This is a genomic window from Advenella sp. EE-W14, from assembly GCF_012923605.1.
Classification (GTDB): domain Bacteria; phylum Pseudomonadota; class Gammaproteobacteria; order Burkholderiales; family Burkholderiaceae_B; genus Advenella; species Advenella alkanexedens.
This window is the reverse complement of the sequence record NZ_JAAVNG010000009.1, coordinates 115,344-173,014: the sequence shown is the minus strand read 5'-3', so window position 1 is coordinate 173,014 and position 57,671 is coordinate 115,344. Positions and strand designations below refer to the sequence as shown.

Genomic DNA, 57,671 nt, shown 5'->3' with positions numbered 1-57,671 from the left:
GATAGCATGCGTGACCAAAAGAAAAATGGTATTTTCTGGTGGCTCCTCAAGCACTTTTAGCAAGGCATTGGAAGAAGCTGCATTCAGGCTTTCTGCCGGGTACAGAACAATGACACGGTAACCGCCCCGATGCGTGGAAACATTAAACAGTTTTTCAAGCTGACGTACCTGTTCTATCCTGATGTCCTGGGACAGGGTTTTCTTTGCACCACTTTCCTCATCGTTTTCCGGGGTGGTAACAAAACCTTCCTTAACGGCAATGGCATCGGGCAAGACTATCCGCAAATCGGGGTGATTTCCTGACTTGACCCAGCCACAGGATTCACAGTGTCCACATGCGATGCCGTTATGGGAGGATTCGCACAACAAGCCGGTTGCCGCCGCATGGGCAAATTTCAGTTTGCCTATGCCAGGAATGCCATGAATAATCCAGGCGTGTGAAAACCGTTCCTTATTGCCCAGCCATTGACGGGCAATATCCGTTTGCCATGGTAAAAACTCAGGTAGATGCATTGTTTTTCAGCCTGATAAACTGCAACAAGCGGGTTTCTATGAATGCCCTGACCTCTTCAAAAGGCCGGGTGGAGTCAATCAGCAAAAAGCGATGTGGCTCAGTGGCCGCTCGTTGCAAATAGGCACCACGCACCGCCTCGAAAAAAGCATCATTTTCCTGTTCAAACCGGTCAAGACTGACACCGCTTCGGCCCAATCGTTCGCGCGATACTGCAAGGGGTACATCAAAAAGCAGCGTCAAATCCGGGTTAAGACCTTCCTGTACCCAGTTTTCCAGCGCAGCTATCTTGTTGAGATCAAAATGACGTCCTCCCCCCTGATAGGCATAAGTACTGTCAGTAAATCGATCGCAAAGCAGCAACTTGCCTGCCGCCAAAGCTGGCTTGATGAGCTGGTTAATGTTTTCCTGGCGCGAAGCAAACATCAGCAAGGCCTCTGTTTCCTGGCTCATGGCATCATGCAGCAAAATTTCACGTAATTTTTCACCCACAGGCGTGCCACCCGGCTCGCGCGTCATGACTACGTCAAGCCCCTGATTTTTAAAAAAATCGGGCAACCACTTCATATGGGTACTTTTGCCGGCGCCATCCACGCCTTCCAGTGTAATAAAAAGCCCTGTCATTACTGACCCCTTTTCAAGATGAATTTTTGTACGTTTTGATTATGTTTTCTCAGGTTTTCAGCAAACTCACTGGTTCCGTCACCGCGCGCCACAAAATAATAATAACCATGTTTTTCAGGATGCAAAGCCGCCTGTATGGACAAAGCGCCGGGGATCGCGATAGGTGTAGGAGGCAAGCCCTGGCGGGTATAGGTATTCCATGGCGTATCGGTTTGCAGGTCTTTTTTGCTAATGTTGCCTTTGTAATTGTCACCCATTCCATAAATGACAGTAGGGTCTGTCTGCAAAAGCATATTGGCCTTGAGACGGTTAATGAAAACGCCCGCCACCCGATCACGATCCTGACTGTGACCGGTTTCTTTTTCAACAATCGAGGCCAAAATCAGGGCTTCATAAGGCGTTTTAAGCGGCGTATCAGGATCACGGCTCTCCCAGGCTTGCATCAATCGCGTCTGTCCTTCGTCATAAGCGCGCTTTAAAATCTGAAAATCGGTATCTCCCGGTACAAATACATAGGTTTCAGGAAAAAACAAGCCTTCCGGATGCGTATGGTCGGAACCCAGTTTCTTCAAGAGCTCTTCATCGCTGATATCCGCCAATGTTTGCTTTATATCCTTATTGGCCTGCAAAGCCTGACGAATTTGTTTGTAAGTCCAGCCTTCGATCAGGGCAATCTGGCGCTTGATCATGTCACCTTTGGCCAGTTTGTCCAGCACATCAACCGGTGTCATACCTTGGGTAACTTCATAGGCACCCGCCTTGAGCTGGACATCCTGTCCGGTATAACGGGCGTATAAAATAAAAAGCTGTGGTTCAATATCCAATCCAGCCTTGGCAAGCGTTTCGGCAACCGTACGTATGGTACTGCCTTTGGGAACCGTGAATTCCACCGCCTGGGCTGACATTGGAATGGGGCTGGTGGACCAGTGCCAGACTTTGCCGCCCAAGCCAATGACCAGCAGCAGGCTGCCGATAACAAAAGCCAGGGCAAGGGACTTGAATAATTTCATGCGTAAAAGCGTATTGAGGTAATTGAACAAGGCTCAATTGTATCAGGCAACAAGACAATAACCATCCATTAAAAGGCATGAGTCAAAAGGCTTTGTACAATAGGGCCGGATACATCACGATGGCACGAATTAACCTTTATCATGCCCGGGGAAATACCCCTGTCCAGTGCAATATGGCGTACTATTCCAACATTCAAGTTTGTATCAGTAATGCAGGATAATAGTCATGATCTCAGAACCTCAAGAACCTATTGACGACACTTTATTTCAAAGCGATCTCACTCATTTTACGGCTTTCTCTGTCAGTGGCGCCGATGCGACCAACTTCCTGCAGGGACAGCTCACCCAGGATATGACTCTGGCCACTGAAAATCATGCCGTGCTGTCGGCTTACTGCTCTCCCAAAGGGCGCGTACTGGCCAGTTTTCTGATCTGGAAAGAAGTCCAGGCAGATAATGAAGAAATCTTCCGGTTTCTGGTTCGCAACGACATTGCCGAACCCATGATCAAGCGTCTGCGCATGTTTGTTATGCGCTCAAAAGTGGTATTCACCCCGGAAACACTAAGCATCAAAGGGATTTGGTCCACTTCAATCGAAGCATTGGGTAAACGTCTCGCATTGGACTTGCAGCAAATGCCGGCATGGCAGGTCACCTCAAAAGACGGATGCACCTGGATTGCCTTGCCAGATGTCGCAGGCAATAAACGTTTCATTTGCGTTTATGATGCGCAAACACGTAACCAGGAGTGCTTCTGCTCACTATTAAGCCATAAAGACACGGCACAATGGGATGCCATGGAAATCCTGAGCGGCACTCCATGGATTGAAAAAGGCAACCAGGAACTGTTCATTGCGCAAAGCATTAATTTTGATGTGATTAATGGGATTAGCTTTACCAAGGGATGTTACCCTGGCCAGGAAGTGGTTGCGCGTAGTCACTACCGCGGTACGTTGAAACGCCGCATGGCAATTGGGATCGTTGCCAATGCCACAGATCCTGAAATCTGGCAGCCTGGCAAAGATGTGTTTGATGCACAGGATACCAATGAGCCATGCGGACAAATCGTCAACAGCACCGCTTATGATGGAAAAGTTTATCTGCTGTTTGAAACCAAACTGTCCGCCCTTGAGCATAATCAGATAAACATTGGCAGCCTTGAAGGCCCCAAAGTGGAACTGGTTGAAATACCATACTCACTTGAAAAGCCTGAAATCCGGAAGTAGTTCAAGGCACATACTTCCGGATGGGCTTTAAACCAAATCAGACAGAGGATGTCTGTCTGATTTGGGCCAGGGACTGTCAAAATAAGATTCAAGCAACTCATCAGTCACATCGTTAATGTCAGCTGGCATCCATTTTGGAGATTTGTCCTTATCCACCAAAAGGGCACGAATGCCTTCCTGCAACTGGCCATCGGCACAACAATGCAGTGCCACAATATATTCCATGCGAAATACATCGGCCAAAGACAAGTGCAAGGTTTTTTGTTGCAAGACAACGCCCAGCGCCATGGATAGTGGTGCACCCTTTAGCATGGTGGTAGCGGCACGGGATAACCACGGATCATCATTATCTTTCAGCTCGGCAATATTCTGATAAATGGTCTGAATATTAACCGGTGCGCAAATTTCATTGATCAGGGCATAATGTTGTTGCAACGGTCCTGCTTCAACCGGTTTGCCTTTATGTGCAGCCAGAACAGCGTGAACCAGGTCATCATTAAAGCGTCGATGCGCGGGTTTTTGCCAGGCAGCATCCAGCAAACCATTAACCACTGCCTCCCAGTTGGCATAATCGACCTGATAGTTGGCAAGACCTGAAAAAAGCGCATCAGACGTATTCAGAATGGCACCGGTACTGGCAAGGAAAACTCCGGTTTTACCTGGCAAATGATTTAAAACCCAGCTCCCGCCAACATCAGGAAACAAACCAATACTGACTTCCGGCATGGCCAGCCGGGAAGTTTCACTAACCACCCGATGGCTGGCACCAATCATCAACCCTATGCCCCCACCCATGACAATACCGTGTCCCCAGCAAATAATGGGTTTACTATAGGTATGGATTTGATAATCCAGTTTATACTCAATGTCGAAGAATTCACGTGAATACGTATTTGCCCATGCTCCCTGCCCTTGCCAGGTTTGCATGCTTTGGTACAACCCATGCAAATCACCACCCGCACAAAAAGCCTTATCTCCAGCCCCCTGCATGATCACCAGCACGACATCAGGGTCTGCCTCCCATTGGGCAAGCTGCTTGCCCAGCAAGCGGCACATCTCAAGCGAAAGTCCATTCAGGATCTTGGGCTGGTTAAGGGTGGCAACACCCACTTTGTATCCATTATGGGTATTGAGTTCAGTGAATAAAACAGGTGACGACATTGCTCCTCCTTGAGTCGTATGATTTTAAGTATTATCCCGATGTTCGGTGTAGTTGTTAATGCGTGATTTTTTCTGTCTGAGATGTTTTTTGGTCAGGATACCTGCCTTGCGGTGTTCAGCCCTGCGTCGTCGGGACTCTTTGGGATCAAACACCAGCTTGCGGTAAAGCTCAATCCGGTCTCCTTCTTGCACAAATTGTTGTGACGAGCATTTGATGCCAAAAATACCCTTTCCAAGACTGCCCAGATCCAGATCCGGGAATGCGTTGGCAATGCCGCTTAAAGCAATGGCATCAGCAATCGTGCTTCCGGCTGGCACATAAAAATCTTTTCTCCAGATCTGGCTTGTGGTAACCGGAAAGTTAAGTGAAACATGAAGATCAGCGGTCACCATAAATAACCTGTGCTCGTTTGGTAAAAGAGTCGATAAAGCTATTGGCGATACGATTGAATACAGGTCCCACCAGCATTTCAAGTGCTTTGCTATTGAAGGCATAATCAAGGGTAAAGACCACTTTACAGGCGTCTTCATCCAATTCAATGAATTCCCATGTGCCATTAAGCGCTGAAAACGGACCATCAACCAGTTTCAGTTCTATTTTTTCCGGATAGGTGTAGGTATTGCGAGTGGTAAAAGTCTGTTTTATTTTTGCAAGACTGATGGTAACCGATGCCACCACGCCATCTTCAAGTTGTTCTTTTATGGCAGAGCCGCCACACCACGGCATGAATTCAGGATATTTTTCAACATCGGAAACCAGATCAAACATCTGGCTTGCCTTGTAAGGGAGAAGTACGGATCTTTGGACAGTATGCATTAAGAAAATTTACAGATTAAATCAATTGGCCAATGGCGAATATAAATACTAAATACGCACATGGACGTTTAAGGGCAATATTGCCATAAATTTCATTTTCATGTGGTGTATTCATTTACAATAGGATCTTAAGCCGGAAATCATAAATACACATCCATAAAAAAATCCTATTTTAACGGCTGTAGCATTTTTATAATATAAATCATGAGCATTGTAGAAAATAGAAAAGCCCGCCACGACTATTTCATTGAAGAAAAATTTGAAGCCGGTATTGTCCTTGAAGGCTGGGAAGTCAAGGCTATCCGTGCAGGCAGAGTTCAATTGGCTGAAAGCTACGTTATTGTACGTGACGGTGAACTCTGGCTGCTTAACATGCATGTCAGTCCGTTAGCCACGGCGTCTACCCACATCCATCCCAATGCAACGCGCACACGCAAATTGTTAATGCATAAAAATGAAATCAACAAGTTAATTGGCAAGGTGGAAATTCGTGGTTATACCCTTGTGCCGCTTAATCTTCATTTCAAAAATGGGCGGATCAAGCTGGAATTTGGTCTGGGTAAAGGCAAAAAACTGCATGACAAGCGCGATAGCGCCCGAGATAAAGACTGGCAGCGGGAAAAAGAACGCATCATGAAGCACGATACCCGTCGCCAATAAACAAAATTACCCATCAATTAAAAGAGGGCTCCTTGGAACCCTCTTTTAATCAGTAAAAACCCGAACCATTAAATCAATGGCGGGATGGCCGGCAATATAGGTACTTCAATAACGGTCGGACCCTGCCGGCCAAAAGCTTCTTGACAGGCCGTTTTCACCTGTTCAGCAGTTTCTGCATGCACCGCACAACAGCCGTACCCTTTGGCCAAGGCCATAATATCCAGTCCTGGAATATCCAGTCCTGGTACGCCTGGAGTTTCTTCCAATAGGGCAAATGATTTCAGAATGGCATATTCGTTGTTTTTAGGTATGACATACACAATCGGCAATTGCTGCCGTGCGGCACTCCAAAGTCCCTGGATGGAATACTGCATTGATCCGTCACCAATAATGGCAAGCACAGGACGATTACGGCCACTGTCTTTTTCACCCAGTGCAATACCAACACTGGCGGGCAATCCCCACCCTAAAGAGCCGCTTGCAAATGTATAAAATGAATCCGGTGCTTCAATGGGCCATTCACGATGCAACTCAGCCAGATTGGAGGGAGACTCTTCGATCAGGATGGTGTCCCTGGGAGAAACCTCCCGTAAAGTGCGGAATAATTCGGCAGCACTTAAGGAATCTGAATTGGCTGCCGAAGTGGCCACGGGTGGATGGGCCGCCATATTGTGTGCCTGTTTGCCAATAACCGGTGGCTGCTTCTCTTTGGCTGATACCAGGTCAGCCAGGCCTTCAAGTGCCAGCACCGCATCGCTTAACAAACCGTCTCCAACCGGCGCACGCCCGATCTCCAACGGATCATCGGAGATGTGCAACAGGCGCAAGCCTTCGGGAATATAAGAGCCTGCCACATAAGGATAGTAGCGGAAAACCGGTGCCCCAATCACTACCGCCAGATCATGGCCTTCCAGCTTTTCAGATAGTGGTTTAATGGCAAAGGGCAAACCGCCCGCATATAAAGGATGCGTTTCGGGAAAGGGTGGACGTTCGGATGATGGGGCTGCCCAAACAGGAATGTTTAATTTCTCGGCCAAGGCGATACCTGTTTCCCAACCCTGCCCTCTGGCAATGGCGGAACCATAAATCAGAACCGGATTTTTCGCAGCCGTAATGGCATCGGCAAACGCTTTCAACCGTTGTGGATCGTAGCCAATGCGCTGTGGCACTGACCTGACCACCGCCTGCTCTTGAAGGGCTGGTTTATCCCAGTCATCAAGTGGAATGGATAAAAACACAGGCCCGGCAGGTGGTTGCAACGCCATGGCATACGCGCGCATGAAGGCAGCGGGTACGTCTTCAGCCCGAACCGGCTGGCAGCTCCATTTCACCCATGGCTTGGGCAGTGTTTCGGGCTCGATATTGCTAAGCCATGGATCCATCAGGAGCATTTCACGGGTTTGGTTACCGGCAGTAATGATCAGGGGAGTCCGATTCATATAGGCTGTCAGGATATTGCTCATGGCATTGCTTAATCCTGCTGACGTATGGACGTTGACCATTGCCACCTTGCGCATCGATTGCGCATAGGCATCTGCAGCAGCCACTGCGGATGCCTCATGCAAGGTTTGAATATACCGGAAATCTGCCGGAAACTCTTTGAGGAACGTTTCTTCCGTCGAACCCGGGTTACCAAAAATGGTGGTGATATCCAACTTACGCAGTAAATCGAAGGTTACCTGGCGTATGTTTTTTTGCATCGTAAAGCCCCCGCATACAAAAATAGTTAGTTTTAATTGGTCTTGCTTAATCTTTCGCATCTGAAGACGCGTTGGAACCTTTGTCACATGCCTGTTGAACAGGCCTTTGAGATAAAAATTGAGATACAAAAAAAGCCACGTTTGAAAGTGGCTTTAATAATTAAAAATATCAGGATGTTGTTTTATTGTTATTTTTAATAATGGTCATTGCCGAGGCGATCATACTTCCCATATCAGACAAATTACCTGGCAAAATCAGGGTGTTGCCTTCTTTGGCAAGCTTGCCAAAGGCTTCCACGTAATTTTCCGCCACCTGCAGGTTAACCGCTGCAAGACCACCTGGCTGTTCTATGGCATTGGCCACCTTGGTAATGGCTTCAGCAGTTGCGGTTGCAATCGTGGTAACCGCTTTGGCCTCACCCTCAGCGTTATTGATTTGTGCCTGCTTCTCACCTTCTGAACGGGCAATGGCTGCCTCTCGTTCACCGGTTGCGATATTGATCTGTTCCTGACGACGCCCTTCAGACGCGGCGATCAATGCCCTCTTCTCACGCTCGGCCGTAATTTGTGCCTGCATGGCACGCAGAATTTCGCTAGGAGGGGTAAGATCCTTGATTTCATAGCGCAATACTTTCACCCCCCAGTTGGTGGCTGCCTCGTCAAGGGAAGAAACAATCGTGCTGTTGATGGCATCCCGTTCTTCAAAAGTACGGTCAAGCTCCATGCGGCCAATGACCGAACGCAGCGTGGTTTGTGCCAGCTGTGTGATGGCGACAATATAATTGGATGAACCGTATGAAGCCCGCATTGGATCGGTTACCTGGAAGAAAATAACACCATCCACCTGCAGCTGCGTATTGTCCCGGGTAATACAAACCTGACTGGGAACATCAAGGGGAATTTCTTTTAATGAGTGTTTGTAGGCAATCTTTTCAATAAAGGGAATAACAAATTTGGCTCCCGGAGACAGGGTTCTGTCAAACTTACCAAGCCGTTCCACCACCCATGCATGTTGCTGGGGAACAATGGCAATGGTTTTAATAAAGATAATCAGGGCCAGTATAAAAACAATCAGCCAGAAAATAATCGATGTATCAAATTCCACAGTAACACTCCTATGGTTTGTCAGGGGCTCAGGATGACTTATGCAGCGGCTTTAAAATAAGGGTAACGCTTTGAATATCGACAATCACATATTGTCCGGGCAATGGTGTTTCAGTAATGGAAGGATCCAGTTTTACCTGCCATTGAGCTCCTCGGTAATAGACCGTGGACGTACGATTTTCTGTCCACGACTTCACTTCTACTTGCTGGCCGATATCAAGGATGACATTACTGTCACTGGTTGCCTTAAGGTGCCCTTTTTTTAATAATACACCCGTTTTTTTAAGTATAATCAGCCCGGCAATGCCAATGATGCTGCAAGTAGCCAACTGGGCAGCCGGACTGAAACCCAAATAGGCAACAATACCCGAAGCGACCAGTCCCAACGCAACAAGCAACATGTAGAATGTGCCTGAAAGCAGTTCGGCAATAAGTGCCACCACCGCAAGAGCAAACCAGAGCCAGATCATATTGTCACCTTTTGGAAAGACCGGAATTTACCAAACTTACGCCAAGTCCAGTAATTCAACCTCAAACACGAGAGTTGCATTAGGCGGAATAACACCGCCAGCTCCTCTGGCACCATAACCTAACGATGATGGAATGGTTAGTTTACGTTTGCCACCAATCCTCATGCCTGCCACACCCTGATCCCAACCTTTAATGACATGGCCTGCACCCAGAGGGAAAGAAAATGGTTGATTGCGATCTTTGCTTGAGTCAAATTTGGCACCATTATCCAATAACCAGCCAGTGTAGTGCACGGTGACATGTTGCCCGCTTTTGGCTTCTTCACCGGTACCCACTTCAATATCTTCAATAATCAATTGACTCATTTCATATCCTTAAAATCTATGGTTAATTCAGTAAGTGTAACTTAATTCATCCCTCATTTTATTAAAAAAGAAAATATTCCTTGTGATGAAAGATGAGGAATGTATTAATCATGTTTTTCATTTTTTGATGACAAAAAAACAGGCCCTCGAAAGAGCCTGTTTTTTCATTACTTAATCAATTACTGAGCGACAGCCAGTTTTTGCCAGGTATCAACCACCGTATCGGGGTTAAGAGACATTGACAAAATACCCTGTTCTTTCAGCCATACCGCCAAATCCGGGTGATCGCTGGGGCCCTGACCACAAATACCAACGTATTTGCCGGCTTTCAGACATGCCTGAATGGCTCGTGACAACATGAATTGTACCGCTTCATCACGCTCATCAAAATCAGCCGCCAACAACTCCATGCCCGAATCACGGTCAAGACCAAGCGTTAACTGGGTCATATCGTTTGAACCGATAGAGAACCCATCAAAGTACTGAAGGAATTTCTCGGCAAGAATCGCATTGGAAGGAACCTCACACATCATAACCACGCGCAGACCGTTTTCACCACGTTTCAGGCCATTTTCCGCCAACAGGTTAATCACGCGTTCAGCCTGGTTAAGGGTGCGCACAAAGGGGATCATGATTTCAACGTTAGTCAGACCCATTTCTTCACGAACAAAGCGCAAAGCTTCGCATTCCATACGGAAGCATTCAGCGAAATCGTCGGAAATATAACGAGCCGCACCACGGAAACCCAGCATCGGGTTTTCTTCCTCGGGCTCGTAGCGGGAACCGCCAACCAGCTTGCGATATTCGTTGGATTTGAAGTCGGACATGCGGACAATAACCGGTTTCGGATAGAACGCAGCCGCAATGGTGGCCACGCCCTCTGCCAGTTTTTCAACAAAGAAAGCACGGGGACTTGCGTAACCACGGGCAGCCGATTCAACTGCTTTTTTCAGGTCAGCATCAACATTGGGGTAATCAAGTACCGCTTTAGGGTGAATGTTGATGTTGTTGTTGATGATAAATTCAAGACGAGCCAGACCAACACCCGCATTGGGGATTTGAGAGAAATCAAATGCCAACTGGGGGTTACCCACGTTCATCATGATTTTCACATCAACTTCCGGCATTTCACCGCGACGGATTTCTTCGATTTCGGTTTCCAGAAGGCCTTCATAAATACGGCCTTCATCGCCTTCCGCACAAGACACGGTTACCTCGGAATCATTAACAAGCACTTCAGTTGCTTCACCACAACCAACAACAGCAGGAATACCCAGTTCACGTGCAATAATCGCAGCGTGGCAGGTACGGCCACCACGGTTGGTCACAATGGCGGAAGCGCGCTTCATGACGGGTTCCCAGTTAGGGTCGGTCATGTCGGTAACCAATACATCACCGGCTTCAACCTGATCCATTTGGGCAATATCATTAATGATGCGGACTTTACCGGAACCGATTTTTTGACCGATGGCACGACCGGTAATCAGTACCTGGCCAGTCGCCTTCAGTTTGTAGCGTTGCTGGACGTCATGGGCACCTTGCTGTGATTTGACGGTTTCAGGACGAGCCTGAAGAATATACAGTTTTCCATCAATACCATCACGACCCCATTCGATATCCATAGGACGCTGATAATGCTTTTCAATAATGACGGCATAACGGGCCAGTTCAATCACTTCATCATCGGTCAGGGAGTAACGGTTTCTTTCTGAAACAGGCACGTCAACGGTCAACACGGCATTTTCACCGGGACGGCGCTCGGTGTTGAATTCCATCTTGATCAGTTTGGAACCGATGCGACGGCTGACGATTGGATATTTACCTGATTCCAGTGTGGGTTTGAACACATAGAATTCGTCAGGATTAACGGCACCCTGTACAACGGTTTCACCCAGACCGTAAGAAGAAGTGATGAATACAACATCATCAAAACCGGACTCGGTATCCAGGGTAAACATCACACCGGCACTGCCCTTGTCTGAACGAACCATACGCTGGATACCGGCAGACAAGGCCACTTCAGCATGAGCATAGCCTTTATGGACACGGTAAGAAATAGCGCGATCGTTATAAAGTGAAGCAAAAACGTGACGGATTTTATCCAGGACATCGTCAATGCCGGCAACGTTCAGGAAAGTTTCCTGTTGGCCTGCAAATGAAGCATCAGGCAAATCTTCGGCTGTGGCAGATGAACGGACAGCAAAAGAACCTTTGCCATCGGCATCCAGCTTGGCATAGGCTTCGCGGATTTGACTTTCAAACTCTGCGGAAAAAGGTTCTTCGATAATCCATTGACGGATTTCGGAACCGGCCTCTGCCAATGCACGAACATCTTCCGGATTTAATGTGCTAAGACGATTGGCAATACGTGTGTCCAGCCCAGAAAGCTTGAGGAAATCCCTGAAAGCTTCTGCTGTAGTGGCAAAACCACCGGGAACCCGTACACCCGCTGAAGACAACTGGCTAATCATTTCACCCAGTGAGGCATTTTTACCACCCACCGAGTCCACGTCCGTCATGCGGAGATTTTCAAATGGAACAACATACGACATTAAAGTCACCCTTAGAATAAAAAAATGAAAGCATATTTGTTTGAAAAACAACTAAATTCTTCAAACAAATAAGCCTTTACATGACAAACCAATGATGTCGATTACAATCATGGACTGAATTGTACCGTTTTACGGTTTTTTTTGGGCGTTTTTTAGGCAATCACAATGCAACTTAATCAAAGAACTGTATTTATTGTATCGGACAGCACCGGTATTACCGCAGAAACCTTCAGTCACTCTGTACTTTCTCAGTTCAGTAAGTCTTTTGAGTTCCAGCAAATCCGGGAACCTTTCGTCACGACAGATGAAAAGGCCAAGGCTGTGGCAAAAAAAATCAATGAAATTGCCGAACGTGAAAAGAATCCACCCATCGTCTTCAGCACATTGGTCAAACAGGATATTCTTGCCTATGTCAAAGAGTCCAATTGCGTGTTCCTGGATATTTTTGGCACTTGCGTCAGCCAGCTTGAGTCAGCCTTAGGCGCCAAGTCCGAACCAACCATTGGTATGTCTCATTTAAGTGCCAGTTCAGAAGCCTACCGCAATCGCATCGAGGCAATCAACTTTAGCCTGGCCCACGATGACGGTCAATTCATTCATGGACTTAAGGAAGCAGATGTGATTCTGGTGGGTGTTTCCCGTTGTGGTAAAACACCAACGAGCCTTTACCTTGCCATGCAATACGCCATCAAGGCAGCCAATTTTCCGTTAATTCCCGAAGACTTTGAGCGCGGAAGCCTGCCTAAAACATTGCAGCCTTTCCGCAACAAGCTGTTCGGTTTGTCCATCCAGCCCGATCGCCTGAGTGAAGTCCGCAATGAACGTCGCCCAAACAGCCGTTATGCTACGCTGGAGCAATGTTTGTATGAAGTGGCTGAAGCAGAAAGATTAATGCGCCGCGAAGGCATTGAATGGCTGTCAACCACGACCAAGTCGATTGAAGAAATTTCCACGACTGTTTTGCAAATACTTGGGCTGAATAAATCCAGCTACTAAAAAAACCACCCTATCATCTATAAATACCTGTCCGTGTGTACATTTCACTGACAGGTATTTTTTTGACAGGCGGCCACTACACAGCTTCAAACGCAATAAAGACGCTGGCGCCGGTGTTCAAACAAGACAATACCGGCAGCAACACCGACATTCAGTGATTCAACCAGATCTGTTTGAGGAATAAATACCTGGTGTGTTGCCTTGCTTAACAAGGCAGGGTGCACGCCCTGCCCTTCATGCCCCAACAACCATACACATTGTTCGGGCAAGCGTGTTTCATACAGGTTCTGCGCCTTGTCCGACAACGCAGTTGCCATGACCGGAACACCAGTCCGGCCAATGAGTTCGGACAAGTCTTGCTGCTCGTAAATATTCAGAGAAAAATGGGCCCCTTGGGCACTTCGCAAGACCTTGGATGACCAGGCTGAAACACAGCCTTTTGACAGATATACATGGCGAACCCCCGCTGCCGCGGCTGAACGCAGGATGGTCCCCGCATTACCCGGATCTTGTAACCGGTCCAGAAAAACCGCGTTCTCCCGAATCTTTTCCGGCACCTGGAAGGATGGCGTGTTCACCAGAAAAAGCACCCCTTGCGGTGAGTCCACCTGCGTCAAGTTTTTGAAGAGTTTATCGGGTACAACAACGCATTGATCCTGATTCAACACATTGAACAACTGCCAAACCTCATTAGCGGACGATTGCATGACAGATGCACCTTCCTGCATCAATTGATGCGCAGCTGCATGTTGCACGAATGCACCTGACTCGACCTGCTCTAGCACAGCGGCATTGAACACAGCCAACAAAGGATTCGCATGATGCGCTAACCATGAATGGCAAAGATGGACGCCTTCAATGAGGACCTGACCCTTTATTTTGCCAAGATGAACCTTCAGCAATTGCTTGTACAAGGGATTTTCTTTGGAGGAGATGGATTTCATACAAAAAATTATCCCGCATAAGCGGGATAATATCAAAGCCTAATATTGATGGTTCCGGATAGATTACAAAACCTGGGCTGTTGGCTTACCGTTGAAATCAAGCCAGCGCTTGTTTTCATAGTCATACAGCTTGGTTGCCTTGGCCGTTTTGAAATACCATCTCCAGCTGAATTTCTGTACCACAATCCGTTCTGGCAGCATTTCTTCAAGACGGGCTTGTGCAGCTTTCAACTTGTACAACGGAATACTCATATCAACGTGATGGGCAGTATGCTCAAGAATGTGATGCATGAGTGCACCAAAATGAAAGTTGAAGGTCAGATGCACGGTTGTGGAAACAAACGGCTGTGCCTTGGCCCACTCAACCTTGTTATCATGCCAAACCACTTTGGTATGTGTATGCTGTACATACACCACCCAGCCGATCATGTAAAACCAGAACATCAGTGGTACAAACCAGGCAAAAAACAACAGTGAGAAAATTGATTGATCAGTTTGAATGGCCGCAATGATCACGACCAGTGCCCAGGAAATACCAAACACACTGGATAGCAGGCCGTCCCAGAAAAAGACTTTACGCTGCGTACCCATATACGCCTTGGTGGGAAACATCATGCGGTTCCACCAGATTTCAACAAGATAATAAATGCCTGCACCCCAGCCACTGCGATAGAATCGCTCCATAAGCTGACGTCCTTTGGACATGGCAGCGTACTCTTCCGGTGTATGAGGGCACCAGACAAAATCCATGCCTTTCAGATTGGTATAGCCATGATGCACGACATTATGACCAACATCCCATAGGCTGTACGGTGAGACGGATGGCAAAAAGGCAATACGGCCCAACCATTTATTCAGCTTCCGGTGTGGTGTCAGGCTTTGGTGGCAGGCATCATGACCGATAATAAACAGACGGCCAATGACAAAACCACAAACCAGGCCGCAAATCAACTTTGCCCACCATGGTTCAAAAACAATTGCCCCGGCAATCAATGCAAAAAACAAGGCGATATCAATAATCATCAGAACAATAGCGCGAAGCGTGTTTTTTTCTGATAAGGGTGTTAACCAGCTCCGAATAATTTTACGATGCGGCAGTTCATTATTCGGTGGAATTGGCGTTAAAGGTGTGGTCATAAATAATATCTATCTAATAACAAAAGGCTGTAATTCTTTACAATGAAAGCAAATAATTGTACTGCCTTTTTATGGCAAAACAATTTTAAAACTTAAAATTAGCTTAATTAATCGAAAAAATCAATAAAAACAAAGACTTTTAACCCTGTAATTTTCTTACGGGCGCAAAACTCCGTCGATGTTCAGGACAGGCGCCATGCAAACGCAAGCGCTCTAAATGAAGAGCTGTCCCGTATCCTTTATGTTGATCAAAACCATATTCGGGATATTGTTCATGCAGTTCTCTCAATGACGCATCGCGGGCCGTTTTCGCCAGGATGGAAGCAGCAGAAATACAAGCCTCAAGCGCGTCCCCTTTAACAATAGCCCTACAGGCAACGGGCATATCTGCAGGCACACGGTTACCATCAATAAGCGCCAGACCTGGTGCAACAGACAAATTCAAAACCGCCCTTTTCATGGCCAGCATGGTTGCTTGCAGTATGTTGATCTGATCAATTTCTTCCACAGTGGCACAGGCAATAGACCAGGATAGTGCGTTTTCCTTGATTTCAAGCGCCAATTGTTCACGCTTTTTTTCGGATAGTTTTTTGGAGTCCATCAAACCATGAATGGTTTTTGCCGGATCCAGAATAACCGCAGCAGCATACACAGAACCTGCCAATGGCCCTCTTCCAGCCTCATCTATCCCGGCAATCAGTAAACCGTCTTCGTTGTCGGAAAACAAATCAAGATTATGATTCATAATATTACGCTGGTGAATTTGCCGCGTTTAAAATGGCTTGCGCCGCAAGATGGGCCGTATCCTGACGCAAAGTTTCATGAAGCAAGGAGAATTTTTGTTTGACCTCCAGAATATAAGCGGTATTTTCAAGCGCATTAAGACAGGCAGCCGCCAGATTTTCGGGCGTTGCTTCGTCTTGAAGAATTTCAGGAACAGCAAATTCTTTTAACAAGATATTGGGCAGTCCAACCCAAGGCACATAAGGCTTGAGTTGCCCTGATTTCCATTCCATCAGTTTTTTCATCAAAGGAGAAATCACATAGGAAATAACCATGGGTTTTTTGAATAAGGCCGTTTCAAGAGAGGCTGTACCACTGGCCACCAATACCGCGTCAGAAGCCTCCATCACATCCCATGCAACAGGACGTCCGGTCTCAGTCGCAGAAAAGGTTTTCAGGTTTTTAACCGGGATACTGGCATAAATCTCATCAAAATCTTTCTGCCTTTTTTCATTAACGATCGGCACAATAAACTGCAAAGCCGGATCGTGCTTTAGTAATTGTTGGGCAGTTTGCAAAAACCGTGGCGCCAGCAGTTTAACTTCTGATGCCCGGCTTCCAGGTAAAATCGCCAGTATCCGGCTGTCTGGGCTTAACCCCAAACGAAGCCTGGCGGCCTGCATATCGGGTTTAAGCGGGATCTGGCTGGCCAAGGGGTGGCCGACAAAAGTAACGGGAATACCCTCCTTTCGATAGATGTCCACTTCGAAAGGAAACAGGACCAACATGTGAGACACTGCTTTTTTGATGGCATGAATGCGCTCATATCGCCATGCCCAAATGGATGGGCCCACAAAATGAACGGTAGGGACCCCTTTTTCTCGCAATTTTTGTTCCAGGCGCAAATTGAAATCGGGCGCATCCACACCCACAAACACATCAGGTTTATGGGCGATTAAATTATTTTTAAGACTACTGTAAGTTCGGATTAAGGAAGGAAGTTGCTTGAGCGCATCAGCATAACCAAAAACACTTAATTTATCCATGGGATGCTGGATGTGCATGCCACGTGAGCGCATATTAGGCCCGCCTATGCCCGTAAAATGAACCTCTGGCTGGGCCTGCTTGATACCATCTATAATACGCGAGGCCAAAAGGTCACCAGAAGGTTCACCGGCAACCATTGCAACTTTCAGCCCCATCAACGACCTATACCACGTGAGTGAGTATCAAAGAAATCCAGGAATGGCTGAAGTACCGTACGTGTATCCGGATGTTCTTCCTGATACTGTTTGATTTCATCAAGCGCTTCTTCTATCGATAACTTGCGCATATAAATGATTTTATAAGCTTTCTTGATGGCCGAGATTTCTTCAGCTGAAAAACCACGACGTTTGAGGCCCTCTGAATTGATACCAGCGGGACGATAAGGCTGACCGGCACCCAGCACATAAGGAGGAATATCCTGGCGAATGGCGCTCATGCCACCGGTCATGGAGTGTTCGCCAATACGGATAAACTGATGCGCGGCAGTGCCGCCTCCTACGATAGCCCAGTCACCAATATGAATATGCCCGGCCAGTTGCACCGAATTGGCAATAATGGTGTGACTGCCAATCTGGCAATCATGTGCAATATGCACATAAGCCATAATCCAGTTGTCATTACCTATGCGGGTAGTACCCACATCCTGAACGGTACCCGTATTGATGGTGACATATTCACGGACCGTGTTGTTGTCACCAATTTCAAGTTTAGTGGGCTCTCCCGCATATTTTTTGTCCTGGGGCATACCACCAATCGAACAAAAACGGTAGAAATTATTATTTTTACCAATCGTGGTACATCCATCGATAATACAATGAGCACCAACCGTTGTTCCTTCATCGATGCGAACATCTTTATGGATAATCGCATACGGGCCAACAATAACACTGGGATGGAGCTGTGCCCCATCGTAAACAATTGCTGTTGGATGGATGTTGTTTGACATTATTAGCCTAAATCCCTTATGGCACACATGATTTTTGCTTCAGCAACCACCTCACCATCAACGACGGCCTTGGTTCTGTATTTACAAATGACTTTGCTGATGCGCTCTGCTTCTGCATGCAACATTAACTGATCGCCCGGTACTACCGGTTTGCGAAAACGGGCTCCATCAACCCCTACCAGGTAATAAGCCGTTTTTGAGCTGTCCAACATTGTGCCATCTTCATTTGAAAATGAAAATATTGCCGCTGCCTGGGCCAGCGCTTCAATAATAAGCACGCCGGGCATTACTGGCAAGTGTGGGAAATGACCTTGAAAAAAGGGTTCATTGATAGTTACGTTTTTGACAGCAACAATACTTTTTCCTGGAACCATTTCAAGGACACGATCCACCAACAGCATAGGATAACGATGAGGGATGCGATCCATAATGCCTTGAATATCGATTACCATAAATTTTCCTGTTATTAATATTTAAAAACTGATCAATTAAGCCGAGCCTGTACAGAAGCCAGTCCACTTAATTTGGTTGAATTATTTTTTTTCCAATTGCTGAATGCGTCTTCTGAGTTGGGCCAGCTGCTGAAGAACAGCTGCATTTTTTTGCCAGACTCCATGTGCGGCAATAGGAAAAACCCCTGTATAACGACCCGGCTCAAGAATATCAGAAGTGACGGCAGAGCCGCCAGAGATATGCACATCATCACCAATGGTAATATGACCGGAAACCATGCCGGCACCCGCAACGGTACAGCGGGTACCTATTTGGGTAGAGCCTGCAATACCCACACAGGCAGCCATGGCGGTATGGTCTCCAATTTTAACATTGTGACCAATCATGATCTGGTTATCCAGTTTGACACCATTACCAATAACCGTATCTTCAATGGCACCTCTGTCTACCGTCGTACAGGCACCAATCTCAACATCATTGCCAAGAATAACGCGCCCCAGCTGGGAGATCTTGCACCAGGCACCTTTTTCATGGCTGTTATCGGGCGCGAAGCCAAAACCGTCAGCACCAATGACCGAACCACTGTGCAATATACAGCGCTGACCGACGATCACGTCATGATAAAGGGTGACATTGGCATACAGGATGCTGTTATCACCAATCTCAGAGTTCTTGCCAATAACACATGACGCACCAATAATACAGCCCGCCGCAATTCTAACACCAGACTCGATAACCGCGAGCGGCCCAATGGAAACCCCTTGTTCAATAATGGCATCGGGAGCCACAATGGCCGAAGGATGTATCTGTTTGGGTATATTATTTAGCCTGAAGCTGTCAAACCATTGCGCTATCCGTGCATACATCAGATAGGGATTCTCACAGATCACCATCGCAAATGGGACGGTATCAGGTAAATGGTCAACCGCTTTTTGGGGAAGAATGACAGCAGCCGCTTCAGTTTTCAGTAAATGTGGAAAAAACTTCGCATTTGAAAGAAAACTGATTTCAGTCTTTCCTGCATTATTCAGGGAGCCCAAACCATAAATTGATGGCAAGGGTTGGTTTGAACTGTTTTTGATTTTCCAATCCAAACCTCGCGTATCAACCTGTTCAAGCAGCTTATCCAGTGAAACTGCCTGATTCGGATTTAATACGATTGCCATACTTATTTTTTATCCAGTGCTTTAATAACGATATCGGTGATATCAATACGCGCACTGACAGTTACCGCATCTTGAACAATCAGATCGTAATTCTCTTTTTCAGCGATGTCACGAATGGCTGCATTGGCTTTATCTACAATACCGGAAAAAGCCTCATTACGACGACGATTGAAGTCTTCCTGAAATTCACGACGTTTACGCTGAAGATCGGTATCAAGGTCAGCCAATTCACGTTGAGCCTTTGTACGCTCCGCATCTGTCATGACCGGTGCATTTTTATCAAATTGCTCTGCTTTGCTACGCAGGTTATTAGCCAGCTTTTGCAGCTCTTCATCTCTTTTTTTAAATTCAGTTTCGATTTTGTCCTGTGCTTCTTTTGCTGGCGCAGAATCACGAAGGATCTTTTCAGTATTAACGAACCCGATTTTCAACGGGCTGGTGCTGGAGGTTTCTGCCGCAGCTTCAGTCTTTGTTTCTGTCCCTTCGGTTGTTTTTTTTGCTTGTGCGAATACAGTCGGTGCTGTCAATGAAAGACCGATAACTGATGTTGCAAGCAACATACCAACTTTACGTTTGCCGAAAGTATTTTTTGCCAAACTTGAACTCATGAAAATAACCTTATAATGTAAAAGGAATTATATAAAAATTCGTTCACCAGGATTATTTCAAAAAATCCTGATGATTAAATACCTGTTAAAGTTTGTGTATAACCATTAAAATGCAGTGCCAATCTGGAACTGGAAGGATTCTTTATTATCACCTGGTTTTGCACTGATTGGGCGAGCATATGAAATTTGCAATGGGCCCAGCGGAGACTGCCATGACAAACCCACACCGGCAGAATAGCGCCAGTCACACGGCTTTTCAACCAGACCACCATTATTTGCATTACCGTTAGTGCAGGCAGTTTTACCTGACACACTCACTTTACCGGCATCGGCAAACACAAACCATCGCAGGGTGCGGTCATTTTGTGTGCCTGGGAAAGGCAGATACAACTGTAAATTGGCAATCACACGGGTAGAGCCACCTAAATAGTCACCTGAAACCAGATCACGTGGGCCCAGAGAAGCTCCTTCATAACCGCGAACGGAACCAATACCACCGGCATACAGATTCTTGATGACAGGGAAGGGCTTTTTGCTGTCCAAGCTTCTACCGTAGTCGGCGCCAAGGTTGAAGGCAAGCGTATAATCTTTACCCAAAGGCAAATAGTATTGTTGCTGGGCACTTAGCATATAGTATTTCAAATCGCCTACGCCAGCCGTTGCCATAAGTGATGTGTAGTAGCCTTTACTTGGTGCAAGTGCGCTGTCGCGAGTATCTTTGGCCCAGCCAAGGTTAAACAGGAAAGTGTTGGTGGATTCACCATAAATATCCACAAAGTCACGATAAGCTTTCGGAATAATATATCCGGAATCGGCACTGGGTAATTCAATCTTGTTGTTTTCAAAGGTCAGACCCATGAAAATACGGTCATTTTCAGAAATGGGCACCCCGAAATTCATACCCAAACCAATCGAACGTGTCCGGTAGTTATCTTCGTCCTGATCTACATTTGAGTTGTAAGGGCGGTCAATGCGGTAATACAAAGAAGTGGTACGACTGATTCCGCTTGAAGTCCAGTATGGATCTGTGTGTGTGATAACGGCGGCACGGTTTCGTTTGCTGGTATTGACCTGTAAGCCCAAATCGGTACCACTACCAAAAATGTTTTCCTGGCTGATACCACCGTTAAACGAAAGTTTATCGGTAGAACCATAACCCACACCAAGGTTAATCATGCCGGTAGGTTTTTCCTTGACGTCAACAATGATGTCTACCTGATCGTCAGTACCTGCTACGGGAGCCTGGTTAACCTGCACCTCGTTGAAATAACCCAAACGATCTATGCGCTCCTGAGAGGTGGTCAATTGAGCAGCATCATACCAGGCCGCTTCTTGCTGGCGCATTTCACGACGAATAACCTTGTCACGTGTACGTACATTACCGCCAATATCAATACGGCGCACATAAACTCGCTTGCCCGGATCAACAAAAAAAGTAAGATCGGCCTCGGTAGTACCGGGGATCGTAACCGGATTTGGCGTTACCGTGGCAAAGGCATATCCCAGTTCGCCCAGGCGGTTTTTAATGGCGGCAACCGTCTCTCGTGCTTTTGAGGCATTGAATACCTCACCGGGTTTCTGTATTAACATTGACTCAAGCTCGGTATTCAGATCAAGCAGATCACCGGCAAGTTGAACCTTACGTAAAGTATAAGGTTCACCTTCACTGATCGTCATGTTGATGGAGATATCTTCCCGGTTGGGGGAAATGGTAACCTGGGGCGGTTCCATATTGAAATCCAGGTAACCGCGATCAAGATAGAAGCCTTTGATGGTTTCTGTATCCTGTTCGAGTTTTTCACGTGAATATTTATGAGTGCCTGTATACCACGTCATGAAACCAGGTGTGGTAAGGCTTAACTCATCAAGCAGTTCGCTTTCGGAAAAAGCCTTGTTGCCGACAATATTGATATCTTTGATACGGGAAGAAACACCTTCATCAACCGTAAAACTGATACCCACCCTGTTATTGGGCAAAGGTGTGAGCGTTGATGTGACGTCGACACCATAATGCCCCTTGACGACATATTGCTGGCGAATTTCCGTGGTGGCGCGATCCAGAAGTGCAGGATCAAGTGCCCGACCGGTACCAAAACCCACTTGTGAAAGTGCAGTGGTAATGGCCTTATTGTCAAAAGCGCGCATTCCTTCAAAGGTAATGGAAGTAATAAGCGGCCGCTCTACAACATTGACCTGGACAATATTGTTTGCCGTATTGATTTTAACATCATTGAAAAGGCCGGTTGCATACAGACGACGGATGAGGTCTGAGGCCTGCTCTTCGGTAAATGTGTTACCAACCTGTACGGGCATGTAACTGAATACCATTGAAGGCTCTGTACTTTCCAGGCCTGTAACCTGGATATCCTTGATGACAAAGGGTGAAAAGGCAAACGCTGCCTGCGGTATTAATAATGTGGCGATAAGAGAGGGAATCGCTTTTTTTCTTATATATGTCATCGGACGAAAAGACATTCGGACTATCCTTGATTAATATTCAGTTAGAACATAACATGCGATTGTAAGGCAGAAATTCCTTATTTGCCAGCAAAAACCCGCTCTTTGACGCATCAAAAACTCATAAGACACGGGCAATGTCATTTACAAATGCAAATATCATCAAAAACAGCAATAATGAATAACCAACCATCAGGCTTTTTTCCTGAACCTGCTCGGGCAAGGCTTTTTTCCTGACCATTTCAATCAAACAAAAAACCATTTGACCGCCATCAAGTCCAGGAATGGGAATCAGGTTCAGAACCCCGATACTGACCGTAATAAGCGCTATAAACTCGATGAATTTATCAAGACCCACCTGGGCGGACTGACCCGCATAATCGGCAATGGCGATGGGGCCGCTAATGTTTTTCCAAGACAACTGTCCCGTGACCATTTTCCCAAGCATTTTCAAAGAAAACCAGGCCGTATCAAAGGTTTGCACAGTTGCCAGATATATGCTTTCAAAAATACCATAGCGCACGGTAAGGGTCGGGTATTGACCAGAAAAAGCCACCCCGATCTTGCCTGTGGCCTGGCCATTTTCATTAAACTCGGCACGTGGCGTAACATTAAGCGACAACTCGGTATTATTCCTTGAAATCAGCAAGGGCAAGGTTTTATCTGGATTTGCCTGTATGAATGAGATCAAGTCAGTAATGCTTATATCCTCGTGAGTACCTGCATTCAATACCAGGTCTCCATGCCTGAGTCCAGCCTGCTGCCCTGCCCCATCATCAAGAACATTGGCAACACGGGGCTTGGGTGCCATTAATGCAAGACCCGCCTGCCCCATTAAATCAACGCCTTCCAGCGTGCCCGATACTTTTGGAAAGTGTATGGATACCTCACGTGTTGCGCCATTTGGATTCTGCAGCAACAGCGTGGAATCAGCACCCGTGGCAAGTGGTTCAAGCAGGGCTAAACGGGCCTCAGCCCATCCTTGCACATCCATGCCATTTACCGCCAATACCCTGTCTCCACCTTTGATGCCAGCCATATAGGCAGCCGTTTCGGGCGCAGGTTGGGCAAGGTATGGGACAGGCTCTGTGGTTCCAGTAATTTTCATCCCGGAATAAATAATGATCGCCAGTAAAAAACTGAAGAAAGGACCTGCACCAAAAATAACAAACCTTTGCCAGGGCGTTTTCTGGCTAATAGCTCTGGCGGCCTCCCGTGGCGAGGAGCCCGCCAGCGGTTCAGCAAGCGGTTTCACATAGCCACCCAGAGGCAGGGCCGAAACTGCCCATTCAGTACCATGTTTATCGGTTCTTTTAAAGAGGACCTTTCCAAAACCCAGCGAAAAGCGCTCTACTCTTACGTTGTAATAACGGGCAGCAAAATAGTGCCCCAGCTCATGGAAAACAACCACGACACTGATGGTAATGATAAAAAAAAGCAGATTAAAAAGCATCAAGATCCCCAGGCTGATCAATGTGTAGCGTTTAACAATTCACTGGTGTGACTTCTAGCCATGGCATCAAGCTCGAAGACATCATCTATATGACACAAAGCGCCTTTGACAGTTCCTGCAAAGCCATCAAGCATTTTTTCTATGGTCACCGCAATATCGGTGAATTTTATTTTGTTTTTAAGGAAATAATCCACGGCCACCTCATTGGAGGCATTAAGCACCACACAATCTGCCTGACTGGATTTCAAGGCATCAAAGGCAAGCCGAAGGCAGGGAAACCGCTGATAATCAGGCAACTCAAAATTAAGTTGCAACAAACGCGAAAAATCAAAGCTCTCGGTATTGCTTTCAATCCTATCCGGGTAACCCAATGCATAGGAAATGGGAATCCGCATATCAGGATTTCCCAATTGCGCCAGCAAAGAGCCATCGATATATTCAACCAGGGAATGAATCGTACTTTCAGGATGAACCAGGACATCAATCCGGGAGGCATCAACATCAAACATCCATTTCGCCTCTATCACCTCGAGACCCTTGTTTAGCATGGTTGCTGAATCAATGGATATTTTTCGTCCCATGGACCAATTGGGATGCTTGCATGCCTGCTCGGGGGTTACCGCTGAAAGCCCTGCAGGGTCAATGTTGCGAAATGGCCCACCCGAAGCCGTAAGAATAAGGCGTTTTACCTGAGCGTTATATTTTCCATTGGGAAGACATTGAAAAATGGCATTATGCTCGCTATCAAGCGGTAACAAAGTGGCATTGTTTTTTCTTACTGTTTCCATAAACAGAGAGCCTGCTGCAACCAGTGCCTCTTTGTTGGCCAATAAAATCCGCTTTCCTGCCTGTGCGGCGGCAAAAGCAGATGGCAAACCGGCCGTTCCCACGATAGCAGCCACAACCGTATCAGCCTCCGGATCACGAGCTGTTGCACACAATCCCTCTGAACCAATACGTATTTCAGGCATACTTACCTCTGAAGGCCAAAGTTGCCTGAATGTTTTTTCTGCTGCCACATCAGGAACGATTACAACCTTTGGATGATGAACCAGGGAGAGCTCAAGCAATTTTCGAATACGACTATGAGCACTTAACGCATATACGGAAAAACGATCCGCGTGTTTGTGAATAACATCCAGCGTACTATCGCCAATGGAACCGGTGGCACCAAATATCGCTATGTTTTGCATAATAAATCAATGAATAAGTAAATACCAGATCAACACTGCAATCGGACTGACTGACAATATTGAGTCCAGACGATCCCAGGCACCACCATGACCAGGCAATAAATTGCTGGAATCCTTGAAACCTGCCCGCCGCTTCAGCAGTGACTCATACAGGTCTCCTAGAATGGAATAAACCGCCAGCAGCAAGCCCACTGCAGGCACAAGAAGAATGGAAGACTGTTTTAAAATGAAATGGGAAAAGCTATTGTCGATAAAGGCACTGGCCAGCATCCAGATCATGGAGGCCAAGATACCACACAAGGCACCCGAACGGGTTTTTCCCGGACTGATTTTAGGCGCGAGCTTCTCACCTCCGAAATGCTTGCCACCAAAGTAAGCAAAAATATCGGCACACCAGATTAAAATCAGGTAAGAAAAAACAAACCAGGCTCCATGAATGAAATACATGGCAATGATGGCATACCAGGTTGCCACAATGGTGATAAAACCAAATATGGCATGTAAAAAATTTTTTCCAATAGAGTCAAGCCGGGCCCGGTAAAGGACTACCGGAATAATCAACAACCAGACAAGCGCACTAAGCACAACAAAAAACAGGCCTGTATTGTTGAATATGGATAAATATAATGCGTCACCAGCCATTATTTTGGGTAGAAAAACAGAACCACCTACAAATAACACAAAAAGGGCGACACCCCCGACAAGCTCAATCCCTTTTTTTTGGCATGTTTGAGGCAAAGCAAGCCTTAACCATTCCCAAAAAGCAGCGGCTGCGGCCAGGCTGACAAAACAGTTAAAATACGCCGGGTTTGGTATTGAAACAACCGCAACCAGAACCGCCAAAAGAATAATGGCTGTTATGACTCTTTGGCCGAGCATGAATGCCCCCTTGTTATTTTGTTTTAAGCTGTGCGCTGGTGCGCCCAAACCGGCGTTCACGTCCCCGGTACCACTCAAAAGCCAACTCCAGATCTTTCTCTTTGATGTCTGGCCAGTAAGTATTGGTAAAATAAAGCTCTGTGTAAGCCAACTGCCAAATCATGAAATTTGAAATGCGGCTCTCCCCCCCCGTTCTGATAAACAGGTCGGGTTCTGGTGCCCAGGACATGGCGAGATAACTGCCAAGCAGTTGCTCATTGATTAACGCTGGATCCTGAACGGCTTGCGGATTTTCAGCAACCAGACGCTTTATGGCCTGCAGAATATCCCAGCGGCCCCCGTAATTGGCAGCAATTGTCAGGGTCATTCTAGTATTACCGCTGGTTTTTTCCTGAGATTGCAGAATCAGTTGTTGGAGTTTTGGCTCAAACTGAGACAAATCACCCACGACCTTCAGACATATGTCATTTTCATTCAGGCGTTTGACCTCCCGCTCCAGAGTGCGAATAAAAAGACGCATGAGCAACGAGACTTCATCTTTAGGACGACGCCAGTTCTCTGAGCTGAATGCAAACAGGGTCAGATAGCTGACGCCGCTTCTGGCGCAATGCTCGACAACTTTACGTACCGCCTGCACGCCACGGACATGCCCTGCCGTACGAGGCATTTTTCGATCGGTTGCCCAGCGGCCATTGCCGTCCATAATAATGGCAATGTGCTTTGGCACATCATGGGTTTCCGGAATATCAAGTGTCGAACTCTGAATCATTGGCAAATTTCAATTAATGTAAAAATATAAGCCAACGCTTAAACTTTCATGATTTCGGCTTCTTTTTGAGAAACCAGGGTATCAATTTCAGACACGAATTTATCCGTCATTTTCTGGATATCATCCTGACCACGACGCTCATCGTCTTCCGAAATTTCTTTCTCTTTCACCATTTTCTTAAAAGTGTCATTGGCATCACGTCGCAGATTACGAATTGCAATTTTAGCATCTTCACCTTCGTTTTTAACCACTTTGGTCAGATCACGGCGACGCTCTTCCGTTAAGGCAGGCATTGGCACACGCAAAAGCTCACCCATCGCAACGGGATTCAAACCCAGATCTGATTCACGAATCGCCTTTTCCAACGGTCCGGCCATGTTTTTTTCCCATGGCTGAACACTGAGTGTGCGCGCATCAATCACATTCACTGCCGCAACCTGGCTGACAGGAACCATTGAACCGTAATACTCAACCTGCACGTGATCAAGCAGCGCAGCAGAGGCTCGACCCGTACGAATTTTTGACAAATTGTTTTTCAGCGTCTCAATGGATTTACTCATCCTGGTTTCAGCTGATTTCTTTACTTCTGAAATACTCATTGCATATCCTTTATACGTGAACTAACGTGCCTTCATCTTCACCGCAAACAGCTCTTTTCAGGGCACCCGGCTTGTTAATTGAAAAAACCATAATAGGAAGTTTCTGGTCACGACACAAAGCAAATGCCGTTGCATCCATCACTTCAAGACGACGGGTAATGGCCTCATCAAAACTGATGCGCGAATATTTTGTCGCGGTAGGATCTTTATTGGGGTCCGCAGAATAAATGCCATCGACTTTCGTGGCTTTCATGACAATTTCAACACCCATTTCCGCACCACGCAATGCGGCAGCGGTATCCGTGGTGAAGAATGGGTTTCCTGTGCCGGCAGCAAAAATAACCACTTTCTTCTCTTCCAGATAACGCAAGGCCTTGGGTCGAATATAAGGCTCTACCACCTGATCAATATTCAATGCAGATTGAACCCGTGCAACAACACCGTGGTTTTTAAGTGCATCTTGCAATGCCAGGGCATTCATGACTGTTGCCATCATACCCATGTAGTCTGCGGTTGCCCTGTCCATGCCTTGCGCTCCGGGCGCCACGCCACGGAAAATATTACCGCCGCCAATGACAATAGAAAGCTCTATTCCCAACTTCGCAACCTCAGCAATTTCTTCCGTCATGCGAATAATCGTTGCTCGATTAATGCCATAAGCATCGTCACCCATCAAGGCTTCGCCGGAAAGCTTTAAAAGAACGCGTTTAAATTTATTGCCACTCATGCCAAGGCATCCTTAAAAAAATTAACATGCTATTGTAACAAGTCCGGAACAAGACTTTTGCAGTTTTCAAAAATAATCCCCTTAAAAGGGGATTATTTTTATCAGGCGAAAATGCGTGATTTAGTTACCGGTAGCAGCAGCAACCTCAGCAGCAAAATCTGTAACCTGTTTTTCAATACCTTCACCGACCACAAACATGGCAAAGCTGGAAATAGAAGCTTTTTTCTCTTTCAGCATTTGCTCAACCGTTTGTTTGTCATTTTTCACGAATGGCTGGGTCAACAAGGTAACTTCCTTGAGGAATTTGGCAATAGAACCCTCAACCATTTTGGTAACGATATCGGCAGGTTTACCAGACTCTGACGCTTTTTGCTCTGCAACAGAACGTTCTTTCTCGATTTCCTCGGCAGGTACACCGCTGGCATCGATCGCTTTAGGCTTGGTGGCAGCAATGTGCATGGCCAGGTCTTTACCCACTTCAGGATCACCCGCGAACTCAACCAATACACCAATACGACCACCGTGAACATAGCTGGCCAACAGGTTTTCGGTTTCGATCCGCTTGAAGCGGCGAATAGACATATTCTCACCAATCTTGCCAATCAGGGCTGAGCGTGTTGACTCTACGGTACCCTCAGCAAATGGCAGGGCAGACAGTGCCTCAACGTCAGCAGGATTTTCTTTGGTAATCAATTCAGCCATTTGATTGACGAAGTTAATGAAGTCTTCATTTTTCGCAACAAAGTCAGTTTCGCAGTTGATTTCAACAACAGCACCTGTTTTGCCATCTTCAGCAATAAAAAGACCAACCAGACCTTCAGCAGTAACACGCGAAGCGGCCTTGCTGGCTTTGCTACCCAGCTTGACACGCAGGATTTCCTCGGCGCGAGCCAAGTCACCATCAGCTTCTGTCAGGGCTTTTTTGCATTCCATCATGGGCGCATCTGTTTTCTCGCGCAGTTCCTTAACCATCGCAGCAGTAATCGCAGCCATTTTTACTCCAGTATTTTTAAAGTCGCCCCGACTGGGCGGGGCGAATTGAATTTACAAATATAATTGATCAGCCTTACGGGATCAATTGACAACACACACGACTTTCATGACACATGAAAATTGTGCAGAATGCTGTCATATTAATTGTTGTCGTCTTCCTGAACTTCTTCAACGAACTCTTCTTCGACCTCAACAATGGTCTCAACCAGACCATTCAGGCTTTGCTCACGGCCCTCAAGGGCGGCATCAGCTACGCCTTTAGCGTAAAGGGCGATTGCTTTGGCAGAGTCATCGTTACCAGGAATAACGTAGTCGATGCCATCAGGAGAGTGATTGGTATCAACAACGGCAACAACTGGAATACCCAGCGTACGGGCTTCCTGGATGGCAATTTTGTGGTAGCCAACGTCAATAACGAACAACACATCGGGCAAGGTGTTCATGTCTTTGATACCACCGATGGATTTGTTCAGTTTTTCCAGTTCGCGTTCGAACATCAGGGCTTCTTTCTTACTCATGCGCTCGGTGCTGCCATCTGCAACTGCAGCTTCCATTTCTTTCAGGCGCTTGATAGAGCTTTTGACAGTTTTAAAGTTGGTCATCATGCCACCCAACCAGCGACTGTCAACATAAGGCATACCTGCGCGTGTTGCTTCTGCCGCAATCGTTTCACGAGCAGCACGTTTTGTACCAACAAACAGGACTTTACCACCGCGAGCGGTTGTCTGGCGAACAAATTTCATTGCTTCCAGGTAGTTGGCTACGGTTTTTTCCAGGTTGATAATGTGAATTTTGTTACGGCTGCCAAAAATGTACTGAGACATTTTGGGATTCCAGTAACGGGTTTGGTGACCAAAGTGTACACCTGCTTCCAGCATTTCACGCATTAATGACATAATATAAAACTCCAAAGGGTTAGTTCCTGTGTATTTTTAGCATTGATTTATTTTTTAAAATCAACACCCTAGGAAAAAATACACGCGATTTACTGCTTAATTGAAAATAAAAATAAGTGGTACAATCTATGCTTTCCACCACTTCTCCTTACCCCACAATTTCAGGTAAGCCCACCATTCTACTATCTTTTTTATAATTTACTCAAGCAGTTATGCCAATTTTAACAAATCAAACTGATATCGACCAAATGCGGGACGCCTGCCAAACAGCCGCCTCTGTTTTGGATTATATTGCGCCATTCGTCAAACCAGGTGTCACAACCGGTGAAATCGACCGCCTGTGCCTTGCCTACATGACCGACATCCTGAAAGTCAAATCGGCCACCATTGGTTACGCGCCACCCGGACACCCCCCCTATCCAGGCAGTGTATGCATTTCTGTGAATCACGTTATTTGCCATGGTATCCCGGGAGATAAAAAACTCAAGAACGGAGATATCCTTAATATTGACGTTACGGTTATTAAAAACGGCTGGTATGGTGACACAAGCCGTATGTTCTATGTCGGCGCCCCTTCAATTCTGGCAAAACGTCTTGTTGAAAACACCTACGAGTGTATGTGGCTTGGCATACAGCAAGTCAAACCTGGCGCAACCATTGGCGATATTGGCCATGCCATTCAGAAACATGCCGAATCCCATGGGTTTTCAGTGGTACGTGAATATTGTGGTCACGGTGTCGGACGCAATTTTCATGAAGAACCGCAAATATTGCACTTTGGCAAGCCCGGAGAAGGCCAGAAACTGGAAAAAGGCATGGTTTTTACCATAGAACCCATGATTAACGCCGGTCGTAGAGAATCACGTTTACTGGCCGACCAATGGACAGTCGTTACACGAGACCATAGTCTTTCCGCGCAATGGGAACATACGCTCATTGTTACCGAAACCGGTTATGAAATCCTTACCACCTCACCCGGCATGCCAGCCCCACCCGCTTTTATCAAACAATAAAAAATGAATATCACCAGCAAAGTACTCCTTATTAAACAACAAATTAACGAGCAGCAAAAGCATCTTTTTGACTCATACAGACAACAAAAAATAAGACCGGATACTTTGCTGGTATCATTACGCAAGGTCATAGACCAGGCATTTAAAAACCTGGTCGAATTCTATCCTCTTCCCCAACATGCCGCACTTTGTGCCGTAGGAGGTTATGGAAGAGGAGAACTTTACCCCTTTTCCGATATTGATATTCTTGTCCTGCTCAGACAAGACCCGGAACCCAAAGAAAAAATCGAACTTGAGTCTTTTGTCGCAATGCTATGGGATCTTGGTCTGGAAATTGGCCATAGTGTTAGAACCATTGAACAATGCCTTGAAATATCAAAAACAGACATAACGATAGAAACCTCGCTACTTGAGTTGCGTTTTTTACTGGGCAATCGAAAACTGGCTCTTGAACTGAATAAAAAATTCCGTGACCAACTAAATCCGCGCGAATTTTTCCTGGCCAAAAAGCTCGAATTGCAACAGCGTCATGCCCGCTTCAATGACACCCCCTATTCACTTGAGCCCAACTGCAAAGAGTCTCCAGGAGGCCATAGGGATCTGCAGCAAATACATTGGCTTGCCACGGCCGCGGGAATGGGACCAAGCTGGCGAAATCTGGTTAGCGCAGGATTAATGACCGATGATGAATCAAGCAAGTTGAAAAAAGCCGAACAGGAATTCAAGCGACTGCGGATTGAACTTCATTTACTGGCCAACAAACGTGATGATCGGCTGCTTTTTCATACTCAACCGGTATTGGCGGAAATTTATAAAATAAAACCCCAAGACAGCAAACGTCCCAGCGAAGTGCTCATGCAACGGTATTACAATTCAGCACGAATTGTTTATCAGCTCACCCAATTCATGATGCAAAATTTCCAAGACTATTTTTTTCCTGTCACCAATCCTATGCGGGTGGATATTGATGAGGACTTTTGCAGCATTCAGCAAAGACTCGACATCAAGGCGGATGATGCCTTTGAGCGCAAGCCCCAGTTACTGCTAAAGTCGTTTTTGGTCATGCAGCAGCACCCCGAGCTTACCGACATGACCGTTCGTACACAGCGAGCCATCTGGAGTTCTCGCTTCAGGATAGACGCCCAATTCAGACGCAACCCGGTCAACCGGCGTCTTTTTTTACAAATACTGCAATCTCCCGTAGGCATTGTGCATAACCTGCGCCGCATGACAATGTTGAATGTCCTGCCCATGTACATCCCTGCCTTCAAAAATGTGGTTGGCCAGATGCAGCATGATTTGTTTCATGTCTATACTGTCGATCAACATACCTTGATGGTGATTCGTAACCTGCGACGCTTCACCATGCCGGAACATGCCCGTGAATACCCGCTCGCCAGTCACCTGATTGCTTATTTTGAAAAGCACTGGCTTTTGTATGTGGCCGCCCTTTTTCATGATATTGCCAAAGGACGGGGTGGAGACCACTCCGAACTGGGTGCCATTGAAGTCCGAAAATTCGCCAAAGACCACAAACTTGAACCGCAAGACGCCCGCTTGGTTGAGTTTCTGGTCGAGAATCATCTTGTCATGTCCCAAGTGGCGCAAAAACAGGATCTGTCAGACCCTCAGGTTATACAGAATTTTGTTGATCTGGTAAAAACCGAGCGTTACCTGAGTGCGCTTTATTTGCTAACCGTGGCTGATATCCGTGGCACCAGCCCGAAAGTCTGGAGTGCCTGGAAAGGCAAACTTCTTGAAGATTTGTACAATCAGGCCCTGGCTGCCCTGGGAGGAGCACAATTGGATCGCAGCAGCATTCTGGCCCAACGCAAAAATGAAGCGATGGCATTAATCAGCCTGGCCGGACTGGACGATGAGGACCGGGATGCATTCTGGTCAAAAATGGATGTTGCCTACTTTCTGCGCCATGATCCCCAGGAAATTGCCTGGCATACCCGGCAACTCTATAAGTCGGTTTCCACCACACAAACCATTGTGAAAGCCAGACCTACCGATAAGAATGAAGGCATTCAGCTGCTGGTTTATACCAAGGATAAAGAAAACCTGTTTGAGTTGATCTGTTCCTATTTCTATGAAAACCAGATTAACATTCTTGATGCCCGCATTCATACCAGCAATGAAGGCTATGCACTGGACAGCTTTATTATTGAAAGCCTTGCTTTTGGAGAAGACACCCGTTCTTACGTTCCCATTATTGAACATGGCCTTGCCGATAAAATCACAAAAAAACAGCTCGAAGACTTTCAGTGCGTACTTAAGCGAAGATCCCGGTTCAGCATGTCGCCCGGCATTCGTCGTTCACGAACCTTTCCCATTGTACCCAGTATAGAGCTCCAGCCCGATGAGCATAGCAAATCCTGGCGACTTTCAATTACAGCCACAGATACTCCGGGTATACTATACAGCCTTGCATCTACGTTCAGCAGGCACAACATTAATCTTCAAATGGCCAAAGTCATGACCTTGGGTGAGCGCGTAGAAGACGTTTTCATTCTTGATGGAGCCACACTTGAAAACCCGCGCACACAGCTGCTGTTTGAACGTGATTTGCTTGAAACCCTGAAATACCTTACCTATCCGGATACCCGCATCAAATAATGAACGAGTATTTTTATTTTATAAGTCGCAGCTTCCTGTTCGTTGTAGGTACTTTGCTGCCACTCGTCAACCCACCTGCAGTAACCCCTATCTTCTGGACCATGACCAGTGGCGCCAGCAGTGCCACACGTGCTCTTTTGGCAAAAAGAATCGCCATTAATGTACTTATCATGCTTGTTTGTGCAACCGTAGGTGGCAATATTGTCCTGAGCTTTTTTGGCATTTCCTTGCCGATTGTCAGAGTGGCAGGCGGAATTCTGGTGGTGGCCAGCGCCTGGCAGTTGCTTAATGCCAAAGACAACGACATGCTTCACGCTGAAAAACTGGCCGAGCAATTCACCATGGAAAAAGTCAAGGCACATGCTTTTTTTCCATTAACCTTTCCCATTACCTGTGGACCGGGCAGTATTTCCGCCGCCATCACAATTGGCGCCACGATTCAAAGTTCCAGTCCAACCTATAGCCTGCTCAACCTGACTGGAACCCTTACAGGTATTTTGTTTGTTGCAATTGTTGTGTATCTTTGCTTGCGTTATGCCGCCCAATTCCTTTATAAACTCGGCTCTACCGGAACAGCGGTTTTCATGAGGCTGTCAGCTTTTATCCTGCTTAGCATTGGTGTACAAATTGTTTGGAACGGTGCATACGAGCTTATAATGTCTCTTTCGGGCGATATTGCCAAACTTCATTCCTGAACAAAGTTTATCCATGACACAAAAAATACTGAATACAATTGCATTGGCCTGTCTGGTTGCGGTTGGCTTTGCCCTATTCTGTCAATACTTTCTTGATATGCCCCCATGCGCCTGGTGTGTTTTGCAACGCCTCATACTCCTGATCATCGCTGCGGTTTGCCTGCTGGCCAATTTTTTTCGTTCAGGTATCGCAAAAAAGATATTTTCCCTTATCACAGGCGGACTGGGTGTTTGTGGTGTTCTTTCTGCATGGTACCAATATAGCGTGGCTTCTGTGATGTTTTCCTGTGACATGACATTTGCCGACCGTTTCATGGCCAAAACAACGGGTTTGGATGCCGCTGTACCATGGCTGTTTGGTATTTACGCCACCTGCATGGATGCCCGGGCAGAATTATTTGGCGTTGAATATGCCATCTGGAGCCTGCTGCTATTTGCTGTAATTGTTATTGCTTCATTGGCAGTGTTATTCAGAAAGAACAACACTGCCCGGTCAATGATTAGCGACTAGTAATTTGAGCCGTTATTTGCAGCGTAACCCATATTGAATTGCAAGCCACCCTGTGGCTCTGTATTGCCACCCTCTTTATGGCGGGTGTCGTGAAGACGCTTCAAATAAGCCTCATCAATATCGCCGGTCACATATTTCCCATCAAAGCAGGATGCCTCAAATTGGGTAATATTTGGGTTCAAATCATGAATGGCCCGTTTAAGATCCTCAAGATCCTGATACACCAAGCCATCAACACCAATTTCCTTGGCCACTTCCTCGGGGGTCCTGCCTGTTGCGATCAGATCATCCTGTGAGGGCATGTCAATACCATACACATTAGGATAACGCACGGCTGGCGCAGCAGAAGCAAAATAAACCTTCTTGGCACCTGCCGCCCTGGCCATGTCCACAATTTCACGACTTGTCGTGCCGCGCACAATAGAATCATCAACCAACAAAATGTTTTTCCCCTTGAATTCCATGCTCATGGCATTCAATTTTTGCCGCACTGATTTTTTACGTACTGCCTGGCCGGGCATAATAAAGGTACGTCCGACATAACGGTTCTTGATAAATCCTTCGCGGTATTCCAGCTTAAGATGGGAAGCCAGCTCCATCGCAGCAGGTCGTGAGGAATCAGGAATAGGCATTACCACATCAATATCACTTAAACGCAATTGCTTGGCAACTTTATTGGCAAGATATTCACCCATTTTAAGGCGGGCGTTATAAACGTTAACACCGTCAATGGTTGAGTCAGGCCGGGCAAAATAAACATACTCGAACAGACAAGGAGTCAGGACAGGATTTTCAGCACACTGTTGAGAGGTAACATTGCCATCAAGATCGATAAAGACCGCTTCGCCAGGCTGTATATCACGTACAAAATCAAACCCGATACCTTCAATGGCAACAGACTCTGATGCCACAATCCACTCGACACCCTGCTCAGACTCTGAGCGTCCCAGACACAATGGGCGAATGCCAAACGGATCACGAAAAGCCAGCATGCCATAACCGGCAATATGGGCGATAACGGTATACGCCCCTTTTACCCGTTTATGAAGTGACGCCACCGCTTTGAAAATCGTGTCAGTATCCAAAGAGATACCTTGCGATGCATTTTGCAGCTCATTGGCAAGCACATTCAACAACACCTCGGAGTCGGAATTGGTATTGATATGACGACGATCCACCCTAAACAGCGACTCGCGCAATTCACGCCAATTAGTCAGATTACCATTATGGGCAAAAGTGATGCCAAAAGGCGCATTCACATAAAACGGCTGCGCCTCTTCAAGGCTGTCGCTTGAACCGGCCGTGGGGTAACGCACCTGCCCAATACCCGAATTACCCGGCAATGACCTCATGTTACGTGTTCTGAACACATCCCTGACCAGACCATGTGCCTTGAACATATTAAAGTTATTGCCGTTTGCCGTTGCTATACCCGCCGCATCCTGGCCACGATGCTGCAATAAAAGCAGGCTGTCATATATCAATTGATTAACAGGAGAACGACCGACGATCCCGACTATTCCACACATATTGTGTATACCTATTTTTAACGATGAAAACTACTGATAAGGCAGGTAAGATCCCACACTCTCGGGCAATAACTGCGCAATCAGCTTGATCAGATTGACAGCCGCCCCTGAAAAACGTGCATTTACCCACCATTGTTCCTGAGGAAAAGGAGTGTATCCCGCAATAACGACAAGCACAAGAACAATAAGAACGCCCCGTGCCAATCCAAATATAATTCCAAATCCCTGATCCGCCGGGCCAAGACCGGTTTTTTCGATCAGCGTGCCAAGGGTCAGGTTAAGCAAACCCACCACCAGCAAAACACCAATAAAGGTCAACCCGTAACCAATACCCATACTTAACAGGGAGTTATCAATCAATGTCTGGAACCAGGGATAGACCTGAGGCCCCCACCAGACAGCACCAACAAATGCGGCAACATAGGCCATTAATGAGAAAAACTCCTTCAGGAACCCTCTCATTAACCCAAGCAAACCAGACACGGTCACAATGCCTAGCGCTATATAATCAAATTCGGTCACAATGATTTAATTGGCAGAAATAAATCCATTATCGTAACCCAGCGTGCGCAAACGGGTTTGTGCAGCCTGGGCCGCTTCGCGCGAATTGAATGGACCCACGCGAAGACGATACTGCTGTTTGCCATTAACCATGGCACTTTGTACATATGCATTGGAAACGCCAGAGGCAATTAATTTTTCACGTCTATCCTGGGCATCTTTTGAAGAAGAATAAGATGCCACCTGGAGGGAGTAATTCCCACTGGTTACCTTGGGAGAGCTTTTCGGCTTGACTGAAGGACTGCGCCCCTCCAGCAAAGCCAGTGCACGTGATCCGTCATCAGTTCGTTCGGTTTCTTTAATGGTAATGCGATTATCAGGCCCCTTAACCTCTGCCGGTTTGCTACGCTCTGGCTCGGGTTTTTTGACGACTTCCCTGGAATCGGGTGTACGTGTAGTGGCTTTGACCTCTTGCTCTGCCAGATTCTGGGTTTCGTTGCCTGTCACAATGGCAGTACCGGAAGCGACTGATTCAACAGGCGTTTCCTGCTGTTGCTCGGAAACAATGGCGGTATCAGAGGCTACGGAACCGGTTACCTGTACATCACCGGCAACTGTTCCGTCTGTGTTGACGAGCTGGGAAGTTGACGCGCTGCCATTGGACTCGACCCCTGGCGCGGTAACGACAGACAGGGTTCCGGCCACATTGGCATCATTGTTGCCGCCCGTCACTAAAGGAGCCATCGGCGGCAATTGCTGAATTTCAGGAGAATCATTCGTATTAAGAACAGCAGGAACCACGATAATTGCCAAAACAATCAATACAATAGCACCAATCAGCCGATTGCGAGCCTTGGCCTTGAGCGCCTGTTGCTCTGACTCGCTCATGCGTGTACGAGACCGCTGGCGTTGATACTGGTTATTTTGTGAATTGAACAATCCCATATAAATCCTTGTTGAGCGTTAACTTTACGGTCAATCAACCCTTTATTTATTTAGCTTTTGCATAACGGCAGCCACCGTTACAAATGAACCAAAAACCACAATTCTATCATCGTTACCCATTTTTTCCCGGGCGGATTCGTAGGCGCTTACAGGTGTATCATAGACCGTAACGGTTGGCAAACCGTCTTTATCTGCCGGGAAAAGAGCCGTAATTTTATTGGCAATATCCTGACCCGAGCGGGCTCGGTCACCTGGCAAACTTGCGCAATACCAATGATCGATACGCCGCCCCATTTTTTTAAGGACTTCCTCACAATCCTTGTCATTCAGCATGCCAATAACACCATGGGTATATGGGAAGTAAGCCATGCCATCAAGATTGTGTGCCAGCACAGCGGCAGCGTGCGGGTTATGGGCAACATCAAGGATCACGGTAGGCTGACCAGGCAGAATCTGGAACCGACCCGGCAAGGATGCCTGCAACAAACCTTCACGGATAGCCTGAATCGGCACGGCAAGACGACCACGAAGCGATTCGATGGCAGCCAGGGCTGCTGATGCATTTAACAGTTGGTTTGCCCCACGCAAAGCGGGATAGGCCAAAGCATTGCGACGCTGCGTACGCCCGGCAAACGCCCATTGCTGTTTATCACCCGCATAATTGAAATCTTTGCCGAACAGCCATAAATCCGCATCTATGCGCTTGGCATAATCAAGAAGGGATTGTGGGGGTTCAGGGTCACTGCAAATGGCTGGCTTGCCTGCCCTGAAAATATGCGCTTTTTCAAATCCGATTTCTTCCCGGGTATTGCCCAGCCACTGGGTATGATCGATATTCACGCTAGTGACAATGGAGCAATCGGCATCAACGATATTGACCGCATCGAGGCGGCCACCCAAACCCACTTCCAGTACGGCAACATCAACATTATGCCGCTTGAACAGCAGCAATGCCGCCAGCGTTGTATACTCGAAGTAGGTAAGTGTAATCTCTGCACGTACTTTCTCTATGTGTGCCAGTTGCGCAATGATTGAGGCATCATCTGCAATGATGCCATTCAGGCGGATGCGTTCATTGAAATGAACCAGGTGTGGCGAGGTGTACATACCAACCGAATAACCCGCTGCCAGGTAAATGGACTCTAGCATGGCACAGGTTGAACCCTTGCCATTTGTGCCACCCACGATAATTTTCACACCAGACCAATCAACATCAAGGCGTTTGGCCACTTCATTGATACGATCCAGACCCATATCAATGGACGTTGAATGAATGGATTCAAGATAAGCCAGCCATTCATCAAGAGAATGCTGTTCAGTAGGTACGGCAGTCATTTCAATATAAAAAAATACATAACGGTTAATCGACTATTTTAAGCGACACCAAGAAAAAACTCTCTTGATTTTCCAGAAAACCGGAAAATAAGAGAGCTTTAATCTTGCAAGCCAAAAGCGTTATTTACGTCTGCCTGGTGGCAAGTCGGTACAACTGCCATGAGCCGCTTCCGCTGCCATGCCAATCGATTCACCTAAAGTCGGGTGTGGGTGGATAGTCTTGCCAATATCCACCATATCAGCGCCCATTTCAATGGCCAGTGCCACTTCACTGATCAGGTCGCCCGCATGGGTGCCCACAATGCCCCCCCCAAGAATCCGATGAGTCTGAGCATCAAATATGAGTTTGGTGAAACCTTCATCACGCCCATTGGCAATAGCCCTGCCCGATGCCGCCCATGGGAAAAGACCTTTCTCGATCTTGATTCCCTCTTTTTTGGCTTGCTCTTCCGTCAGTCCAACCCAAGCCACTTCAGGGTCTGTGTAGGCAACCGAAGGAATGACACGGGCATCAAAGAAGCTTTTCTGCCCGGCAATCACTTCAGCAGCCACATGCGCTTCATGAACAGCCTTGTGAGCCAGCATGGGTTGCCCCACCAGATCCCCAATGGCATAAATATGAGGTACATTGGTGCGCATTTGCTGGTCTACCGCAATGAAGCCGCGATCACTGATCTGCACACCCGCTTTTTCAGCACCGATTTTATTGCCATTCGGAGAGCGTCCCACCGCCTGCAGTACCAAATCGTAGCGCTGAGGTTCTTTGGGTGCACTTTCACCTTCAAACGTCACCCAAATGCCATCCTCTTTTGCTTCGGCTGCCACCGTTTTCGTGTTCAGCATGATGTTGTCAAAACGGGAGGCGTTCATTTTTTGCCAGACCTTAACCAGATCCCGGTCTGCCCCCTGCATTAAGCCATCCTGCATTTCAACCACATCAAGACGAGCACCCAATGCGGAATAGACGGTACCCATTTCAAGCCCGATAATGCCACCACCAACGATAAGCATTTTCTTGGGAATGGATTTAAGCTGAAGCGCACCGGTGGAATCAACAATACGATCATCCTCTGGCAGGAAAGGCAGTTTTACCGACTGGCTACCAGCCGCAATAATGGCGTTTTTAAATGCCAGCACCTGGGTTGTACCATCAGGCTTGGCAACCGACAGATGATGACTGTCTGAAAACTCGCCAACACCGGTTACCACCGTTACTTTACGAGCCTTTGCCATGCCGGCCAGGCCACCGGTAAGTTTGCCGATAACACTGTCTTTATAGTCACGCAGTTTATTCAGGTCGATCACCGGCTCACCAAAAACAATACCATTGGCGGCCAGGTGTTTGGCCTCTTCCAGCACGGCCACATTATGCAACAGGGCCTTGGACGGAATGCATCCCACATTCAGGCACACACCACCCAAGGTAGAGTAACGCTCTACCAATACCACTTTCAGGCCAAGGTCTGCGGCACGGAAAGCGGCAGAGTATCCACCGGGACCGGCACCCAGCACCAGGACATCATAAGCATCTTCTGACACTGCCACTGAAAGACGGGATGCACCGGTGGCAGGTGAGGTATCGGCAACAGGCGTTGCAGGCGCACTGGCAGCAGGCTTCCCGACTTTTGCCTCGGCACCATTGCTTTCAAGCTTTAAAATCACACTTCCTTGTGCAACCTTGTCACCCAACTTAACATTGAGTGCCACTACCTTGCCAGCAACAGTAGAAGGGATTTCCATAGAAGCCTTATCAGACTCTACGGTAATCAGGCTTTGTTCTTCGGCAATCACATCACCGGGCGCGACCAGGATCTCAATCACTTCAACGCTATCAAAATCGCCAATATCAGGTACTTTGACTTCAATTTGACTCATTTTCAACCCCTGCGCTTAGATTAATACCCGACGGAAATCCGCCAGCAATGAGGCCAGATAGGCATTGAAACGGGCAGCCAAGGCACCATCAATAACCCTGTGATCGTAGGACAATGACAGAGGAATGGTCAAGCGCGGTTCAAAGGCCTGTCCGTTCCATACCGGTTTATATGAAGAACGGCACACACCCAGAATAGCCACTTCAGGCGCATTAATGATGGGCGTAAATGAGGTGCCGCCAATACCTCCGAGTGAGGAAATCGTGAAACACCCGCCCTGCATTTGTGAAGGTGACAATTTTCCGTCACGAGCCAGCTTGGCCAGTTCTGCGGTTTCTTTGGCAATTTCGGAAATGCTTTTCTTATCGGCATCTTTAAGAACCGGAACCACCAAACCGTTTGGTGTATCAGCGGCAAAACCGATGTGGTAATATTTTTTCATCACCAACTGGTCACCATCAAGCGAAGCATTGAATTCCGGGAATTTCTTCAGGGATGCAACGACGGCCTTGATGATGAATGCCAGCATGGTGAACTTGATACCTGCTTTTTCATGCTCTTTGTTCAACTTCACACGGAGCGCTTCCAGCTCGGTAATGTCCGCCTCATCGTTATTCGTTACATGAGGAATCATGACCCAGTTGCGATGCAGGTTTGCGCCTGAAATCTTTTTAATGCGCGACAGGGGTTTGGATTCGATCGGTCCAAACTTGGCAAAATCAATTTTCGGCCAATCCAGTACTGACAAGCCGCCACCAACACTTGAGCTGCTCGTGGTAGAACGTGTGCTCATGGCCGCCGTCAGGGTTGCCTTCACATATTTGCGCACATCATCCTGGGTAATCCTGTGCTTTTCACCCGTTCCTTTCACCTGCGCAAGATCCACGCCAAGTTCACGGGCAAACTTACGCACGGAGGGAGAGGCATGGGGCAAGTTGCGGCTTGGCATCATGGTGGATGCAAAGGAAGCCGTGGGAGAAACCCTGAACTCGGAAGGGACTGTTGCGGTCTCATCAATGCGGTCTGAGCTGGGCAGTTTTGTCATCGTTTCTGCGGCCTGAACCACCTGTTCGGGCTGCGCAGGAACGGAAACAGGCGCTGCCGCGACTTGTTGTCCGGTGGGGCTCAAGGTCAGAACAACAGAACCTTTGGAAACCTTGTCACCCACCTTCACTGCCAGGGAAGTCACCGTTCCGGCATGTGATGAAGGAATTTCCATGGAAGCCTTGTCAGACTCCACCGTAATCAGGCTTGACTCGACATCTACCGTATCACCCACTGACACCAGAACCTCAATGACCTCTACCTCGCTGAAGTCCCCAATATCAGGCACCACAACATTGATCACATCCCCTGCCGCTGCAGGTGCTGAAGATGACGTTGCCTGCACAGGCGCCTGACTGACAGCGGGTGACGAGTCGGGAGCAGTAGTAGTCTTGGCAGCCGATGCAGGCTGATCAACGACATTATCTGCGGCTTCAAGCTCCAGAATGACACTACCTTCTTTCACCTTGTCACCCAGTTTGACTTTCAGACTTTTAACAATACCTGCATCCGAGGACGGAATTTCCATTGAGGCCTTATCTGACTCAACCGTTACAAGGCTTTGTTCAGCCTCTACCCGATCGCCAACAGCAACCAGCAACTCAATGACTTCAACTTCACTGAAATCTCCGATATCCGGCACTTTAATTTCTAACAATTTACTCATGTCGAAAAACCTTATGCGTGATGTGGGTTGGCTTTAGCGGGGTTAATATCATATTTCTTAATGGCTTCGGCAAGTTTTGAAGCAGGAATCTTGCCTTCATCAGCAAGGGCTTTCAATGCTGCCAATACCACAAAATGGCGATCAACCTCAAAGTGTTCTCTTAGTTTGAAGCGGAAATCCGAACGGCCAAAACCATCAGTACCCAGGACCTTGTACTCACGTCCGGCAGGAATGAATTCGCGAATCTGATCGGCAAACAGCTTCATGTAGTCGGTAGAGGCAATAATCGGGCCTTCCGACTCTTGCAGTTTGTGAGTCACATAAGGAACTTTTTGTTTCTTGGCAGTGGGATGCAGCAAGTTGTAGCGGTTGCAATCCAGGCCATCACGCCGGAGCTCTGTAAAGCTGGTCACACTCCAGACATCAGAACCAATACCCCAATCCTGCTCAAGCAGTTTCTGGGCTTCAATCACTTCCAGCAAAATAGTGCCGGAACCCAGCAACTGTACGCGGAACTCTCCCTTGTCGACAGAGCTGAACTTGTAAATACCCTTGATGATGCCCTCTTCATCACCCACTCGCAGACCTGGCTGCGCATAGTTTTCGTTCATTACCGTCAGGTAATAGAAAACGTTTTCCTGATTCTCAACCATACGCTTGAGGCCGTCTTGCATAATGACAACCAATTCGTGCGCAAAAGCAGGATCATAAGAAACACAGTTGGGAATCGTGGAGGACAGGATATGGCTATGTCCATCTTCATGCTGCAGGCCTTCACCGTTCAATGTGGTGCGGCCGGCGGTACCGCCCAGCAAGAAACCACGGGCCTGCATGTCGCCTGCAGCCCAGGCAAGATCACCAATTCGCTGAAATCCAAACATCGAGTAATAAATGAAGAATGGAATCATGATGCGGTTATTGGTGGAATATGAAGTAGCCGCTGCAATCCATGATGCAAAAGCGCCTGCTTCGTTAATGCCTTCCTGCAACAACTGTCCGTTGGCGGTTTCCTTGTAATACATCACCTGATTCTTGTCGACCGGGGTGTATTTTTGCCCTTCAGGTGCATAAATACCTATCTGACGGAACAGACCTTCCATACCGAAAGTGCGTGACTCATCGGCCAGAATAGGCACGATACGGTCACTAATATTCTTGTCCCGGAGCAATTGGTTCAGGAAACGTACAAATGCCTGCGTGGTTGAGATTTCACGTCCTTCTGCCGTTGGCTCAAGAATGGTATTGAATTTATCCAGATCGGGCACTTTCAGCTTTTCTTCTGCTACCGCTCTTCGGGCTGGTAAATAACCACCCAGTTTCTGGCGCTGTTCCCTGAGATACTTCATTTCTGCGGAATCCTCAGAAGGTTTGAAGTATGGCAAATCGGCCAGTTTGTCATCAGGGATGGGAATATTGAATCGATCACGGAATTCACGGATGGAATCGAGATCCAGTTTTTTCTGCTGGTGGGCAGGGTTTTTACCTTGCGCAACGTGACCCAGACCGTAACCTTTAATGGTTTTGGCCAGAATGACAGTAGGCTGACCTTTGGTTTTAACCGCAGCATCAAAGGCGGCATACACCTTGTTGGGATCATGGCCACCACGATTAAGGCGCCAAATTTCCTGATCGCTCATGCGGCTGACCATCTCAAGCAATTTGGGGTGCTTGCCAAAAAAGTGTTCGCGCACATAAGCACCATCATTGGCCTTATAGGCCTGGTATTCACCATCTACGGTTTCTTCCATGACACGACGCAAAATACCTTCTTTGTCGCGAGCCAGCAACGGATCCCAGTAACTGCCCCAAATCAGCTTAATGACATTCCAGCCACTGCCACGGAAATCACCCTCCAGTTCCTGGATGATTTTGCCATTACCACGAACCGGGCCATCAAGACGCTGCAGGTTGCAGTTGATCACAAAAATAAGGTTATCCAGTTTTTCACGGGCAGCCAGGCTGATAGCGCCCAGGGATTCCGGCTCATCCATTTCGCCGTCACCACAGAAGACCCACACTTTACGATTACTGGTATCTGCAATACCACGCGCATGCAGATACTTGAGAAAACGAGCCTGATAAATGGCCATCAAGGGGCCAAGACCCATTGATACCGTAGGGAACTGCCAGAAATTGGGCATTAACTTGGGATGGGGATATGAAGACAAGCCTTTGCCACCCACTTCCTGACGGAAACTGTCCAGCTGCTCTTCGGTGAGGCGGCCTTCAAGATAAGCCCGGCCGTAGACACCTGGTGAAGAGTGTCCCTGGAAATACACCAGATCACCGCCATGTTCGGCCGTTTCACCATGCCAAAAATGGTTTTGTCCACAACCAATCATGGTGGCAAGCGATGCGAACGAAGCAATGTGACCACCCAGATCGCCACCATCAGCGGGCTCGTGGCTATTCGCCTTCACAACCATGGCCATGGCATTCCAGCGCACATACGAGCGGATGCGTTCTTCAAGGGCCAAGTTGCCAGGGTTGGGGGGTTCCAGTCCGGGAGGAATGGTATTTACATAAGCTGTATGTGGAGAAAACGGGATATTCGATCCTGAACGACGGGCCAAATCAATTAGTTTTTCCAGTAAAAAATGCGCTCTTTCAGGGCCTTCACGGTCCAGCACGGCTTCAAGCGCCTCAAGCCACTCTTGCGTTTCAACTGCATCAACATCGGCGATTTGTGCAATTTTTTGTTTGAGATCAGGCGACGACATCGTTTTCTCCTGTTAGGATTTGCTATCCGCAAATCATTTATTTTCTAATATTGTTCTGCTCCCATTAAAGCACACTGTACCTTAAAAGCAGAATACGGCAATGCATGCCACCCACGTCTGAAGTGGCCAAATATAAATAATGCGACTTCTATTCTATGAGACAGCCAGCATTCGCACAAGCTAAATTTTATATAATGATATATGTTTTCACATTATGAAAAAACAAAAAGATTTTTAATACAAACATTAAAATTTTACCTGGTGCAACAAAACCAGTATCATGGGGAAATGTCTCAATTACAATACCCATTTACTTTAAAGATTTTTTTGTAACACCAATGTCTGACCTGCCCAATAAATCCCTGCTGGCTTCGTCGTTTTACGACAATGCAAAAATAAATAAAAAAGGCCTTTATTGGATTACACCCGTATTTGTACTTGTCCTGTATCTGCTTGTCATGACCGGCTTTTTCTGGTTGCAGCAAATACACAAAGAAAGCGTCATGTTCGTCACCGTTGATGAAGAAACCAAGCAGGAACGCCTGATGTTCTTTGTCATGGCACTTTCTTTCATTATCATCATCAGCCTGTTGGCCTTATGGCGTTACACACGCTTTCGTTCAAATGCTGAAGCGGCCCTACTGGCCGAAACCAGCTTTCGCCGGGCCATGGAAAACTCCATGTCAACCGGCATGCGTGTCCTGGATATGCAAGGCCGAATCGCCTATGTAAACCCGGCCTTCTGTCGCATGATGGGTTGGAACGAGGCCGACCTGCTTGGAAAAAGCATTCCCTATCCATACTGGGTGCCCGGAAAATATGACGAACACCAGCGTATTCTGGATATTCTCATGTCGGGCAAAACCCCCAGCACCGGACTGGAAGTAGAAGCCCAGCGGCGTGATGGATCACGCTTTACCTCGCGCATGTATGTATCTCCCTTGCGGGACCCCAACGGAGAGCAAATCGGCTGGATGACTTCAATGACCGACATCACCGAACCCAAACGGGTTCGGGAGGCCCTGACGGCTGCCCATGAACGCTTCATGACCGTGCTGGAAGGACTGGATGATGCCATCTCGGTGGTGGCGGATACCCCTGCCGGACTGGAGCTTTTATTTGCCAATCGTACCTACCGACGCCTTTTTGGCTCACAGCCCAATGGCCACAGCGAATTAATGGGCGGACGGCGAGGCCGGTTCAGCGGCGTAACCATCGAGCAATATGCGCCTTCGGCAGACTGCTGGTTTGAAGTGCATCATCGGATGCTCATCTGGACCGATGGCCGAAAAGTACGGATGCAGGTTGCCCGGGACATTACCGAAAGACGCAAGCACGAAGAAGACTCACGAATCCAGCAAGAAAAAATCCAGCTGACGAGTCGGCTTACCACCATGGGCGAAATGGCTTCTTCCCTGGCGCATGAGCTTAACCAGCCCCTTACGGCGATTGCCAACTACAATATGGCCATCGTTGCCATGATCAAATCGGGCAACATATCACAGGAAAAACTCCTGTCCGCGCTGGAGAAATCCGCCAATCAGGCAGAACGTGCCGGTAAAATCATCAGTCGCATCCGTGAGTTTGTCAAACGAAGCGAGCCACGCCGTCAAAGCACGCCCGTGTCCAAAATCATCGACAACACCCTGGATCTTGCCGAAATTGATGCCCGCAAACGCAGAATAAAAATCGAGGCCAATGTTCCCGATGATCTGCCCAATGTCCTGGCCGACCCCATTCTTATTGAACAAGTACTGCTTAATCTGGTCAAAAACGGCCTTGAGGCCATGGTCAACAGCGAAGCCGATACACTTTATGTCAATGCCTACCTTCATGACAAACAAATTGAGGTACGGGTTGTTGACCGCGGTCATGGACTGAAAGAACCCGAACGTTTATTTGAACCATTCTTCAGCACCAAGTCAGAGGGGCTTGGCATGGGTCTCAATATTTGCAGAACAATTATTGAATCCCACCATGGAAGGCTCTGGGCTGAAACCAACCCCGAAGGCGGAACAATATTCCGCTTTTTACTCCCCTGTGCTCCAAAAGAGCCAATCCAAGAACAATGAGTAAAGGATACAAACTATGACAACAGACAATTGCACAATCTTTATCGTCGATGACGACGAAGCCGTCAGGGATTCGTTACGCTGGTTACTGGAAGCCAATGGCTATCAGGTTCAGGCTTTTGAAAGTGGCGAACAGTTTCTGGAAAGCTATGACCCATCGATAATAAGCGTTCTGATTGCAGACGTTCGCATGCCTGGCATGACAGGACTGGAGCTGCAGGAAGAACTGATCAAACGCAATGCTCCTCTTCCCATTGTTTTCATCACCGGTCACGGTGATGTTCCCATGGCCGTTTCAACCATGAAGAAAGGTGCTGTTGACTTTCTTGAAAAGCCCTTCAACGAAGCCGACCTGCGTGAAATCATCGCCCATATGGTGGTGCAGGCCCAAGACAAGGTATCGATTGCCGAACAGCAAAAAAATCATCAGGCACTACTTGCCCGCCTTACATCACGCGAGCAACAGGTACTTGGCCGGATTGTCGCCGGCCGGCTTAACAAGCAAATTGCCGATGACCTGAATATCAGTATTAAAACCGTTGAGGCCCATCGGGCCAATATTATGGAAAAACTCGAAGTAACCACTGTCGCTGACTTAATGAAAGTGGCATTGGCAAAGTAATTAAATCGCAAGGACATTTGAATGACTGCTCGCATTATTGACGGAAAAAAACTCGCCGAAACCATCAAACAGAATCTGGCTGAACGCATCAACGCACTGAAGGAAAAGAATATTATTCCCGGCCTTACCGTGATTCTGGTTGGTGATGATCCGGCTTCCCAGGTTTATGTCAGGAACAAAGCCAATACCTTCACCAAACTTGGCCTTAACTCCTCAGTAGAACAATACCCGGCAAGCCTAAGCGAAGAAGCGCTCTGTAACCGGATTCGCGAACTCAATAACGATCCATCCGTTCATGGCATTCTGGTTCAACTGCCCTTGCCTGCCAACCTGGACGCCAACAAAGTCATTGAAACCATCAGCCCGGAAAAAGATGTTGATGGATTTCATATCAGCAATGCCGGTGCGTTAATGACGGGCCGTCCCCTGTTCATTCCATGCACCCCTTATGGTGTCATGAAAATGCTCGAATCGGAAAATGTTGAACTTCGCGGTGCTGAAGCGGTCGTAATAGGGGCCAGCAACATAGTCGGCAAACCCATGGCACTGCTATTGCAAAAAGCGGGTGCCACCGTCACTATTTGCAACTCCAAAACCAAAGACCTTGCCGCCCATACACGACGTGCAGATGTCCTTGTCGTGGCAACGGGTCGTCCCGAAATGATCACTGGCGACATGATCAAACCGGGTGCCATTGTCATTGATGTAGGTATCAACCGCGGTTCAGATGGTAAACTCAAGGGCGACGTAGAATTTTCTTCTGCCAAAGAGGTTGCCGGCGCAATTACTCCTGTACCTGGCGGCGTTGGCCCCATGACCATTGTCATGCTGCTGGTGAACACCATCGAAGCAGCAGAACGTAAACTTTAATTTAGAAGAGTCCATGAATAGCAATCCCTTATTAGCCCCTTTATCCGAACTCATTGATTACAGCGCCATCAAACCTGAACACCTGGTTCCGGCACTGAGCAGCCTGCTGGACGATACCCGTCATGCCATTAATGAAATTGTTGAAAAGGTAAAAGAGCCAACATGGGATTCATTCATAGAACCTTTGGAATGTGACACTGCCCGCTTATGGCGGGCCTGGTCGGTAGCCGGTCATTTGAATTCAGTTGTCAACACACCTGAATTACGGGATGCATATAATGAAATGCTCCCCAAAATGACCGAGTTTTCAACCTGGATCGGCCTTAATAAAGACCTGTACCGGCAATACCTGAAAATTTCACAAAGTAAGGCTTTCAAGAGCTTCACACCTACCCGCAAACGCATTATCGAACTGGCTTTGCGCAACTTCAGGCTGAGTGGCGTGGAACTTGAGGGGGAAAACAAAGAGCGTTATGCCCAAATCAGCGAGCAAATCGCCTTAACCTCACAGAAATTTTCTGAAAACGCCCTGGATGCCGTCGATTCATGGGAATGGATCGTAACCGACGAAAAAGAGCTTGAGGGCTTGCCGCAAGACGCGATTAATGCCGCACGGCAAGCCGCACAGGCCGAAAACAAGGAAGGTTGGAAATTCACGCTTAAAATGCCGTCTTACCTGCCGGTCATGCAATATGCCAAAAGCCAGGCCTTGCGTGAAAAGCTATATCGTGGCTATGCCACCATTGCCTCCGAACAAGGTGATGCCCGCTACGACAACTCCTCCAACATTGAAAAACTGCTGGCCCTCAGAACCGAAGAAGCCCGCTTGCTGGGCTACAATGACTTTGCCCAAATGCAACTTGAAACCCGCATGGCTGACACTTCCTCCCAGGTTGTGGGCTTCCTGCGCAATCTGGCCGCAAAAGCCAAGCCCTTCGCTGAAAAAGACGTGGCTGCTCTCAGGGAGTTTGCCAGCCAGTCACTGGGTCTGAATGAACTCCAACCCTGGGATTATGCCTATGTCTCTGAACAATTGCGTAAATCCCGTTATGCTTATTCCGATGAGGAAGTCAAACAGTATCTGCCTGAACCCAAAGTGCTTAATGGATTGTTTTATGTCATTGGCACCCTGTTCAATGTTGAACTGGTTCCTTTCAAAGCCCCCGTCTGGCACGAAAACGTGGCGGTTTATGCCGTTAAAGAAAACAATGAACTGATTGGTTATTTATACACCGATCTTTATGCCCGTGCCGGCAAACAAAGTGGCGCATGGGTTGACAGCGAAAGAACCCGCCACTTGCAGGGCGAAAACCTGCAAACACCGGTGGTGTATTTAACCTGCAATTTCCCGCCACCACAAGACAACAAACCTGCTCTGCTCACGCATGATGATGTCATCACCCTGTTCCATGAGTCAGGTCATGCCCTGCACGCCCTGCTTTCAAAAGTTGATGAGCCAGCCGCCTCTCCATTCGCAAGTGTTGAATGGGATGCCATAGAACTGCCATCCCAATTCATGGAAAATTTCTGCTGGGAATGGTCTGTCCTGCAAAAACTGTCCGGTCACTGGGAAACCCAGGAACCGCTGCCCGAGTCTTTATACCAGAAAATGCTGGCTGCAAAAAACTATCAAAGTGGCATGCAAACCGTACGCCAGATAGAATTTGCCCTGTTTGACATGCTTTTGCATCAACGCACCAGTCAAACCTCTATTGCCGATGTACTGTCACTGCTCAATGAAGTGCGTCAAGAAGTGGCCGTTATCATACCGCCGGCTTGGCATCGTTTCCCGCATAATTTCTCTCATTTGTTTGCTGGCGGCTATGGGGCCGGTTACTACAGTTACAAATGGGCTGAGGTGCTTTCCTCTGATGCCTATGGCTTGTTTGAAGAAAATACCCTTGACAATCAGGGGACGCTTAACCCCGTCATCGGCAATAAATTCAGGCAAGAGATCCTGGCGGTTGGCGGCTCACGTCCTGCCGCTGACTCCTTCAAGGCTTTCCGTGGCCGCGAACCCAGCCCTGAAGCGCTGTTAAGGCATTGTGGCATGACCGAAGCGGCCTGATATCATTTTGGTACCTAACATAATGATCAAGAAAACCTTGCTTTCATCGGTATTGGCAATGGCCTTGCTGCATTCTGTTCCTGCTGTCGCGCAGGAACAGCCGCAAGCCAAACCCAGTGTGATTTACAAAATCACCGGCCGCCTTCCCGATTTGAAATTCAGTTTAAACGGCGCACAAGACAAGACGATTACAGAAAAAGACGTCAAGGGAAAAGTGGTGCTTTTATTTTTTGGCTATGCCAGCTGCCCCGATATCTGTCCCACCACCATGGCACAGCTATCAGCCGTCAAAAGCATGCTTGGTGAACAGGCCAACAATATCCAGATTATTTTTCTGAGCGTAGACCCACACCGCGATACGCCTGAAGTTTTGCAGGCATACGTTGATGCCTTCGATAATGGTGCCATTGGCCTGACCGGCACCGAAAAACAAATTGCTGATATTGCCCGCCGCTATCGTGTCGCTTACCAAATAGAAAAACCTCAACCAGGCAGCGATCCCAACAATTACGAAGTCATGCATGCACGTGGAATATATATCTTTGATGCCAATGGAAAAGTCCAGTTCTTGGCTTCAGACAGTGAAGAACCAGAAATGCTACTTGATAAAATCCGCGGTATCCTGCCCTCTTCCTCTTAACTTTCTAAACCGGAGTCTATTATGATCACTATTCATCTCCTGGAGTCTTCAAGATCTTTTCGTATCGTCTGGCTTTTGGAAGAGTTGGGGCTTTCATACCAAATAAGGCATCACCGCAGAAATACGGAAACCACGGAAGCGGAAACCTCATTGCAGGACATCCACACACTGGGCGTGGCACCTATACTGGATGACAATGGCTTAACCCTGATTGAATCTGGCGCAATTATCGAATACCTGCTTAACCACTACGACCGCAGTGGATTACGTCCACCGATTGCCTCGGCCGATTACAACCAGTACTCCTTGTGGATGCATTTTGCCGAAGGTTCTCTTATGCCTGCGTTATCCAAGCATCAGGCCCTGCTGAAACTGGGAACCACACGTGTGCCATTTTTTGCCCGCTCAATCCTCAAAAAGGCCGTCAATGGCAATATCCACGCCAATGTTCTTCCGGAAATTGAAAAAAAACTTAATTTCATCGACACCGAGCTGGGCCAGCATGGCTGGTTCTGTGGCAGCCAGTTTACCGCGGCAGACATTCAAATGTGCTATCCACTGGAGCTGGCTGAAGCCCGTGGCTGCATTACCGAAAACATGCAAAACATTCAATCTTTCCTGAGTGCGGTAAAAGACAGACCGGCCTATAAAATTGCCAAAGAAAAATCAGGCAATGTCACCTTGTCTTTGGATCACTCGGTCGCGGGTCACCATGAAGAGGATGACGCTGATGCCCACCATGTATCGGCTAATAACAGTCACCATGACAACAGTAATGATCAGGAATCCACAACAGACCAACAAGACCGGCAGGCCGAAAAAAACGGAACCGATGCTAAAAACTGAGCGATCAAATATCGATGTCAATACAGATTCGCTAATACGCTTTAATGCAATCCCTATCCGGAAAACAGCCCTCAACACACATCAACCGGGCCAAAACAAAAAATCCTGGCAAGCTGAAAAGCAGTGCCAGGATTTTTTAACCATACCCAAGAATGCGCACCTGGGTAATGCTTTTTGATTAATGCCCTAAATAAGCCTTGCGCACATCATCATTCACCAGTAGATTAGCGCCCGTATCGGAAAGTACCACCTTGCCTGTCTCCATGACGTAACCCCGATCGGCAAGCTGCAAAGCCTTGTTGGCATTTTGCTCTACCAGAAAAACAGTCACCCCTTCCTCACGAATGGTTCTGATGATTTCAAAAATCTGGGCGATAATCAAGGGCGCCAAACCCAGCGTTGGTTCATCAAGAAGCAGCAATTGGGGTTTACTCATTAATGCCCGGCCAATAGCCAGCATTTGCTGCTCTCCGCCCGACATGGTTCCGGAGCGCTGGTTGGCACGTTCTTTAAGTCGGGGAAACAACTTGAAGACATGATCCAGACCCTCTTCGATCTCATGGGGTTTAAGATAAAAACCACCCATTTTCAGGTTTTCAACAACCGTCATGTCAGAAAAGACCCGCCTGCCTTCAGGTGAGATGGCAATACCCTTTTGCATGATTTTATGCGTGGACTCGTTGGTAATATCCTCGTCAAGAAAGGTAATGGAACCACTTCTGGCTCGCGGATTACCGCAGACCGTCATAAGCAAAGTTGTTTTACCGGCGCCATTTGCCCCAATCAAGGTGACGATTTCGCCCTGATTGACTTCAACACTGACCTCATCCAAGGCCTGGATCGCACCGTAATAAGTACTCACCTTTTCCAGTTTTAACACTTATTCTTCTCCCAGATAGGCTTTAATAACACGCGGATCGGCTCTAACGACCTCAGGCTTGTCTGTCACAATGGGTTTACCATGCTCCATGACCAGGATGCGGTCAGAAATACCCATGATCAAACTCATATCATGCTCAATTAAAAGAACAGACATATCAAAATCATTGCGTAACTGATTAATTAAATCCGCCAGATCTTTTTTCTCTTGCGGGTTCAATCCGGCAGCGGGTTCATCAAGCAAAAGCAAACGTGGCTTGGTAATCATGCAGCGCGCAATTTCAAGGCGACGCTGGTGCCCATAAGCCAGATTACCGGCCTCACGGTTGGCAAATTGCCGCAAACCCATGAAATCCAGCCACTTCACCGCATTGTTCAAGGCCTGTTTTTCAGAACGGCGATAAGACGGCAAATTCAGCAAACCCGGTAACAGACTGGATTTGATTTGTGTATGTTGTGCCACCAGCAGGTTTTCCAGCACCGTAAGATGCTTGAACAGACGCACATTCTGGAAAGTACGGACCAGACCATGCTGTGCAACCTTATGACTTGGATAACCGGTAATTGCCTTGCCATTTAGCGTAATGCTACCCGCAGTAGGTTTATAAAAACCGCTCACACAATTAAATACGGTTGTTTTACCGGCTCCATTAGGACCAATAATGGCAAAAATCTCATTTTTGCTTACATCAAAACTTACTGAATCGACTGCCAGCAACCCGCCAAACTGCATCATCAAGCCATTAACGCTTAATATTTTTTCACTCATTGGGAATCTCCACTTGCGGACGTTTTACCGGCAGCAAGCCTTGCGGGCGCCATACCATCATTAACACCATGACCAAACCGAAAATCAACATCCTGTACTCGGCAAACTGACGCGCTAATTCTGGCAATACCGTTAAGATAATGGCAGCCAGAATGACCCCAATCTGCGAACCCATTCCGCCCAATACCACAATGGCCAGAATAAGCGCCGACTCAATAAAGGTGAATGACTCGGGGTTGACCAACCCCTGGCGGGCAGCGAAAAACGCACCGCCCAGACCGGCAAACGTCGCACCCAGCGTAAAGGCTGACAATTTGATTCGGGTAGGATTCAGACCCAATGAACGACAGGCGATTTCATCTTCGCGCAAGGCTTCCCAGGCGCGTCCAATGGGCATACGAACCAGCCGGTTGGACACAATAAGTGTAATAAAAGCCAGTACCAAGGCCATCAAGTACAGATAAATGACCACATCCATTGTACTGAACTTCCAGCCCATCAACTGATGAAAGGTTTGCGCGCCTTCCACAGAAGCTCTGCGTGTCATTTCATACCCAAAGACAGTGGGTTTGGGTATGCCTGAAATACCATCGGGACCACCGGTAAATCCGTACAGATTAATTAATAACAGGCGGATAATTTCCCCAAATCCCAGCGTAACAATGGCCAGGTAATCGCCACGCAGACGCAAGACCGGAAAGCCCAACAGGAAACCAAAAAAGGCGGACATGACACCGGCTACAGGCAAAGCCTCCCAAAAGCCCCAGCCTGCCCAGTGATACAGCAAGGCATACGTGTAAGCACCAACAGCATAAAAGCCCACAAAACCCAGATCCAGCAAGCCGGCAAAACCCACCACAATGTTAAGGCCAAGCGCAAGCATGACGTAAATCAGCACCAGCGTGGCAATATCAACCTGACTGCGTCCACTGAAAAACGGCCAGATAACAGCGACAACAAAAACCAGGCCCAACAACATAACACTGGATTTCGGATTAAGTGAAGGGACTCGGGGCAGATTGAAACGGACACCCGGTCTTTTCCTGAATACATAGGGTTTTAACAATTGCACCACGAACACGATAGCCATTCCCCACAGCACAATGCTCCAGTGTGGCACGATCTCGGTGTTGATGCCCTTTCTTTCAAGCTGAAGCCCGAAAATGGGGACAATCATGATTCCTGTTAAAAGAGCTGCAAAAAATGCACTTTTTATATTTTTCATTACACTTTTTCCACTTCGGGTTTACCCAACAAACCACTGGGCCTGAACAGCAAAATGAAAATCAGCAGGCCAAAGGCAACAATATCTTTATATTGGGAAGACAAATAAGCCGCCGCCATGGTTTCGGCCACACCCAATAAAAGCCCACCCAGAATGGCACCGGGTATGCTGCCAATTCCGCCCAGCACGGCAGCCGTAAATGCCTTGATGCCAGCAATAAACCCGATAAAAGGATTAAGCTTGCCAATGGTAAGGGCAATCAGCACCCCTCCAACAGCCGCCAGCATAGCCCCCAGAATAAAAGTAAAAGAAATGACTTTGTTGGTATCAATACCCAACAGATTGGCCATGTGCATATCCTGGGAACAGGCCCGTGAGGCCCTACCCATTTTTGAGTTCTTGATATAAAAACTCAGGCCCACCATGAGAAAGAAAACCACGGTAATAATAAGCAGCCTGGCGTAAGTAACCGTGACTGTAAAGTCTGACGCACCAACCGTAAACTGCAAAGCACCCGGAATAAGGTTGGGAACCGCCATGTCACGAGAGCCCTGACCAATGGCCACCCAGTTTTGCAAAAAGATGGACATGCCAATCGCTGAAATAAGTGCCACCAGCCTTGGCCCTCCCCGTACTGGCCGGTAGGCGATTCTCTCTACCGAGTAACCATACACCCCTGTCACCACCACGGCTATCAGGACCATGCAAAGAATGGTTATGGGGATAGGTACACCACTATTGACACCAATCGCAGACAATGTCACCAGACCGACATACCCACCAATCATGTAAATTTCACCGTGGGCAAAATTAATCATGCCTATGATGCCGTACACCATGGTGTAGCCAATTGCAATTAATGCATAAATGGCACCCAGCGACAAGCCGTTGAACAGCTGCTGGATAAACTGAGGTAAGAACTCTTGCATTTTTTTCTCGTTATACCAATAAAAGGAATTCCCAGAAGGATAGACAAAATCCGTAGCCGGGTAAACTCCTGAAAACCATTAGACAAGCATTAAATCGTGCAGTTTTTAGGTTTGCCGATATTCCACATGAGCATTCTGAATGGCAGCAATAAACACATGCTAACTAGCAGTTTCACCACCATATCACCCAATGCAAGCGATATCCAGGGAACAGGCGTACCGGCAAAAGCAAGACCAAAAAACAGGAAGGTGTCAATAACCGATGCCAGCGCACCGGCTATAAAAGGCGCTTTCCACCAGCTTAACTGGCGCATTTTGTCAAAAATGAAAATATCCCCCAGCTGAGCAAACAAAAATGCAGTGCCGGAAGCAATTGCAATGCGGGCATCGGCCAGGAGATATGAAACAATAATGGCGGCCACAAAACCCACCAGTACGATTTTCCTGGCCACCTGCGGACCAAAACGCCGATTCAGCAAATCGGTAACCAGAAAAGAAACCGGATACGTCAAAGCTCCCCAGGTAAGCCATTCATTAATATGGAATTGTGGTTGAACCAGTACGTTGGAGGCAACCACGATAATGCACATGAGCACAATCGAAAGCAAGGCCTGCAAGGATGATATTTGATCAAAATAACCGTTCTTGCTCATCAGGATTTACCCAATTCCCTGGACATTTCAACCGCCCTGTCAGAAGCGGCCTTCATGGCCTGTTTAACTATCTCCCTGAATTGGTGCCGTTCAAATACCGCCAGGGCTGCAGCTGTCGTTCCCCCTTTTGAGGTCACGTTTTCACGCAAGATGGCAGGCTCTTGGTCTGATGCAGCGGCCAGTGCAGCCGAACCCAGAATGGTCTCGATCGCCAGCTTCTTGGCCTGTTGCTCATCAAGCCCCAAAGCCCTGGCCCCCTCCACCAGAGACTCTATCAACAAAAACACATAGGCTGGGCCACTGCCTGAAAGCGCCGTAACGCCATCGAGCAGGCTTTCCTCCTGAACCCGGACAACCGAACCGATGGAGGACATGATTTGCTCGGCCTGCAACACATCTTTTTCAACCAGTGACGGCATTGCATATAAACCCGTCACCCCTTTGCCAATTAACGCA

The 57,671-nt window shown here is 47.5% G+C and carries 54 protein-coding genes (2 of these 54 cut by a window edge); 13 read left to right on the top strand and 41 right to left on the bottom strand.

What is annotated here, in order from left to right:
- The 3 genes in view from holB to mltG are tightly spaced (each overlapping or abutting the next) and all read right to left on the bottom strand, a layout consistent with a single transcriptional unit that may run on beyond the window.
- On the bottom strand, positions 1–513 hold the start of the coding sequence (holB, locus tag HCX92_RS08105) for a DNA polymerase III subunit delta' (RefSeq protein ID WP_169294444.1). 531 nt of this gene lie to the left of the window's left edge; only the first 513 of its 1,044 coding nucleotides appear in the window; its start codon is at positions 511–513; its stop codon lies off the left edge, out of view.
- Positions 500–1,135 (bottom strand): dTMP kinase, encoded by a 636-nt coding sequence (tmk, locus tag HCX92_RS08100; RefSeq protein ID WP_169294443.1) that lies wholly within the window; start codon positions 1,133–1,135, stop codon positions 500–502. Before tmk ends, holB begins: the two co-directional genes overlap by 14 nt.
- On the bottom strand, positions 1,135–2,145 hold the full coding sequence (mltG, locus tag HCX92_RS08095) for an endolytic transglycosylase MltG (protein WP_169294442.1): 1,011 nt from the start codon (positions 2,143–2,145) through the stop codon (positions 1,135–1,137). Before mltG ends, tmk begins: the two co-directional genes overlap by 1 nt.
- Before the next feature lie 226 nt (positions 2,146–2,371).
- Here mltG and HCX92_RS08090 point away from each other — a divergent pair, with 226 nt between their 5' ends.
- Positions 2,372–3,370 carry a folate-binding protein YgfZ gene (locus tag HCX92_RS08090; RefSeq protein ID WP_169294441.1) on the top strand — a complete coding sequence of 333 codons (999 nt, stop codon included), beginning with the start codon at positions 2,372–2,374 and terminating at the stop codon, positions 3,368–3,370.
- A gap of 27 nt (positions 3,371–3,397) precedes the next feature.
- On the opposite strand, the gene HCX92_RS08085 is transcribed toward HCX92_RS08090, so the two are convergent.
- Genes HCX92_RS08085 through HCX92_RS08075 form a run of 3 tightly spaced genes read right to left on the bottom strand, consistent with a single transcriptional unit; the run spans position 3,398 to position 5,348 of the window.
- Positions 3,398–4,531, bottom strand: a complete 1,134-nt coding sequence (locus HCX92_RS08085; protein ID WP_169294440.1) for an enoyl-CoA hydratase/isomerase family protein — start codon at positions 4,529–4,531, stop codon at positions 3,398–3,400.
- A 24-nt stretch (positions 4,532–4,555) separates the two neighbouring features.
- Entirely contained in the window at positions 4,556–4,924 is a 369-nt protein-coding gene (locus HCX92_RS08080) for an RnfH family protein (RefSeq protein WP_211182321.1), read from the bottom strand.
- Positions 4,911–5,348 (bottom strand): type II toxin-antitoxin system RatA family toxin, encoded by a 438-nt coding sequence (locus tag HCX92_RS08075; RefSeq protein ID WP_169294438.1) that lies wholly within the window; start codon positions 5,346–5,348, stop codon positions 4,911–4,913. The genes HCX92_RS08080 and HCX92_RS08075 overlap by 14 nt, the downstream gene beginning before the upstream one ends.
- A gap of 204 nt (positions 5,349–5,552) precedes the next feature.
- Here HCX92_RS08075 and smpB point away from each other — a divergent pair, with 204 nt between their 5' ends.
- Positions 5,553–6,008, top strand: coding sequence for an SsrA-binding protein SmpB (gene smpB, locus HCX92_RS08070; RefSeq protein WP_169294437.1), 456 nt, complete (start codon positions 5,553–5,555; stop codon positions 6,006–6,008).
- Positions 6,009–6,076: 68 nt separating this feature from the next.
- Here the strand turns inward: smpB and mdlC are convergent, their stop codons facing one another.
- From mdlC to ppsA, 5 genes are all read right to left on the bottom strand, one after another.
- Positions 6,077–7,708 (bottom strand): benzoylformate decarboxylase, encoded by a 1,632-nt coding sequence (gene mdlC / locus HCX92_RS08065; RefSeq protein ID WP_169294436.1) that lies wholly within the window; start codon positions 7,706–7,708, stop codon positions 6,077–6,079.
- A gap of 169 nt (positions 7,709–7,877) precedes the next feature.
- Positions 7,878–8,813 (bottom strand): SPFH domain-containing protein, encoded by a 936-nt coding sequence (locus tag HCX92_RS08060; protein WP_169294435.1) that lies wholly within the window; start codon positions 8,811–8,813, stop codon positions 7,878–7,880.
- A 28-nt stretch (positions 8,814–8,841) separates the two neighbouring features.
- A complete protein-coding gene (locus HCX92_RS08055; RefSeq protein ID WP_211182320.1) occupies positions 8,842–9,282 on the bottom strand; it encodes an NfeD family protein in 441 nt (146 codons plus the stop codon).
- A 36-nt stretch (positions 9,283–9,318) separates the two neighbouring features.
- On the bottom strand, positions 9,319–9,648 hold the full coding sequence (locus HCX92_RS08050; protein WP_169294434.1) for an FKBP-type peptidyl-prolyl cis-trans isomerase: 330 nt from the start codon (positions 9,646–9,648) through the stop codon (positions 9,319–9,321).
- Positions 9,649–9,827: 179 nt separating this feature from the next.
- On the bottom strand, positions 9,828–12,200 hold the full coding sequence (ppsA, locus tag HCX92_RS08045; RefSeq protein ID WP_169294433.1) for a phosphoenolpyruvate synthase: 2,373 nt from the start codon (positions 12,198–12,200) through the stop codon (positions 9,828–9,830).
- 165 nt (positions 12,201–12,365) lie between these two features.
- Between ppsA and HCX92_RS08040 the strand changes: the two genes are divergently transcribed.
- Positions 12,366–13,196, top strand: a complete 831-nt coding sequence (locus HCX92_RS08040; RefSeq protein WP_169294432.1) for a pyruvate, water dikinase regulatory protein — start codon at positions 12,366–12,368, stop codon at positions 13,194–13,196.
- A gap of 86 nt (positions 13,197–13,282) precedes the next feature.
- Here the strand turns inward: HCX92_RS08040 and HCX92_RS08035 are convergent, their stop codons facing one another.
- The 17 genes from HCX92_RS08035 to rpsB form a co-directional block, all read right to left on the bottom strand.
- A complete protein-coding gene (locus HCX92_RS08035) occupies positions 13,283–14,140 on the bottom strand; it encodes an RNA methyltransferase (protein ID WP_169294431.1) in 858 nt (285 codons plus the stop codon).
- Positions 14,141–14,203: 63 nt separating this feature from the next.
- The gene (locus HCX92_RS08030; protein ID WP_169294430.1) at positions 14,204–15,277 is read right to left on the bottom strand and encodes a fatty acid desaturase; all 1,074 of its coding nucleotides are present in this window, start codon (positions 15,275–15,277) and stop codon (positions 14,204–14,206) included.
- A gap of 139 nt (positions 15,278–15,416) precedes the next feature.
- On the bottom strand, positions 15,417–16,022 hold the full coding sequence (rnhB, locus tag HCX92_RS08025; protein WP_169294429.1) for a ribonuclease HII: 606 nt from the start codon (positions 16,020–16,022) through the stop codon (positions 15,417–15,419).
- A gap of 4 nt (positions 16,023–16,026) precedes the next feature.
- Entirely contained in the window at positions 16,027–17,202 is a 1,176-nt protein-coding gene (gene lpxB / locus HCX92_RS08020) for a lipid-A-disaccharide synthase (RefSeq protein ID WP_169294428.1), read from the bottom strand.
- On the bottom strand, positions 17,202–17,993 hold the full coding sequence (gene lpxA / locus HCX92_RS08015; RefSeq protein WP_169294427.1) for an acyl-ACP--UDP-N-acetylglucosamine O-acyltransferase: 792 nt from the start codon (positions 17,991–17,993) through the stop codon (positions 17,202–17,204). The genes lpxB and lpxA overlap by 1 nt, the downstream gene beginning before the upstream one ends.
- Before the next feature lie 2 nt (positions 17,994–17,995).
- A complete protein-coding gene (gene fabZ, locus HCX92_RS08010; protein ID WP_169294426.1) occupies positions 17,996–18,445 on the bottom strand; it encodes a 3-hydroxyacyl-ACP dehydratase FabZ in 450 nt (149 codons plus the stop codon).
- An 81-nt stretch (positions 18,446–18,526) separates the two neighbouring features.
- Positions 18,527–19,612 (bottom strand): UDP-3-O-(3-hydroxymyristoyl)glucosamine N-acyltransferase, encoded by a 1,086-nt coding sequence (gene lpxD / locus HCX92_RS08005; RefSeq protein ID WP_169294425.1) that lies wholly within the window; start codon positions 19,610–19,612, stop codon positions 18,527–18,529.
- Between the two features lie 2 nt (positions 19,613–19,614).
- Positions 19,615–20,220, bottom strand: coding sequence for an OmpH family outer membrane protein (locus HCX92_RS08000; protein ID WP_169294424.1), 606 nt, complete (start codon positions 20,218–20,220; stop codon positions 19,615–19,617).
- 105 nt (positions 20,221–20,325) lie between these two features.
- Positions 20,326–22,695 (bottom strand): outer membrane protein assembly factor BamA, encoded by a 2,370-nt coding sequence (gene bamA / locus HCX92_RS07995; RefSeq protein ID WP_169294423.1) that lies wholly within the window; start codon positions 22,693–22,695, stop codon positions 20,326–20,328.
- 103 nt (positions 22,696–22,798) lie between these two features.
- Positions 22,799–24,130 carry an RIP metalloprotease RseP gene (rseP, locus tag HCX92_RS07990; RefSeq protein WP_169294422.1) on the bottom strand — a complete coding sequence of 444 codons (1,332 nt, stop codon included), beginning with the start codon at positions 24,128–24,130 and terminating at the stop codon, positions 22,799–22,801.
- 17 nt (positions 24,131–24,147) lie between these two features.
- The gene (locus tag HCX92_RS07985; protein WP_169294421.1) at positions 24,148–25,323 is read right to left on the bottom strand and encodes a 1-deoxy-D-xylulose-5-phosphate reductoisomerase; all 1,176 of its coding nucleotides are present in this window, start codon (positions 25,321–25,323) and stop codon (positions 24,148–24,150) included.
- Positions 25,324–25,329: 6 nt separating this feature from the next.
- Complete coding sequence (locus tag HCX92_RS07980; protein ID WP_169294420.1) at positions 25,330–26,202, bottom strand: phosphatidate cytidylyltransferase; 873 nt, start codon at positions 26,200–26,202, stop codon at positions 25,330–25,332.
- 13 nt (positions 26,203–26,215) lie between these two features.
- Positions 26,216–26,971 carry a polyprenyl diphosphate synthase gene (uppS, locus tag HCX92_RS07975; RefSeq protein ID WP_169294419.1) on the bottom strand — a complete coding sequence of 252 codons (756 nt, stop codon included), beginning with the start codon at positions 26,969–26,971 and terminating at the stop codon, positions 26,216–26,218.
- 38 nt (positions 26,972–27,009) lie between these two features.
- Positions 27,010–27,570, bottom strand: a complete 561-nt coding sequence (gene frr, locus HCX92_RS07970) for a ribosome recycling factor (RefSeq protein WP_169294418.1) — start codon at positions 27,568–27,570, stop codon at positions 27,010–27,012.
- A 10-nt stretch (positions 27,571–27,580) separates the two neighbouring features.
- Positions 27,581–28,297 (bottom strand): UMP kinase, encoded by a 717-nt coding sequence (pyrH, locus tag HCX92_RS07965; protein WP_169294417.1) that lies wholly within the window; start codon positions 28,295–28,297, stop codon positions 27,581–27,583.
- A 120-nt stretch (positions 28,298–28,417) separates the two neighbouring features.
- Complete coding sequence (gene tsf / locus HCX92_RS07960) at positions 28,418–29,290, bottom strand: translation elongation factor Ts (RefSeq protein ID WP_169294416.1); 873 nt, start codon at positions 29,288–29,290, stop codon at positions 28,418–28,420.
- Between the two features lie 140 nt (positions 29,291–29,430).
- Complete coding sequence (gene rpsB / locus HCX92_RS07955; protein WP_169294415.1) at positions 29,431–30,186, bottom strand: 30S ribosomal protein S2; 756 nt, start codon at positions 30,184–30,186, stop codon at positions 29,431–29,433.
- A 212-nt stretch (positions 30,187–30,398) separates the two neighbouring features.
- On the opposite strand from rpsB, the gene map reads away from it, so the two are divergent.
- From map to HCX92_RS07935, 4 genes are read left to right on the top strand one after another with little or no spacing between them, the layout of a single operon-like run.
- Positions 30,399–31,199 carry a type I methionyl aminopeptidase gene (map, locus tag HCX92_RS07950; protein WP_169294414.1) on the top strand — a complete coding sequence of 267 codons (801 nt, stop codon included), beginning with the start codon at positions 30,399–30,401 and terminating at the stop codon, positions 31,197–31,199.
- A 3-nt stretch (positions 31,200–31,202) separates the two neighbouring features.
- The gene (locus HCX92_RS07945; protein WP_211182319.1) at positions 31,203–33,821 is read left to right on the top strand and encodes a [protein-PII] uridylyltransferase; all 2,619 of its coding nucleotides are present in this window, start codon (positions 31,203–31,205) and stop codon (positions 33,819–33,821) included.
- Complete coding sequence (locus tag HCX92_RS07940; protein WP_169294413.1) at positions 33,821–34,516, top strand: MarC family protein; 696 nt, start codon at positions 33,821–33,823, stop codon at positions 34,514–34,516. Before HCX92_RS07945 ends, HCX92_RS07940 begins: the two co-directional genes overlap by 1 nt.
- A 13-nt stretch (positions 34,517–34,529) precedes the next feature.
- Positions 34,530–35,027, top strand: coding sequence for a disulfide bond formation protein B (locus tag HCX92_RS07935; RefSeq protein WP_169294412.1), 498 nt, complete (start codon positions 34,530–34,532; stop codon positions 35,025–35,027).
- Here HCX92_RS07935 and purF read toward each other — a convergent pair.
- From purF to aceE, 7 genes are all read right to left on the bottom strand, one after another.
- Positions 35,024–36,556, bottom strand: coding sequence for an amidophosphoribosyltransferase (purF, locus tag HCX92_RS07930; RefSeq protein WP_169294411.1), 1,533 nt, complete (start codon positions 36,554–36,556; stop codon positions 35,024–35,026). The two genes, HCX92_RS07935 and purF, sit on opposite strands and share 4 nt — an antisense overlap.
- Positions 36,557–36,586: 30 nt before the next feature.
- Positions 36,587–37,078, bottom strand: coding sequence for a CvpA family protein (locus tag HCX92_RS07925; RefSeq protein WP_169294410.1), 492 nt, complete (start codon positions 37,076–37,078; stop codon positions 36,587–36,589).
- Between the two features lie 6 nt (positions 37,079–37,084).
- Positions 37,085–38,002 (bottom strand): SPOR domain-containing protein, encoded by a 918-nt coding sequence (locus HCX92_RS07920; protein ID WP_248290023.1) that lies wholly within the window; start codon positions 38,000–38,002, stop codon positions 37,085–37,087.
- A 42-nt stretch (positions 38,003–38,044) separates the two neighbouring features.
- On the bottom strand, positions 38,045–39,337 hold the full coding sequence (gene folC, locus HCX92_RS07915; RefSeq protein WP_169294409.1) for a bifunctional tetrahydrofolate synthase/dihydrofolate synthase: 1,293 nt from the start codon (positions 39,335–39,337) through the stop codon (positions 38,045–38,047).
- 120 nt (positions 39,338–39,457) lie between these two features.
- A complete protein-coding gene (lpdA, locus tag HCX92_RS07910) occupies positions 39,458–41,212 on the bottom strand; it encodes a dihydrolipoyl dehydrogenase (RefSeq protein WP_169294408.1) in 1,755 nt (584 codons plus the stop codon).
- A 15-nt stretch (positions 41,213–41,227) separates the two neighbouring features.
- Positions 41,228–42,922: a dihydrolipoyllysine-residue acetyltransferase gene (gene aceF, locus HCX92_RS07905; RefSeq protein ID WP_169294407.1), complete on the bottom strand. Its 1,695-nt coding sequence runs from the start codon at positions 42,920–42,922 to the stop codon at positions 41,228–41,230.
- An 11-nt stretch (positions 42,923–42,933) separates the two neighbouring features.
- The gene (aceE, locus tag HCX92_RS07900; RefSeq protein ID WP_169294406.1) at positions 42,934–45,642 is read right to left on the bottom strand and encodes a pyruvate dehydrogenase (acetyl-transferring), homodimeric type; all 2,709 of its coding nucleotides are present in this window, start codon (positions 45,640–45,642) and stop codon (positions 42,934–42,936) included.
- Positions 45,643–45,980: 338 nt separating this feature from the next.
- Here aceE and HCX92_RS07895 point away from each other — a divergent pair, with 338 nt between their 5' ends.
- The 6 genes from HCX92_RS07895 to HCX92_RS07870 are packed head-to-tail and all read left to right on the top strand — an operon-like array spanning position 45,981 to position 52,760.
- Positions 45,981–47,714: a PAS domain-containing sensor histidine kinase gene (locus tag HCX92_RS07895; protein ID WP_169294405.1), complete on the top strand. Its 1,734-nt coding sequence runs from the start codon at positions 45,981–45,983 to the stop codon at positions 47,712–47,714.
- 16 nt (positions 47,715–47,730) lie between these two features.
- Entirely contained in the window at positions 47,731–48,336 is a 606-nt protein-coding gene (locus tag HCX92_RS07890; RefSeq protein WP_169294404.1) for a response regulator transcription factor, read from the top strand.
- Between the two features lie 21 nt (positions 48,337–48,357).
- Positions 48,358–49,206 (top strand): bifunctional methylenetetrahydrofolate dehydrogenase/methenyltetrahydrofolate cyclohydrolase FolD, encoded by an 849-nt coding sequence (folD, locus tag HCX92_RS07885; RefSeq protein ID WP_169294403.1) that lies wholly within the window; start codon positions 48,358–48,360, stop codon positions 49,204–49,206.
- Positions 49,207–49,219: 13 nt separating this feature from the next.
- On the top strand, positions 49,220–51,274 hold the full coding sequence (locus tag HCX92_RS07880; protein WP_169294402.1) for a M3 family metallopeptidase: 2,055 nt from the start codon (positions 49,220–49,222) through the stop codon (positions 51,272–51,274).
- 22 nt (positions 51,275–51,296) lie between these two features.
- Positions 51,297–51,914, top strand: a complete 618-nt coding sequence (locus tag HCX92_RS07875; protein WP_169294401.1) for an SCO family protein — start codon at positions 51,297–51,299, stop codon at positions 51,912–51,914.
- Between the two features lie 21 nt (positions 51,915–51,935).
- Positions 51,936–52,760 (top strand): glutathione S-transferase family protein, encoded by an 825-nt coding sequence (locus HCX92_RS07870; protein ID WP_169294400.1) that lies wholly within the window; start codon positions 51,936–51,938, stop codon positions 52,758–52,760.
- A 178-nt stretch (positions 52,761–52,938) separates the two neighbouring features.
- Here HCX92_RS07870 and HCX92_RS07865 read toward each other — a convergent pair whose 3' ends face one another.
- The 6 genes from HCX92_RS07865 to proC form a co-directional block, all read right to left on the bottom strand.
- Positions 52,939–53,640, bottom strand: a complete 702-nt coding sequence (locus HCX92_RS07865; protein WP_169294399.1) for an ABC transporter ATP-binding protein — start codon at positions 53,638–53,640, stop codon at positions 52,939–52,941.
- Positions 53,641–54,408: a high-affinity branched-chain amino acid ABC transporter ATP-binding protein LivG gene (livG, locus tag HCX92_RS07860; protein ID WP_169294398.1), complete on the bottom strand. Its 768-nt coding sequence runs from the start codon at positions 54,406–54,408 to the stop codon at positions 53,641–53,643.
- On the bottom strand, positions 54,401–55,585 hold the full coding sequence (locus HCX92_RS07855) for a high-affinity branched-chain amino acid ABC transporter permease LivM (protein WP_371808401.1): 1,185 nt from the start codon (positions 55,583–55,585) through the stop codon (positions 54,401–54,403). The genes livG and HCX92_RS07855 overlap by 8 nt, the downstream gene beginning before the upstream one ends.
- A 47-nt stretch (positions 55,586–55,632) precedes the next feature.
- On the bottom strand, positions 55,633–56,562 hold the full coding sequence (livH, locus tag HCX92_RS07850) for a high-affinity branched-chain amino acid ABC transporter permease LivH (RefSeq protein WP_169294396.1): 930 nt from the start codon (positions 56,560–56,562) through the stop codon (positions 55,633–55,635).
- A gap of 89 nt (positions 56,563–56,651) precedes the next feature.
- Positions 56,652–57,215: a queuosine precursor transporter gene (locus HCX92_RS07845; RefSeq protein ID WP_169294395.1), complete on the bottom strand. Its 564-nt coding sequence runs from the start codon at positions 57,213–57,215 to the stop codon at positions 56,652–56,654.
- Positions 57,215–57,671 carry the 3' portion of a pyrroline-5-carboxylate reductase gene (gene proC, locus HCX92_RS07840; RefSeq protein WP_169294394.1) on the bottom strand. 380 nt of this gene lie beyond the right edge of the window, so the window shows 457 of its 837 coding nt (coding positions 381–837); its start codon lies off the right edge, out of view; its stop codon occupies positions 57,215–57,217. Before proC ends, HCX92_RS07845 begins: the two co-directional genes overlap by 1 nt.

What these genes read in the sequence shown, in the direction of transcription:
- tmk (WP_169294443.1), bottom strand. Translation starts at nt 1,135, where the DNA reads ATGACAGGGCTTTTTATTACACTGGAAGGCGTGGATGGCGCCGGCAAA.
- mltG (WP_169294442.1), bottom strand. Translation starts at nt 2,145, where the DNA reads ATGAAATTATTCAAGTCCCTTGCCCTGGCTTTTGTTATCGGCAGCCTG.
- HCX92_RS08090 (WP_169294441.1), top strand. Translation starts at nt 2,372, where the DNA reads ATGATCTCAGAACCTCAAGAACCTATTGACGACACTTTATTTCAAAGC.
- HCX92_RS08085 (WP_169294440.1), bottom strand. Translation starts at nt 4,531, where the DNA reads ATGTCGTCACCTGTTTTATTCACTGAACTCAATACCCATAATGGATAC.
- HCX92_RS08080 (WP_211182321.1), bottom strand. Translation starts at nt 4,924, where the DNA reads ATGGTGACCGCTGATCTTCATGTTTCACTTAACTTTCCGGTTACCACA.
- HCX92_RS08075 (WP_169294438.1), bottom strand. Translation starts at nt 5,348, where the DNA reads ATGCATACTGTCCAAAGATCCGTACTTCTCCCTTACAAGGCAAGCCAG.
- smpB (WP_169294437.1), top strand. Translation starts at nt 5,553, where the DNA reads ATGAGCATTGTAGAAAATAGAAAAGCCCGCCACGACTATTTCATTGAA.
- mdlC (WP_169294436.1), bottom strand. Translation starts at nt 7,708, where the DNA reads ATGCAAAAAAACATACGCCAGGTAACCTTCGATTTACTGCGTAAGTTG.
- HCX92_RS08055 (WP_211182320.1), bottom strand. Translation starts at nt 9,282, where the DNA reads ATGATCTGGCTCTGGTTTGCTCTTGCGGTGGTGGCACTTATTGCCGAA.
- HCX92_RS08050 (WP_169294434.1), bottom strand. Translation starts at nt 9,648, where the DNA reads ATGAGTCAATTGATTATTGAAGATATTGAAGTGGGTACCGGTGAAGAA.
- ppsA (WP_169294433.1), bottom strand. Translation starts at nt 12,200, where the DNA reads ATGTCGTATGTTGTTCCATTTGAAAATCTCCGCATGACGGACGTGGAC.
- HCX92_RS08040 (WP_169294432.1), top strand. Translation starts at nt 12,366, where the DNA reads ATGCAACTTAATCAAAGAACTGTATTTATTGTATCGGACAGCACCGGT.
- HCX92_RS08035 (WP_169294431.1), bottom strand. Translation starts at nt 14,140, where the DNA reads ATGAAATCCATCTCCTCCAAAGAAAATCCCTTGTACAAGCAATTGCTG.
- HCX92_RS08030 (WP_169294430.1), bottom strand. Translation starts at nt 15,277, where the DNA reads ATGACCACACCTTTAACGCCAATTCCACCGAATAATGAACTGCCGCAT.
- rnhB (WP_169294429.1), bottom strand. Translation starts at nt 16,022, where the DNA reads ATGAATCATAATCTTGATTTGTTTTCCGACAACGAAGACGGTTTACTG.
- lpxB (WP_169294428.1), bottom strand. Translation starts at nt 17,202, where the DNA reads ATGGGGCTGAAAGTTGCAATGGTTGCCGGTGAACCTTCTGGTGACCTT.
- lpxA (WP_169294427.1), bottom strand. Translation starts at nt 17,993, where the DNA reads ATGTCAAACAACATCCATCCAACAGCAATTGTTTACGATGGGGCACAG.
- fabZ (WP_169294426.1), bottom strand. Translation starts at nt 18,445, where the DNA reads ATGGTAATCGATATTCAAGGCATTATGGATCGCATCCCTCATCGTTAT.
- lpxD (WP_169294425.1), bottom strand. Translation starts at nt 19,612, where the DNA reads ATGGCAATCGTATTAAATCCGAATCAGGCAGTTTCACTGGATAAGCTG.
- HCX92_RS08000 (WP_169294424.1), bottom strand. Translation starts at nt 20,220, where the DNA reads ATGAGTTCAAGTTTGGCAAAAAATACTTTCGGCAAACGTAAAGTTGGT.
- bamA (WP_169294423.1), bottom strand. Translation starts at nt 22,695, where the DNA reads ATGTCTTTTCGTCCGATGACATATATAAGAAAAAAAGCGATTCCCTCT.
- rseP (WP_169294422.1), bottom strand. Translation starts at nt 24,130, where the DNA reads ATGCTTTTTAATCTGCTTTTTTTTATCATTACCATCAGTGTCGTGGTT.
- HCX92_RS07985 (WP_169294421.1), bottom strand. Translation starts at nt 25,323, where the DNA reads ATGCAAAACATAGCGATATTTGGTGCCACCGGTTCCATTGGCGATAGT.
- HCX92_RS07980 (WP_169294420.1), bottom strand. Translation starts at nt 26,202, where the DNA reads ATGCTCGGCCAAAGAGTCATAACAGCCATTATTCTTTTGGCGGTTCTG.
- uppS (WP_169294419.1), bottom strand. Translation starts at nt 26,971, where the DNA reads ATGATTCAGAGTTCGACACTTGATATTCCGGAAACCCATGATGTGCCA.
- frr (WP_169294418.1), bottom strand. Translation starts at nt 27,570, where the DNA reads ATGAGTATTTCAGAAGTAAAGAAATCAGCTGAAACCAGGATGAGTAAA.
- pyrH (WP_169294417.1), bottom strand. Translation starts at nt 28,297, where the DNA reads ATGAGTGGCAATAAATTTAAACGCGTTCTTTTAAAGCTTTCCGGCGAA.
- tsf (WP_169294416.1), bottom strand. Translation starts at nt 29,290, where the DNA reads ATGGCTGCGATTACTGCTGCGATGGTTAAGGAACTGCGCGAGAAAACA.
- rpsB (WP_169294415.1), bottom strand. Translation starts at nt 30,186, where the DNA reads ATGTCATTAATGCGTGAAATGCTGGAAGCAGGTGTACACTTTGGTCAC.
- map (WP_169294414.1), top strand. Translation starts at nt 30,399, where the DNA reads ATGCCAATTTTAACAAATCAAACTGATATCGACCAAATGCGGGACGCC.
- HCX92_RS07945 (WP_211182319.1), top strand. Translation starts at nt 31,203, where the DNA reads ATGAATATCACCAGCAAAGTACTCCTTATTAAACAACAAATTAACGAG.
- HCX92_RS07940 (WP_169294413.1), top strand. Translation starts at nt 33,821, where the DNA reads ATGAACGAGTATTTTTATTTTATAAGTCGCAGCTTCCTGTTCGTTGTA.
- HCX92_RS07935 (WP_169294412.1), top strand. Translation starts at nt 34,530, where the DNA reads ATGACACAAAAAATACTGAATACAATTGCATTGGCCTGTCTGGTTGCG.
- purF (WP_169294411.1), bottom strand. Translation starts at nt 36,556, where the DNA reads ATGTGTGGAATAGTCGGGATCGTCGGTCGTTCTCCTGTTAATCAATTG.
- HCX92_RS07920 (WP_248290023.1), bottom strand. Translation starts at nt 38,002, where the DNA reads ATGGGATTGTTCAATTCACAAAATAACCAGTATCAACGCCAGCGGTCT.
- folC (WP_169294409.1), bottom strand. Translation starts at nt 39,337, where the DNA reads ATGACTGCCGTACCTACTGAACAGCATTCTCTTGATGAATGGCTGGCT.
- lpdA (WP_169294408.1), bottom strand. Translation starts at nt 41,212, where the DNA reads ATGAGTCAAATTGAAGTCAAAGTACCTGATATTGGCGATTTTGATAGC.
- aceF (WP_169294407.1), bottom strand. Translation starts at nt 42,922, where the DNA reads ATGAGTAAATTGTTAGAAATTAAAGTGCCGGATATCGGAGATTTCAGT.
- aceE (WP_169294406.1), bottom strand. Translation starts at nt 45,642, where the DNA reads ATGTCGTCGCCTGATCTCAAACAAAAAATTGCACAAATCGCCGATGTT.
- HCX92_RS07895 (WP_169294405.1), top strand. Translation starts at nt 45,981, where the DNA reads ATGTCTGACCTGCCCAATAAATCCCTGCTGGCTTCGTCGTTTTACGAC.
- HCX92_RS07890 (WP_169294404.1), top strand. Translation starts at nt 47,731, where the DNA reads ATGACAACAGACAATTGCACAATCTTTATCGTCGATGACGACGAAGCC.
- folD (WP_169294403.1), top strand. Translation starts at nt 48,358, where the DNA reads ATGACTGCTCGCATTATTGACGGAAAAAAACTCGCCGAAACCATCAAA.
- HCX92_RS07880 (WP_169294402.1), top strand. Translation starts at nt 49,220, where the DNA reads ATGAATAGCAATCCCTTATTAGCCCCTTTATCCGAACTCATTGATTAC.
- HCX92_RS07875 (WP_169294401.1), top strand. Translation starts at nt 51,297, where the DNA reads ATGATCAAGAAAACCTTGCTTTCATCGGTATTGGCAATGGCCTTGCTG.
- HCX92_RS07870 (WP_169294400.1), top strand. Translation starts at nt 51,936, where the DNA reads ATGATCACTATTCATCTCCTGGAGTCTTCAAGATCTTTTCGTATCGTC.
- livG (WP_169294398.1), bottom strand. Translation starts at nt 54,408, where the DNA reads ATGAGTGAAAAAATATTAAGCGTTAATGGCTTGATGATGCAGTTTGGC.
- HCX92_RS07855 (WP_371808401.1), bottom strand. Translation starts at nt 55,585, where the DNA reads ATGATTGTCCCCATTTTCGGGCTTCAGCTTGAAAGAAAGGGCATCAAC.
- livH (WP_169294396.1), bottom strand. Translation starts at nt 56,562, where the DNA reads ATGCAAGAGTTCTTACCTCAGTTTATCCAGCAGCTGTTCAACGGCTTG.
- HCX92_RS07845 (WP_169294395.1), bottom strand. Translation starts at nt 57,215, where the DNA reads ATGAGCAAGAACGGTTATTTTGATCAAATATCATCCTTGCAGGCCTTG.